The organism is Streptomyces sp. NPDC005775 (genome assembly GCF_042871565.1).
GTDB lineage: Bacteria > Actinomycetota > Actinomycetes > Streptomycetales > Streptomycetaceae > Streptomyces.
This window is the reverse complement of record NZ_JBIAIU010000008.1, coordinates 288,358-345,209: the sequence shown is the minus strand read 5'-3', so window position 1 is coordinate 345,209 and position 56,852 is coordinate 288,358. Positions and strand designations below refer to the sequence as shown.

The window sequence follows — 56,852 nt, the reverse complement described above, 5'->3', positions numbered from 1 at the left end:
GTCTTCGCGGACTGACCGGATGCACTGCGGATGAGCCTTTCGCAGGGCTCGTCCGTAATTCGGGGGACCGGATCTCAACTGCCGCTTCCAGGCGCTCTCGCCTGCCCGAGGAGTAGTCGTTCGATGAGCGAGCACCGTCGCAAGATGCCGCAACCGCAAGGTGGCGGACGTGCCGCGGCCAGACGAGCCGCCCAGCAGTCCCCCGGACGCCGCGCAGCGCCGTCACGCGGAGTAACTGCTGAATCACCTTCCGGTCCGTACGAGGAAGAGACCCCGTACGGCGGGCGTGCCGAGGCCAGACGGGCCGCACAGCGCGGCGGCGGTGGCCGCGGTGGCTCCGACGGCGGCGGTGGCCGACGTCGTGGAGGCGGGGACGGCGGCCAGGAGGGCCCGGGCCGCGGGCGCGGGCGTGGCAGTCAGCGCCCGGTCAAGAAGCGCTTCATCGACTACCCGCGCGCCGGCAAGCAGGGCCTGCGGCGCTGGACGCCGTCGTGGAAGCTGGTCTCCGGGTTGTGCGTCGGTTTCCTCGGCCTCCTGATGGGGCTCGCCGGCCTCGCGTACGCGATGGTGGCCAAGCCCGAGATCCAGGCGGCCGCGAAGGCGGAGAACAACGTCTACTTCTGGAACGACGGCTCGCAGATGGTCGCCACCGGTGGTGAGACCAACCGGCAGATCATCGACTACGCCCAGATTCCCGAGGCGATGCGCAACGCCGTCATCTCCGCGGAGAACAAGACCTTCAACAGCGACCACGGCATCGACCCGATGGGCATCGCCCGGGCCGTGTTCAACATGGCCAAGGGCGGTCAGACCCAGGGTGGCTCGACGATCACCCAGCAGTACGTGAAGAACTCCCGGCTCTCCCAGGAACAGACCCTGAGCCGTAAGTTCGAGGAGCTCTTCATCACGCTGAAGGTCGGCGAGCAGGAGAGCAAGAAGACGATCATGGCCGGGTACCTCAACGTCTCGTACTACGGACGTGGGGCCTCGGGTATCCAGGCGGCGGCTCGTACGTACTACGGCAAGGATGCCAAGGAGCTGAATCCCAGCGAGTGCGCCTTCCTGGCCACCCTGCTCAAGGGGGCCAGCTACTACGACCCCGCGGGTGCCACGGAGGTCGACCCGGTGCAGGCGACTCCGGAGAAGAACACGGACCGGGCCATCAAGCGCTGGAAGTGGATCCTTGACGAGGAGGTGAAGGACGGCCGGATGAAGCAGTCGGAACGCGACAAGTACACCGAGTTCCCGATGCCCGACAAGCCGAAGAAGGACGCTCAGCTGGGCGGCCAGATCGGCTACCTCGTCGCGATGGCCAGGTCCAACTTCCTCAGCAACTACGACATCACCCGTGACCAGCTGGACCAGGGTGGCTACGAGATCCACACGACCTTCGACAAGAATAAGGTCGATCAGCTCAACAAGGCCGTCAAGAGGGTCTACGACGAGAAGATCGACCCCAAGAAGCGCCCCGACACGGACACCCACGTCCAGTTCGGCGGCTCGTCGGTCAATCCGAAGACCGGCGCCATCGAAGCCATCTACGGCGGTGTGGACGCGACGAAGCACTACACCAGCAACGCCGACCCCACCGGCGCCGCGGTCGGGTCGACCTTCAAGCCGTTCGTGCTGGCTGCGGCGATGGAGTACGGCAAGCGGGACCCCTCGGGCGGTCCCGAGCAGGACGAGTCGCAGCGTACGAAGGTCTCGCCCCTGAGCATCTACAACGGCAACAACAAGCTGAAGATCAAGAAGTACAACGGCGACGTCTGGACCGACGAGGACGGCAAGGAGTGGCTGCAGGTCAACGACGGGGACGACTCGCTGGGCCCTGTCACTCTTCGTGAAGCGATGCGGGTGTCCGCCAACTCGCCCTACGTGCAACTGGGCATGGACGTCGGCACCGACAAGGTGAAGGACGTGGCGCTCGCCGCGGGCCTGAAGGACGACCAGTACATGGCGAACGCGACCGTCCCGTCGTTCTCCATCGGCACCTCATCGCCCAGCGCGACCCGCATGGCCGGGGCGTACGCCACCTTCGCGGCCGGCGGGCAGCAGCGTGAGCCCTACTCGGTGACGGAGGTGAAGAAGCGCGGCGAGCCGGTCTACCGGCACAAGGAGGTTGCCAAGAGCGCCTTCTCCAACGTCATCGCCGACAACGTCACCGACGTCCTCAAGAACGTCGTCGACAAGGGAACCGGCACGCCCGCCAAGCTTCCCGGGCGGGACGTCGCGGGCAAGACGGGTACGACGGACGACAACCTGTCCGCCTGGTTCGTGGGCTACACCCCGCAGTTGTCGACCGCGATCAGCATGTACCGGCTGGACGACAACGAGAAGAACAAGGGCCGCAAGTTCCTGAAGATGTACGGCACGGGTAACGAGACATCGATCCACGGTGCGTCGTTCCCCGCGCAGATCTGGCACGACTACATGGCCGAGGCGCTGGAGGGCCAGGAGAAGCTCTCCTTCCCGGAGCCGGAGCCGATCGGCGAGAAGGTCTACGGCGGCGGCGCGAAGAGCAAGGCGCCCACCCCCACCCCGACTCCGACTCCGACGCCGACCAAGACGGAGACCGTCAAGCCGACGCCCACCCCCCAGGACCCGACGCCCGACCCGTCCCAGACGACCTGCGGTGCGTGGGACATGAACTGCCAGAACAACAACGGCGGCAACTCCAACGGCTGGACCGACGGGGGCGCCGACACGGGAACGACCGAGGGGACCACCGGCGAAACGGACGCCGGGGCCACTACCGGGACCACCGAAGGTGAGAGCGACGGAGGCACCAGTCCCTCACCCGACACAGGTGGCAACAACGGGCAAGGGAACGGCGACATCTTCGGTGGCCCGCCCGGGTAGCGCCCGGCAGGCTGCACATCCCGCGCGTCCGGCAGACCGGGCGGGATGAACCGAGCAGGAGCAGTACGACGAGGGCCGCGGCACCACGGGGTGCGGCGGCCCTCATCGTTTCCACACGTCGGTACGGCAGGATGTGCGGCATGCCAAGCGCAGAGGACACGAGCGTGCACCAGGAACGGTCCGTCGTACGGCCCACGCACCAGGACGAGATCGCCGCGGCCGGCAGCGAGCTGATTGGCGGGAGGTCGGGGCGCTGGGCGCGGCTCGGCAGCGCCGCGCTCACCCCCGTGGGCGCCGTCGCGCTGGTGGCCATCGGGATGTTCGCGCTCGGCATGGTGCAGAAGCTGCCCTGCTACAACTGGGCCTGGTTCAGGGGCGCCGGCTCCCAGTACACCCACGCCTGCTACTCCGACATTCCGCATCTGTACGCGGGACGCGGTTTCGCCGAGGGCCTGGTGCCATACTTCGACCGGCTGCCGGGCGACATGCAGTTCCTGGAGTACCCGGTCCTCACCGGCGTGTTCATGCAGATCGCCGCCTGGCTGACACCGGGCGGCTCCATCCAGCACCAGGAACAGGCCTACTGGCTGGTCAACGCGGGCATGCTGATGATCTGCACCGCCGTCATCGCCGTGTGTGTCGCGCGTACACACCGGCGTCGCCCCTGGGACGGTCTGCTGATGGCCCTGGCGCCCGCATTCGCCCTCACGGCGACGATCAACTGGGACCTGCTGGCCGTCGCCCTCACGGCCGCGGCGATGCTCATGTGGTCCCGCAGCCGCCCGCTCGCGTTCGGCATCCTGATCGGGCTGGCCACGGCCGCCAAGCTCTACCCCGTGTTCCTGCTGGGCCCGGCCTTCGTACTGTGCTGGCGGGCCGGGAAGTGGCGTGAGTTCTCGGTGGCGACGCTCGGAGCCGTCGGCTCCTGGCTGGTGGTCAACCTGCCGGTGATGGTCTTCGCGCCCGAGGGCTGGAAGAAGTTCTACACCTTCAGCCAGGAGCGCTCGATCGACTTCGGCTCCTTCTGGCTGGTCATCACGCAGCGCACCGGCGAATCGATCGAGGTCTCCACGGTCAACACCGTCTCCACGCTGGCGACGGTCGGGCTGTGCGCCGCGATCGGGGCGCTGACGCTGATGGCCCCGCGCAGGCCGCGGTTCGCCCAGCTCGCGTTCCTCGTCGTCGCCGTGTTCATCCTCGTCAACAAGGTCTACTCACCGCAGTACGTGCTGTGGCTGATCCCGCTCGCCGTGCTGGCCAGGCCGCGCTGGCGGGACTTCCTGATCTGGCAGGCGTGCGAGGTCATGTACTTCCTGGGGATCTGGATGTACCTCGCCTACACGACGAGCGGGGACAAGCACCAGGGGCTGCCGACGGAGGGCTATCAACTGGCGATCGTCCTGCACCTGCTGGGCACGCTGTACCTCTGCACCGTGGTCGTACGGGACATCCTGATGCCGGAGCGCGACGTGGTGCGCCGCGACGGCTCGGACGATCCGTCGGGCGGGGTGCTCGACGGCGCCGAGGACGTCTTCGTACTGGGACACGCGGCGGCGCATCCGCCGCGCCACGCCGCGTTCGCCGAGGCGGGGCCGCGGGTGGAGTGGGGCACGCCGGCCGCCGACTGAGCGACGGGCGGCCCCGGGCGCCCCGGCGAGTCCCTCAGCGGTCGACGAGCCGGTCGAACTGTGTGGTCGTGTGGCGCAGATGCGCCACCAGTTCGTCGCCCACCCGCGGCTCCTCGGCGTCCGAGGGCACGAACAGGATCGACACCTGCATGTGCGGCGGCTCGGCGAACCAGCGCTGCTTGCCGGCCCAGACGAACGGCGACAGATTGCGGTTGACGGTGGCCAGCCCCGCCCGGGCGACCCCCTTGGCACGTGGCATCACGCCGTGCAGGGCCTTCGGGGCCTCCAGGCCCACGCCGTGCGACGTACCGCCCGCGACGACGACCAGCCAGCCGTCCGACGCCGCCTTCTGCTGCCGGTAGCCGAACCGGTCGCCCTTGACGACGCGGGTGACGTCCAGCACGGCGCCCCGGTACTCCGTCGCCTCGTGGTCACCGAGCCACAGCCGGGTACCGATGCGGGCGCGGAACCGGGTCTGCGGGAACTGCTGCTGGAGCCGGCCCAGTTCCTCGGCCCGCAGATGGCTCACGAACATCGTGTGCAGCGGCAGCCGGGCCGCCCGGAGACGGTCCATCCAGGCGATGACCTCTTCGACAGCGTCCGAGCCGTCCGTGCGGTCCAGCGGGAGGTGCAGGGCGAAACCTTCGAGGCGTACGTCCTCGATGGCGGCGTGCAGCTGCCCGAGCTCCTCCTCCTTGACGCCATGGCGCTTCATCGAGCTCATGCACTCGATCACGACACGGGCGCCCACCAGGGCGTGCACGCCGTCCACGGACGAGACGGAGCGGATCACCCGGTCGGGCAGCGGCACCGGCTCCTCGCCCCGCCGGAACGGTGTGAGTACCAGCAGATCACCGCTGAACCAGTCCTTGATGCGGGCCGCTTCGTAGGTGGTGCCGACCGCGAGGATGTCGGAGCCGAAGCGGATCGCCTCGTCGGCCAGCCTCTCGTGGCCGAAGCCGTACCCGTTGCCCTTGCAGACCGGTACGAGGCCGGGGAACTGGTCGAGCACGGATTTCTGGTGCGCCCGCCAGCGCGCGGTGTCGACGTACAGGGAGAGCGCCATGGCCGGTCCGGAACCTTTCTGGTGGCTGCGGTGGTGTCAGTGGAGGAGGGCAGTGCTTCCGGGAGTCCTTCCGGAAGAGCCCATTGAAACGAATAAAGCCGGTTTCGTCAGCCTTGCATGGCGGATCAGCGCCGGATCAGCGGCGGGACATGTAGATGTCGAGGGCCTTGTGCAGCAGCTTGTTGAGCGGGAAGTCCCACTCGCCGAGGTACTCCGCGGCCTGGCCGCCGGTGCCCACCTTGAACTGGATCAGGCCGAAGAGGTGATCGGTCTCGTCCAGCGAGTCGGAGATGCCGCGCAGGTCGTAGACGGTGGCGCCCATCGCGTACGCGTCACGGAGCATCCGCCACTGCATCGCGTTCGAGGGCCGGACCTCGCGCTTGTGGTTGGCCGAGGCGCCGTAGGAGTACCAGACGTGTCCGCCGACGATCAGCATGGTCGCGGCCGCGACGTTCTCGCCCTCGTGACGGGCGAAGTAGAGCCGCATCCGGTTGGGGTCCTCGTTGTTGAGGGCCGTCCACATGCGCTGGAAGTAGCCGAGCGGACGCGGCCGGAAGTGGTCGCGCTCCGCCGTGATCTCGTACAGCCGCTGCCACTCGGCGAGCTCCGCGTAGCTGCCCTGGACGACCTCGACGCCCGCCTTCTCGGCCTTCTTGATGTTGCGTCGCCAGAGCTGGTTGAAGCCCTTGTGCACGTCCTCGAGCGAACGGTTCGCCAGCGGCACCTGGAAGATGTAGCGGGGCTGTACGTCGCCGAATCCGGCGCCGCCGTCCTCGCCCTGCTGCCAGCCCATCTTCCGCAGCCGGTCCGCGACTTCGAAGGCGCGGGGCTCGATGTGGGTGGCCTCGACGTCGCGCAGGCGCTTCACGTCGGGGTCCTGGATGCCCGCCTTGATGGCGTGGGCGTCCCAGCGGCGGATGACGACGGGCGGGCCCATCTTCACCGAGAAGGCCCCCTGCTGCTTGAGGTGGGCCAGCATCGGCTGCAGCCAGTCGTTCAGGTTGGGGGCGTACCAGTTGATGACCGGGCCCTCGGGCAGATACGCGAGGTACCGCTTGATCTTGGGCAGCTGCCGGTAGAGCACCAGACCGGCGCCGACGAGCTGGCCGCCCTTGTCGAACCAGCCCAGACTTTCCGAGCGCCACTCGGCCTTCACATCCGCCCATGCCGGGACCTGCATGTGACTGGCCGCGGGCAGACTCTGGATGTACGCCAGATGCTGCTCTCGGCTGATGGTCCTCAGGGTCAGGCTCATGCGGGGCGCTCCTCGGCAGGTGTGTCCCCATGGGTCAGGGGCTCCGGCTCTCGCGCCGAAGCCTACTGTGACCGGGAAGCGCGCGGTCTGGCCCCGTCGTACCTGTGCGGTCCCGGCACGGCGTACAGGCGGCCCCGTCCGTGGACGGGGCCGCCCCGCAGGCTGCCGAGGCCGTGCTGCGCGGCAGTCAGCTGATCACGCCGCCGAAGAGCCCGCCGTGGGCCATGCCGAGGAAGAACCCGAGGCCGGCGGCGCCCATGCCGACGAACAGCGGGAACCGCTCCCGTGTGGTCGCGGAGATGTACAGCCCGTAGCCACCCGTGAGGATCCCGATGAGTCCGGCCCACGAGCTGATCAGATGCAGGTGATGGAACATCGCCGTCACGAACGCCAGGACGCCGAGTACCACCGTCACCGCCACCAGGGTGTCCTGGAGCGGGTGGGGCCTGCCGTCCGTCGCGAAGAGGGAGACGGAAGAGCGGGAGCGGGATCGCATTGCTTGTGCCATGGAGTACCTCCTGGCCGAAAGGCGGCGCGTCGTGGCGCCGCTCACACCCGATGTGTACAGATTGCGTCTCCTGACCACCGGATTTCAACCGGAAGCCTGTCTACGGGTACTCTGTACGGTCTGCACCGGTGTCTGCCCAGGCCAGCACAGTCAGCCCCTCCTCGAGGGAGGGCGTTGTCAGTGGCGGCTGTTTTACTCGGAGACACTGTTGCTTACGCATCACGACCCTCCTGCCACGGAACGACCGTGGCCGCTGAGTCCAAAGGAGGTGGGTTCCACATGCGTCACTACGAGGTGATGGTCATCCTCGACCCCGATCTCGAGGAGCGAGCAGTCTCCCCGCTGATCGAGAACTTCCTCTCCGTCGTCCGTGAGGGCGAAGGAAAGGTTGAGAAGGTCGACACCTGGGGCCGTCGTCGGCTCGCTTACGAGATCAAGAAGAAGCCCGAGGGCATCTACTCGGTCATCGACCTGCAGGCCGAGCCTGCGGTCGTCAAGGAGCTCGACCGCCAGATGAACCTGAACGAGTCGGTCCTCCGGACCAAGGTCCTCCGTCCCGAGATCCACTGAGCTTCTAGCTCAGTGGTCATCGGGTTCGAGTAGCAGCAAGCAGCCAGAAGCAATCCCCGCCGAGAGGTTCATCCATGGCAGGCGAGACCGTCATCACGGTCGTCGGCAATCTCGTCGACGACCCCGAGCTGCGCTTCACCCCGTCCGGTGCGGCGGTCGCGAAGTTCCGCGTCGCGTCCACTCCCCGCATCTTCGACCGGCAGACCAATGAGTGGAAGGACGGCGAAGGCCTGTTCCTCACCTGCTCGGTCTGGCGTCAGGCGGCCGAGAACGTCGCCGAATCGCTCACGCGAGGCATGCGCGTTGTCGTGCAGGGCCGGCTGAAGCAGCGGTCGTACGAAGACCGCGAGGGCGTCAAGCGCACGGTCTACGAGCTGGACGTCGAGGAAGTCGGCCCCAGTCTCAAGAGCGCCACTGCCAAGGTCACCAAGACCACCGGTCGCGGTGGCCAGGGTGGCGGCGGCCAGGGTGGATACGGCGGCGGTCAGCAGGGTGGCGGTAACTGGGGCGGCGGTCCCGGTGCTGGTGGCCAGCAGGGTGGTGGCGGCGCTCCCGCCGACGACCCGTGGGCCACGAGCGCGCCGGCCGGCGGCCAGCAGGGCGGGGGCCAGCAGAGCGGCGGAGGCGGTTGGGGCGGAAGCTCCGGCGGCTCCGGCGGTTCTGGCGGCGGCTACTCGGACGAGCCTCCCTTCTAGGGCAGCTCGTACCCCCACTTCTTGATCACACAGGAGAAACACTATGGCGAAGCCGCCTGTGCGCAAGCCTAAGAAGAAGGTCTGCGCGTTCTGCAAGGACAAGACCCAGTACGTGGACTACAAGGACACGAACATGCTGCGGAAGTTCATTTCCGACCGCGGCAAGATCCGTGCCCGCCGCGTCACCGGCAACTGCACGCAGCACCAGCGTGACGTCGCCACGGCTGTCAAGAACAGCCGTGAGATGGCGCTGCTGCCCTACACGTCCACCGCGCGATAAGGGAGGGTGACCGAATCATGAAGATCATCCTCACCCACGAGGTCTCCGGCCTCGGTGCTGCTGGCGACGTCGTTGACGTCAAGGACGGGTACGCCCGTAACTACCTGGTTCCGCGTGGCTTCGCCATTCGCTGGACCAAGGGTGGCGAGAAGGACGTGGCGCAGATCCGCCGCGCCCGCAAGATCCACGAGATCGCCACGATCGAGCAGGCCAACGAGATCAAGTCCAAGCTCGAGGCCGTGAAGGTCCGTCTGGCTGTTCGCTCCGGCGACGCCGGCCGTCTCTTCGGCTCTGTCACCCCGGCCGACATCGCTTCGGCGATCAAGGCTGCCGGTGGCCCGGATGTGGACAAGCGTCGCGTCGAGCTCGGCTCGCCGATCAAGACGCTCGGCGGACACCAGGTGTCCGTGCGTCTGCACCCCGAGGTCGCTGCGAAGCTCGGCGTCGAGGTTGTTGCTGCCTGATTGGGCGCACCTCTGCAGAACAGTGAAGGGCCGCACCCCGAGGGTGCGGCCCTTCGCCGTTGCGGCGTGCCTGTTTCACGTGAAACAGGCACGGTTCACGTGAGACAGGACCGGTGCGGTGGGCTCAGCGGGTGGCGCCGGTGACCATCCATGTGCCGGAGCGGGCGCGAAGCCAGAGCGTGGCCATCCGAACGAGCATCATGAGGGCCATCGCGCCCCACAGCGCGGCCAGGCCGCCACCGAGGGTGGGTACCAGCAGGGCCGCCGGTGCGAAGACGGCCAGGGTGACGAGCATGGCCCAGGCGAGGTAGGTCCCGTCCCCCGCGCCCATCAGCACGCCGTCCAGGACGAAGACGACTCCGGCGACCGGCTGGGTGAGCGCCACCACCAGCAGGGCCGGGAGGAGCGCGTCCTGCACGGACTGATCGCTAGTGAAGAGCGGGACGAACAAGGGCCGTGCCAGAACGATCAGGACGCCGAACACGACACCGGAGACGACGCCCCACTGCACCATGCGGCGGCAGGCCTCGCGTGCGCCTTTGGTGTCGCCGGCTCCCAGGTAGCGCCCGATGATGGCCTGGCCCGCGATGGCGATGGCGTCCAGCGCGAAGGCCATCAGGCTCCACAGCGACAGAACGATCTGGTGTGCCGCGATGTCGGTGTCGCCCAGCCGGGCGGCGACGGCCGTGGCGATGAGCAGGACGGCGCGGAGCGACAGCGTGCGGACCAGCAGGGGCACGCCTGCTCGGGCGCTGGCCTTGATGCCGGCCGCGTCGGGGCGCAGGGAGGCCCCATGGCGCCGGGCGCCGCGGACCACGACCACGAGGTAGGCGATCGCCATGCCGACCTGGGCGATCACCGTGCCCCAGGCCGATCCTGCGATGCCGAGCCCGGCGCCGTAGACGAGACCTGCGTTGAGGGCAGCGTTGGCGGCGAATCCGCCGATGGCGACGTAGAGCGGTGTGCGGGTGTTCTGCAGGCCCCGGAGCACCCCGGTCGCGGCCAGCACCACGAGCATCGCGGGGATGCCGAGACAGGAGATCCGGAGGTAGGTGGTGGCGTACGGGGCCGCGGTGTCCGAGGCGCCGAACACTTCGACGAGCCAGGGGGACAGGGGCAGCGCCAGGGCGATGACGACGAGACCGAGCAGGATCGCCAGCCAGATGCCGTCCATGCCCTGGCGGATGGCGGAGGCCTGATCGCCGGCGCCGACCCGGCGGGCGACAGCCGCGGTGGTGGCATAGGCGAGGAAGACGAAGATGCTCACCGCGGTCGTCAGCAGGGCTGCGGCAACGGCCAGGCCGGCCAGCTGCGGAGTCCCGAGATGGCCGACGATGGCGCTGTCGACCATGACGAAGAGGGGCTCGGCCACGAGGGCGCCGAAGGCGGGGACGGCGAGCGCGACGATCTCGCGGTCGTGGCGCCCGCGGCGAGACGGCGGGGTCGCCGATGCCTGGATCATGGGAGCCAATCTAATCTTCCACAGGTAATGGATGCAAGCGCTTTGTGATCCTTACAGTTGGCACGGAGTGACGTTCTGGCACGGGCTGGTTGCCGCGATGTTGTGCTGACTTGGAAAGTTTTTCTCCCCCACAGCCCGTGGATGGAAAAGGTGCAGGTCAGGCTACTCGTGGTGGCGCGGCTATGAGTTTGTCCACAGTGCTGTCCCCCGGTCCGTGCACAGGTTCTGCGGAGTTCTCCACAGCATCTGGTCCGTCGTCCACATGCCCTGTGGATAACCAGATTGGCGGACGGTGCCTGGGCGCCTACCGTGGTCCGGCGCCCCCACCTCGTTTCGGCCTGGAAACCCGCTGAACCCGACACACCGGAACCGGAGTCGGGCGTCTTGTTTGTCGGTGCCGTGCCGTAAGAAAGAGTGGCACGGCTAGGTCCGCGGAGCGGACGGGAGGAGGTGGCCGGATGAGCATTCCCGAGCCTTTGGACGACCCCTGGGCCGACACCGGGCCCAGCGACCGGCTGCCTGTTTCCCGCCAGCGTCGAGGGGACAACAGGGACCGCGGCGAGCAGCACGATCGAGGCCGGGAAAGCAACGGATGGGAGGGCGGCTCCGGCGGTTCCTCCGGGTTCGAGCGGGTTCCGCCCCAGGACCTGGACGCGGAACAGTCCGTCCTCGGCGGCATGCTCCTGTCCAAGGACGCCATCGCCGACGTCGTGGAGATCATCAAGGGCCACGACTTCTACCGCCCCGCGCACGAGACCGTCTACCAGGCGATCCTCGACCTGTACGCCAAGGGCGAGCCGGCCGACCCGATCACGGTGGCGGCCGAACTGGTCAAGCGCGGTGAGATCACCAAGGTGGGCGGTGCTCCGTATCTCCACACCCTGGTGCAGTCGGTGCCGACCGCGGCCAATGCTTCGTACTACGCGGAGATCGTGCACGAACGTGCCGTCCTGCGGCGGCTCGTCGAGGCCGGCACGAAGATCACGCAGATGGGATACGCGGCCGACGGCGATGTCGACGACATCGTCAACTCCGCGCAGGCCGAGATCTACGCCGTCACCGAGCAGCGGACCAGTGAGGACTACCTGCCGCTGGGCGACATCATGGAGGGCGCGCTCGACGAGATCGAGGCGATCGGTTCGCGCAGTGGCGAGATGACCGGTGTGCCGACCGGCTTCACCGACCTCGACGCCCTGACGAACGGCCTGCACCCGGGCCAGATGGTCGTCATCGCGGCCCGCCCGGCCATGGGTAAGTCCACGCTGGCGCTGGACTTCGCCCGCGCCTGCTCGATCAAGAGCAACCTGCCCAGCGTGATCTTCTCCCTCGAAATGGGACGGAACGAGATCGCGATGCGTCTGCTGTCCGCCGAGGCGCGCGTGGCGCTGCACCACATGCGCTCGGGCACGATGACGGACGAGGACTGGACGCGGCTCGCGCGGCGGATGCCCGATGTCTCCGCGGCCCCCCTCTACATCGACGACTCCCCGAACCTCTCCATGATGGAGATCCGGGCCAAGTGCCGTCGTCTCAAGCAGCGCAACGACCTCAAGCTGGTGGTCATCGACTATCTGCAGCTGATGCAGTCCGGTGGTTCGAAGCGTGCCGAGAGCCGTCAGCAGGAGGTTTCGGACATGTCCCGAAACCTCAAGCTGCTGGCCAAGGAACTCCAACTGCCCGTCATCGCTCTCTCCCAGCTGAACCGTGGCCCCGAGCAGCGCACGGACAAGAAGCCGATGGTCTCCGACCTCCGTGAATCCGGATCGATCGAGCAGGACGCCGACATGGTGATCCTGTTGCACCGTGAGGACGCCTACGAGAAGGAGTCACCGCGAGCGGGCGAGGCGGACCTGATCGTGGCCAAGCACCGTAACGGCCCGACGGCGACGATCACGGTGGCCTTCCAGGGGCACTACTCGCGGTTCGTGGACATGGCTCAGACGTGACGCACCTGATGTGGATGACATCGCTCGAGGGCCCGCGTCCGGGGATCAGCCGGGTGGGGCTGTCCTCGGATCAGCAGGAGCCATGTCCCGTGTGACCTCGAGTGCTGTCAGTCCGAAGAGTTCGATTGCCCGGTTGCCGCCGCCGGATCGCCACATCAGGCCGTATCCGAGGGGCTTGTCGCCCTCCACCGGCACGTAGGAGATGCCGGGCCGGCCGTGGTACAGGGCGACGTGGGCACCGGCCAGCAGGGCGCCGTTGCCGCCCGCGACGAGTGTCAGTGCCTCCTGGAAGTTGGTGACGGCCGGGCCCGGTGTGATCGGCCTGCCGCTGGGGGTGTGAGTCGGCAGTCTGTGCTCCCGCCAGTACTCCGGAATGTCTCCCGCGATCGTCAGCAACGCAACCTCGGCCAGGTCCTCCAGCGTCACCGTGTCCCGCCCGGCGAGATGATGCCCGGCGGCGACCGCCAGCACTCTGTCCTCGGCGAGAAGCGTCGGGCCGCGGGTCAAGTCGTCCTCATGGACCGGGAAATCCGTCAGCTGGAGGTCGAAGTCGCCTCTCCGCAGCATCCCGTACGGATCGGAGAAGGGGACTTCGCATACCTCGACGGCGAGTTCGGGATGGGTGGCGCGCAGCTTCTCGGTGGCCTTCATCACCATCTCTCCGGCCAGCGGCGTCGAGAAGCCGACGTGGAGGACTCCCTCGATACCGCGTGCCGACGTGATGGCCCGCGCCAGGGCGCTCTCGATGCCGCGGTAGTGGGGTTCCAGGTCGTCATGGAGGCGGCTGCCCAGAGCGGTGAGCACCACGCTGCGGCTCGTACGTCTGAACAGCGGCGCTCCCACGCGGCGTTCCAGCTTCTGGATGAGCTGACTCACCCGGGCACGGGAGAGGCGCAGCCGGGCGGCGGTCCGGCCGAAGTGCAGTTCCTCGGCGAGGACGAGAAAGCATTCGAGCTCGTTCTGGTCCATGCACGTCTCCGGGATCGCGTGGGAGATGGATCGGTAAGCCTGGCTGTACGGACGTTGCGATCATCGCTGTTGTTCCCCTCCGGGGTGTGGAGAAGGCTTGAGGCGTCCCCCACACCCACCGCTCCGGAAGGGTTTCCTCGCCATGAGTGCTTTGAGTACGTCGAACGGGCTGGACGCGCGCAAGTGGGGCGTCCTGCTCGTGCTGTGCGGCGCGATCTTCCTCGAAGGCATCGACGTCGCCATGCTCAATGTGGCGCTGCCGGCGATCCGTGCCGACCTCGGGCTCTCCACCGGTGAGCTGCAGTGGGTCATGAGCGCCTACGTCCTCGGCTACGGCGGCTTCATGCTCCTCGGCGGACGGGCGGCCGACCTGTACGGGCGCCGTCAGATGTTCCTCCTCTGGCTCACCGTCTTCCTGCTGTTCTCCGGGCTCGGCGGGTTCGCCACCGAAGGCTGGATGCTGATCGTCGCGCGATTCATCACCGGCGTCGCGGCGGCCTTCATGACCCCGGCCGGTCTGGCCGTCATCACCACGGGCTTCGCCGAGGGGCCGGAACGGAACAAGGCCCTGCTCGTCTATTCGGGCACCGCCGCGGGAGGGTTCACGATCGGCCTGGTCGCCGGCGGGCTGCTCACCGCCGTCGGCTGGCGGTGGGTCTTCTTCGCCCCGGTCGTTCTCTCCTTCCTCATCCTCGTCGCCGCCCTCGCCTTCGTCCCCAAGTCGGAGCGCCCGGACAGAAACGGCAAGCGCATCGACGCCGGCGGGGCGGTCACCGTCACCCTCGCCCTTGTGCTGATCGTGCTGGGTGTGGAGCGTGTGTCCCACGCCGGAATCACCGCCAGTGCCGCAACCTTGCTGGCCGGGCTGGCGTTCCTCGGCGCCTTCCTCGTCATCGAGCGGCGCTCCGCCGCGCCCCTGGTGCGCTTGGGCATCTTCCGCAACGGGCCCCTGGTGCGGGCGAACCTCTCGGCGATGCTGTTCGCTGCCGGGTTCTTCGGCTTCCAGTTCCTGGTGGTGCTCTACCTCCAGGAGCTGCGCGGCTGGTCGTCGCTGCGGACGAGTTTCGCGATGCTGGTCATCGGGGTCGACGCGATTCTCTCGCCGACCCTCACACCACGGCTGGTGAACCGCTTCGGCAACGCAAAGGTGATTTCCGGAGGGCTGCTGCTGGCCGTGTTCTCCTACGCACTGTTCCTGCCGCTGGGAGCGGACTGGAGCTACGCGGCGATGTTCCCGGGCCTGATCGTCCTGGGCCTCGCCTTCTCCCTGGCGTACGGTCCACTCACCATTGCGGCCACGGATGGGATCACCGAGGAGGAACAGGGGCTCGCGGGCGGTCTGCTCTACACCGCCTTCCAGTTCGGCGCCGCACTCGGGCTCTCCGCAGTTACGACAGTCAGCGTGGCTGCCACGCATGGGGAGACCCCTGCCGCACTGCTGGACGGCTACCGGGCCGGGTTGCTGGTGCCCTTCGTGGCCGCGGTGCTAGCTGTCGTCATCAGCGCCTTCGGACTCTCCGCCCGGCGCAACGCTGCGCCGGCAGCCACGAAGGGCACCGCGCCGGACGCCGCCGCGGAGCAGGCCGGCATCCCTCTCTCCTCCCCCTGATCCGGTCGGTCAGGGCCGAGGGGGCTTTGCGTTCGCCCGCGGCGGCTCGGTGGCGCGGGAGCGGACGTGCGGACGCCGGGAAATGAAGTCGCCACGGGCCCCCGCGGAAGGTAGTTGTTGACGATGACTTCTCCTTCTGAACAGTTGCTCCCGGGTACGCAGCGCGCGCTGCTGCACCGCATCGCCACCGCCCAGGCCGAAGGGCGCTCACCCTCACTCGCCGCTGCGGTGCAACGGCAGGGCCAGGTCGTCTGGAACGGCTCCCGCACGTGTGTCGACGGACATGCCCCGGATGCGGACACCCAGTTCAGGATCGGTTCCCTCACCAAGACGTTCACCGCCGTGCTGGTGCTGCGCCTGCGGGACGAGGGCCTGCTGGATCTGGCAGACCCGCTGGAGAAGCACCTGCCCGGTACGGGCGCGGGTGACGTCACCCTTCATCAGTTGCTCGGCCACAGCGCGGGGCTCGGTGCCGAGTCCCCCGCACCCTGGTGGGAGCGGACGCCCGGGAGCCTGCGTCCCGGCCTTGCGGACGTGCTCGGTGACCGGGGCGGGATGCATCCTGCCGGCCGTCGGCATCACTACTCCAACCCTGGTTACACGCTGCTCGGTGCGCTGATCGAAGCGGCACGCGGAGCATCCTGGGCCGAGGTGTTGCGGAACGAGATCCTGGACCCGCTGGGCATGCACCGTACGAGTCCGCAGGCGCAGGCTCCGCATGCGGGCGGCTGGGCCGTCCACCCGTGGGCGGACGTCATGCTGCCCGAGCCCGCCGAGGACCTCGGACTGATGGCACCGGCCGGACAGCTCTGGTCCACCACGGCCGACCTCCTCCGCTTCGCCGCGTTCCTGGCCGAGGGAGATGACCGGGTACTGACGGCCGCCTCCGTGGCGGAGATGAAGGCGCCGGCCGCGCCGCCCGAGTCGGGGGACTGGGACGGCCATTACGGTCTGGGCCTGCAGGTGATCCGGAGGAAGGGCCGCACGCTCATCGGTCACACGGGATCGCTGCCCGGGTTCCTGGCGGCGCTCTGGTTCAGCGCCGAGGACGATGTGGCCGCTGTCGCGTTCGCCAATGTCACATCCGGTGTGGCCGTCGGCGAGGTGGCCGCCGCACTCGTGGACATCGTCGCCGAAGCGGAGCCCCGTATCCCGGAGCCGTGGCGCCCGTTGCCCGAGGTGGACGCTGAGCTTCTTGCGCTGACCGGCCCCTGGTACTGGGGTACGCGTCCGAACATCCTGCGGCTGACCTCCGACCGCGGCCTGGAGTTGCGGCCCCTGAACGGCCCGGGTCGTGGCGCCCGCTTCACCGCCCGCCCGGACGGCACCTGGGTCGGGCTGGACGGCTACTACGCGGGGGAGACGCTGCGGGTCGTACGGAACGGCGACGGCAGCGTGAACCATCTGGATCTCGGTTCGTTCGTCTTCACGCGTGAGCCCTACGACCCCGCGGCGGCGGTTCCGGGCGGCGTGGACGAGGAAGGGTGGCGAGGCCTGGGGAGCTGAAGGTCCCGTTTCACGTGAAACGGCGTGACGGGCCGCTCAGGCCGTCAACTCCCTCTCCAGGGGGGTGCGGAAGCGTGGTGTGATCCGCGCCTCGCCCACCCAGCCCGCCAGCCGGGACGCCTCCGCCTCGATCGCGGCGGAGGCATCCCGGCCGGGGTCGCCGAGTAGTCGCCAGACCGGCTCGCCGTCGGCGCGCAGGGCCCACCCGCCCACGATCAGGCCGTTCCACCACACGGTGGGCCCGATGTTGCCGGAGCGGTCGAAGAGCAGCGCCCGGTGTTCGGCCGGGAGGTGGAATCCGCGATCGGCCCACCCCATGGCGCTCGGGTCGAGCGCGGGGAGCAGGGCCGCCCACGGCTCGGGTGCCGGATCGGGTGCCAGGTCCCGCGGTGCGACCCAGGCCGTGGCACCGCTGTCGAGGCGTACCTCTTCCGCGCCCGCGGTGGCCAGCGCCCTGCGGACCTGTCCGAGCCCCCAGCCCGTCCACCACTTGAGGTCCGCCTCGGTGGCGGGGCCGTACGAACGGAGCCAGCGCAGCGCCAACTCCGCTTGTGCCCGGCCGGTTTCCTGTTCCGGCCGGGGTTCGCATGCCGTCCAGCGGAACTGGCTGGAGGTCCAGGACCCCCGTGGACGGTCCCTGCGCATCCGGCCTTCGGCAGCCAGTACGCGGATGACCCGTGAGGCCACGCCCTGCACCGCCTCCTGCTTCTTGCCGGGAAAGACCGTGATCTTGGTGCGCAGGGCTGGCACGGCGGCGGAGAGTTCGCTGCCCGTGGCGGAACCCCGGGCGGCCAGGGCGGTGAGGGTGGAGGCCTCGGTGTCGGCCAGCCACTGCTCGTCCAGCCCGTTGCCGTCCTCCGCCAAGTGCTTGAGGAGGGTCCGGCGTTCCTTGGCTGCGACGGCGCGCGCATTCGAGGCCTCGACCCGTGGGGCCATCTCCGCGGACACGACGAAGAGGGTGTTGCGCATGGAGAGCAGGCGTACCAGCGAGACGTCCTCGTAGAGGTCCTTCTCCACGGCGGCGACATCGGGCACCCGGAGCCGTGCGCAGGCGGACAGGAAGACGGTGGCCGCGTCGGTCGCGTGCAGGGCGACGACGGCGTCGGCGACGGCCACGGGGGAGTGCGACCGCGCCGACGGGGCCAGGAGGTGGCGTCGGCCGATTCTGATGCGGCGCTGTTCGTCGCTGATGTGGTGCACGGTCGACCCCTTGGATGCCGGGCTGCGGTCAGAGAGCGAGCTTGAAGCCCACATGGCTGGCGACGAAGCCGAGCCGTTCATAGAAGCGGCGCGCGTCGGTCCGGGTCACATCGGACGTCAGCTGGACCAACTGGCAGCCCTGACGCCGTGATTCGTCCACGGCCCACTGGATCATCCGCGTGCCGAGACCGGTTCCGCGCTCGGCCTCGTGGATGCGGACGCCCTCGATCATCGACCGGGTCGAGCCGCGCCTGGAGAGTCCGGGGATCACGGTCAGCTGGAGCGTCCCGACGACGCGGTCGGCACGCACGGCGACCATCACGTGCTGATGGGGATCGTCGGCCAGCCGCCGGAACGCCGCGAGATACGGGGAGAGGTCGTCCGGCGACTCGCGCCGGGCGCCCAGCGGATCGTCGGCGAGCATGGCCACGATCGCGGAGAGATCGCCGACAGCCGCGGGACGGATTTCCAGATCGCTCATGATCGGCAGCCTACGCCGCGCGGCGCCCCGTGGACGGGCCCTCTAAGCAGGGACCTTCAGCTCCTCGACCGCCCGGACGAGCGGGGCCAGTTCGGGGTTCTCGGCGGCATCGTCCAGCGCCGCCCGCAGAGCGGTGTCGTTGGTCGGCCTGGCCTCGGAGAGCAGGGTGAGACCGGCTTCGGTGACATCGGTGTAGATGCCCCTGCGGTCGGTGTCGCAGAGGTACCGGGTCAGCAGGCCCCGGTCCTCGAGGCGGGTGACCAGACGTGTGGTGGCGCTCTGGCTGAGTACGACGGCGTCGGCCACCTGCTTCATCTGCAGGTGCCCGCCGGTCCCGTTGTGCTGCCGGCTCAGGACGTCCAGCAGGGAGTACTCCCGCACGCTGAGACCGTGTCCGGCCTGCAGGGCCCGCTCGATCCGGGCCTCGATCTTCCCGTGGAGCAGGGAGAGCGCGCACCAGCCCTGGGAAAGGGCGGTCAGTGCCGGGTCCGTCGCTGTCATGGGTCTCTCCTCCGTGCCGGAGTTGCTTGCGTCCAGGATAGGCGACGGCTGCAATAGCCCGCGCTTGCAATTAACCAGCGTCTGCAATTATTGTGGACGCTCGTAAGGCGCAGACGCAATCTTCTGGAAAGGTGGAACCCATGCCGCTCGCGCTCCTCGCCCTCGCCATCGGGGCATTCGGTATCGGAACGACCGAGTTCGTGATCATGGGGCTGCTTCCCGAGGTGGCGGCGGACTTCCAGGTCTCGATCCCGACCGCGGGCTTCCTCGTCACCGGCTATGCGCTCGGTGTCGTCATCGGAGCCCCTCTGATGACCCTTCTCGGCACCAGGGTCAGCCGCAAACGCATGCTGATGATCCTCATGGCGCTGTTTGTCGTCGGCAACGTCGTCTCCGCGACCGCCCCGGTCTTCGGAGTGATGCTCGCGGGCCGGGTGATCGCCTCGCTCGCCCACGGCGCCTTCTTCGGCATCGGATCGGTCGTGGCGGCAGACCTCGTCGCCCCGCACAAGAAGGCCGGCGCGATCGCGATGATGTTCACCGGTCTCACCGTCGCCAACGTCATCGGCGTGCCGCTGGGTACCTACATCGGCCAGAGTGCCGGCTGGCGGAGCACGTTCTTCGTCGTCGCCGCCCTCGGCGTCGTCGGTCTGCTCGGTGTGGCGAGGCTCGTTCCCGACCAGCCCCGCCCCGAAGGCGTACGCCTTCGCCACGAGGTCGCCGCGTTCCGCAATGTGCAGGTGCTGCTCGCCATGGCGATGACCGTGCTGGGCTTCGGCGGGGTCTTCGCCGCGATCACGTACATCACGCCGATGATGACCGGGATCGCCGGTTACTCGTCCGCGTCCGTCACCTGGCTGCTGGTGCTCTTCGGCCTCGGCATGGTCGCCGGCAATCTGCTCGGCGGCAAGTTCGCCGACCGTCGTCTGATGCCCCTGCTGTACGTGTCGCTGGGCGGCCTCGCCCTCGTCCTGTCGCTGTTCACGCTGACCGCCCACAACAAGATCGCGGCAGCCGTCACCATCTTCCTGATCGGCGGCCTGGGCTTCGCGACCGTACCCCCGCTGCAGAAGCGGGTGCTCGACCAGGCAGCCGGCGCTCCGACTCTCGCCTCCGCGGTGAACATCGGTGCCTTCAACCTCGGCAACGCCCTGTCCGCCTGGCTCGGCGGCATGGTCATCGCCGCCGGTCTCGGTTACACCGCACCCAACTGGGTCGGCGCGGTCCTCGCCGCCTCCGCCCTGGTCCTCGCCGTCGTCTCCAGCAGCCTGGAGCGGCGCACGGCGTCCCGGAACCGGCCGGTGGTCACCCACGCTCCGGAGCCGGCCGTCGTACCCGCTGCCACCCGGCACTGAGTTCCAGCCCCACCCCACCACCCCCCGCCAAGGAGCCCCCCATGAGCACTCCCACCACTGCTGTAGTTCCGCTGACCACACAGGACGCGGAGGCGCTGATCGAGGCGGCCCGTGCGTCCGCCGAGGCCGCAGGTGTCGCGGCAGCCGTCACGGTCCTGGATGCGGGGGGCCACCTGCTGGCCTTCCGCCGCGACGACCGGGCCGTCCTCATCGCCGGTGAGACCAGCACCCGCAAGGCGTACACGGCGCTGCAGCTCGACACCCCCACGGCCGACCTGGTCGACGCGGTCCGGCCGGGCGGCCTCTTCCACACGCTGCCGACCGCGCTGGACCGGCCGCTGCTCTTCATCGCCGGCGGCGTCCCGGTCCATCGCGACGGCCGGCTGATCGGCGCCATCGGAGTCGGTGGCGGTGCGCCGGAGCAGGACCACGGGTTCGCCACCACCGCTGTCGCCGGTCTCGTCTGAGGCTTGGTACACCCTGGGAACGCAGGGGACGAAGAGCGGGCGGCGGGTTCAGCCCGTCGCCACGCTCAGCGGTGCGAAACGCCGGGTCCAGTCTCCCGGCGGCGGCGTGCTGCCGAGGCGCATGACCGTGGTCGCCGTGCCGGGCTCCAGGCCGCACGCCTCGAACCAGGCCAGCAGCTCCTCGTGACGGGCGTCGACGTCCGCGCGCAGGGGCCGGTCCGTAGCCGCGGCGAGGGAGACGACGAGCCGCTTCGCCGTGGCGGTGTCCCGCGCGATCAGCGGCCCGACCGCATGGCTCTCCGAGCTGGGCCACAGTGCGGCGTACCCGACGAGCTCCCCACCGTCCTCGGCCACCCGCAGATGGTCGGCGAAGGCCGGGAGACGGGTCAGCAGGCGCATGCGGTCGAGGCCGAAGGCCTCCGCGTCCAGACGAATCATCGCCGGTAGGTCCCCCGCTGTCGCGGGGCGGACGGTCGGGCCCGCGCCGCTCGTCGGACCCGGATGCACGCCCGCTCCGCGGCTGCCGGCCTCACCGGGCGGCCGGAAGTGCCCGCTCACCCGCTGGGCCCGGCCCACCGCGCTGAAGCCGAGCTCCTCGTAGAGGGGACGGCCTGCCGACGTCGCGTAGAGACTGAGGGGGATGTCGCCGGTCGCGTCGATCACCCGACGCATCAGGTGTCGTGCGACTCCCTGGCGGCCGTAACGCCCGGCGACCAGGAGCATGCCGATGGTGGCCAGTTCCGGACCGTACGAGGTCACCACGCAGGTAGCCACCAGACCCTTGCCCTCGGGATCGTCGATGCCGTAGGCGGTCCCCGCGGTGAGGAGCAGTCCCCACCGGTGCTCATCGCGCGGCCAGCCACGGTCCTCGCTGAGATCGGCGCACGGGACCAGGTCGTCCCGGGTGAGACGCCGTACGGGTAGGTCGGCGAGGGGGCGGGGCAATGAGCTGGGCATGGGGTCAGGCTGTCCGACTCGGTGATCGCTCGTCCAGCGCTTTAACGGATCTGGCCGAGACCCGCAGACGCCGGCCGCGCCGGGTGGGCCCCCAGGGCTTCAGTACGGAGATCGCGGTGATGAAGAGATAGGTCGCGCCGGCCACGGAAGGAGCGACGACGAGATCGATGTCGGCGGTCCCGCGCTCAGCGGCTCCGTCGATGCCGGGGCGCAGTGAGAAGACGGACAGTCCCGTGGTGACCAGGGTGAGCCAGAACTTCGTCCAGACCCAGCGGTGTCTGGCCAGTCCCCAGGGGGTGCCGAGCGACAGGATCAGGCCGCTGAGCAGGGCGGCCAGGGCGACCGGGACGACAAGCCAGTCGCCGAAGATCTTCATGGCCCGGATGGCGGCCTGCGCGGTGACCGGATCGCCGGTCGCGAAAGCGGTGATGCCGAGCGTCAGCAGGCAGACGGTGAGTCCGAGCCAGCTGACGGATACCGACACGTGGGTGACGAGAAGGCTTCTGCGGAGGCGGCGCTTGAGTGGTTTCACGTGAAACACGGTGCAGCGTGCCGCGCGACGGGACATCTGCCGAGGGGAGTATCTCCACGTACTGGACTCGGCGTACGGCTTGATCAGCCGAGGTCGGGAGCGTGCATCGCCCGGACGCCCTCGATGTTGCCGTCCAGGTAGTGCCTCAGCGACAGCGGAACGAGGTGCACGGCAGCGATGCCGACCCGGCTGAAGGGCACCCGTACGACGTCGTACTCCCCACAGGGGTCGTCGATCTCGGGGCCGTGGCGCAGGGACAGGTCCATGGATTCGAGACGGCAGACGAAGAAGTGCTGGACCTTGACGCCCTTCACACCGCCGCCCTCGATGTGTTCCACGGTGTCGACGAAGCAGGGCACCACGTCGGTGATCTTCGCGCCCAGCTCCTCGTCCAGTTCGCGGTGCAGGGCTTCGACGACGGTCGCGTCCTCGGGCTCCACCCCGCCGCCGGGCGTGAGCCAGTACGGATCCACCCCGGGCTTGGTGCGCTTGATGAGGATCAGGTCATTGCCATCGAGCAGGACGGCGCGTGCGGTGCGCTTGACCACAGGACGTTCGGTCATGGCAAGAGAGTGGCCCGCAGAACCGGTTCTGAAACACCCGACGGCTGCCGGCCCGTCCTGCGGTCACCAGTCGGCTGCGGCTCGCAGTAATACCTCGTGTGCCCGTGCGAGGTGCGGCAGTGCGAGCGTGCCGGTACGTGCGGCGAGGAAGTACGTGCGCAGGGGCGGTACCGGCGGGTCGTGGAGCGCCACCACCTCGCCCCGCTCCAGCGCGCCCTCGCACAGATACCGGGGCAGCACGGCGAGCCCGGCCCCCGCTGCCGTGCACTCCAGGACGGCCCGCAGATCCGGCGTGATGACCGCGCCGGCGGCCGCCGGCCGGCTGTCGAAGACCGCCGCCCAGTAGCGGGAGACAAGGGGGAGACTCTCGTGCACCTCCACCACGGGCAGCTGCTCCAGAACCACCGGGCCGTCGCGCCGCAGCGTTCCCGGCCCCAGACGACCGGCCCACCGGGGCGCCGCGACCAGAACGTGCTCCTCGTCGCAGAGGGGGGCGGCGGTCAGCAGGCCGCCGCGTGGCCGGGCCGTCACTATGGCCAGGTCGTGGTGCCCGGCGGCCAGACCGTCGAGCGTCTCGTCGGTATCGGCGGAGAACGAACTGCGCAGTGCCAGCCCCTGCGCGATGAGCGGGGTGAGCGCGGGCAGGGCCCGCAGGGAGGTGAACTCCGGCGGTCCCGCCAGATGGAGCGTCCGTACGCCCGTCTCCGTGTCGAGCTCGGTCTCGGCTATCTCGACCAGCGCGTCCAGATGGGGAGCCGCCCGGTGCGCGAGTTCGTCGCCGATGGTGGTGGGCGTCACGCCGCGGGCCCGTCGGAGGAAGAGCGGGCGGCCCAGTTGCCGTTCCAGGGTGCGGATCTGCGACGTCACGGCGGGCTGGGAGAGGCCGAGAAGTGCGGCGGCGCGGGTGAACGAGCCCGCGCGGTGCACGGTGAGGAAGGTGCGCAGCAGGGCCAGGTCCATGTCCGTCCCCTCTCGCCCGTGCGGCCCGTAGGACCCGGACAACTATAAATATGTCGATAGGTCGCTGCCGCTACTGTGATTGGACACTGACGCAGAGTCAACTAGCCTTGTCGAGGCGGTTCTTCGGGTGGAGAAGACGGAGAACCGGGACGGTCCGAGCCACGAGGGGGGAGGCTCGGACCGTCCGTACCGCACCGGTGCGGGTCTCAGCTCCCGGTGACGGCCTCGGCCAGCGCACGTTCCACGTCGGCCACCAGGTCGGCGGGGTCCTCGGCCCCGACGGAGAAGCGGATGAAGCCTTCCGGCACGGCGTCCCCTCCCCAGCGGGCCCGGCGCTCGGCGGTGGAACGCACGCCACCGAAGCTGGTGGCGTCCTCGACGAGGCGCAGGGCCAGGAGGAAGCGCTCGGCGGTGCCGCGGTCCGCCAGTACGAAGGACACGACGGAGCCGAAGCGCCGCATCTGGCGCACGGCGTTCGGATGCGAGGGGTCGCTGGGCAGCCCGGGGTAGCGCAGCCCGCTCACTTCCGGGTGCTCGGCAAGGGCCTCGGCGAGCAGGAGGGCGTTCGCGCACTGCCGCTCGATCCGCAGTTCCAGCGTGGCCAGGGAACGGTGGGCGAGCCAGGCCTCCATGGGGCCCGGGATCGCGCCCACCACCTTGCGCCAGCGCCTCACCCCTGCTGCCAGCTCGGGATCCAGGCAGGTCACATGGCCGAGCAGGATGTCGCCGTGGCCGGTCATGCCCTTGGTGTCGCTGGCCACCGAGAAGTCGGCGCCGAGCTCCAGCGGGCGCTGGCCGAGCGGGGTGGCGAGGGTGTTGTCGACGGCCACCAGCGTGCCGCCCGCGTGCGCAGCCTCGACGAGCCGGCGCACGTCACAGACGTCGAGCCCGGGGTTGGACGGGGTCTCGATCCACAGGAGCTTGGCCCCCTCCAGCAGATCCAGCTGAGCGTCACCCGCGGTCGGGGCGGTGCGCACCTCGACGCCGAAGGCCTCAAGCTGCTCCCGTACCAGCACGAGTGCCTGGTAGCCGTCGTCGGGCAGCACGACGACGTCGCCGGCGCTCACCTGGGACAGCAGGACCGCGGAGACCGCCGCCATGCCGGAGGCGAAGACCGTGGTCAGGGCATCCTCGCCCGGCGCTTCGAGTTCGCCGATGGCCCGTTCCAGATGGGTCCACGTCGGGTTGGTGTCCCGGCCGTAGGTGTACGGCCCGGTCGGCTCGCCTGACAGGTGGTAGTGCGCGGCGAAGACGGGGCCGGGGAGAGTGGGCTCGTACTGCTGCGGTTCCGGCAGACCCGCACGTACCGCCCGGGTTCCGTCGCCCATGGTGCTCATTGGGGTGTCCTCGATTCTCTCCCCGGTCTGTCGCCGGTCCTGCCGTCACTGTTTCAGGTGCGGGAGCTTCAGTCCTCGTCGGGCAGGACCACGTTCAGCGCCCAGGACACGATCGAAATGATCAGACCGCCGAGGACGGCGGTCCAGAAGCCGTCGACATGGAAACTCAGGTCCAGCACATCGGCCAGCCAGGAGGTCAGCATCAGCATCAGGGCGTTCACCACCAGGGTGATCAGTCCCAGGGTGAGGATGAAGAGCGGCAGCGTGAGCAGCTTCACCACCGGCTTGACCAGGAAGTTGACGAGACCGAAGATCAGCGCGACCAGGATCAGGGTCAGTATCTTGCGGCCGGTGCTGCCGCCGGTCAGCGTGATGTCGTGGAGCAGCCAGATGGCCACGGCCAGAGCGCCCGCGTTGGCGATCGTCTTGACTACGAAATTCTTCATGTGTCTGATCGTGGCAGACATGATCGGTGGCGGACACCGGCTGGGCAGAGACAAGGAGCGGACGGCCATGAAGGCATTCAGACTGGACGAACTGGAAGCGGAACGGGCCGCCAACGACGGGGCCTACCTCCAGTTCGTCCGCGAACGGAACATGTCTGTCGGTCTGTACGCCCTGGACGCCGGAGCACTCGACCCGCAGCAGCCGCACAACCAGGACGAGGTCTACCTCGTCGTCAGCGGACGTGCGTCGATCACCGTGGGCATGGAAACCACGCAGGTAGGCAGAGGAAGTGTCGTGTACGTGCCTGCCGGCACCGCCCACAAGTTCCACCACATCACGGAGGACCTGCGCGTGATGGTGGTGTTCTCGCCGCCCGAGGGCTGAGTCGTCCATCGCGCCGGGACGGAGTTGTGGCCCCCCGAGGGCCGAGCCGCGTCTCGGGGATCCCTAGGGGATCGATCAGGGGAGTTCAAGGGGTCAGGGCCCCCGCAGCCCGCCCGGACACCTCTAGCATCGAAGCAGGAACTCACAGAGACGAGGTATGGACGATGGCCGTGCGGGAGATATTCGCGGGAATGCCCTGGTGGGTGAAGTGGATCGCGGTGCCCGTCATCGCGATCGTCGTGTTCGGCGGCCTGATCGCCAGCATCGTCGGCTTCGTGATCGGTCTGCTGTTCAAGGTCCTGATCTTCGTGATCCTGATCGGCGGGCTCGTCTTCGTCGTACGGAAGTTCATGTCGTCCTCCTCGCGAGGCGACTGGTAGCGCGACCGGTTACCGCGCGGCCGGCCGGGTGATTAGCCCAGCTGAGCTAAGCGGAAGGTGAAACGGCACCTCGTCCGGATGCTCCCGATACAGTGACAGTCCGCTGCCGCCACCTGGGAAAACACCGTCAGTAGCCACCCTGACCAGTGGTTTGTACGGCATCCGGCCTTCTGGACCCCAGGCCTGCGGCAGATCTGTGGGGGCGGCCCCCACAGGCGGGCTGACCGCCCGTCACCATGCCTGGGGGTGACCGTTGACCACGGCATCGAGTACCGCTGTACCGACGTTGATCGGATCGGTGCAGCGGGCACTGAGGCTGCTGGAGGCTGTGGGCACCCATCGGGACGGGGCTCCGGCCAAACAGCTCGCACGGGAAGCGGGGCTCCCCCTTCCCACCGCCTACCACTTGCTGCGCACGCTGACCCACGAGGGGTATCTGCGCAGGGAGAACGGTGTCTTCCTCTTCGGCGCCGCCGCGGAGCGGCTGGTGGACGACGGCGCGCTGCAGAATCGGCGCAGCAGAATGACCCAGTCCCTGGGGCGGTGGCGGGACATCATCGGCGCCCCGGTGTACTGCGCCGTCTACCGCGACGGTGAGATCGAACTCGTCGCGGTCGCGGACACCCCGGCGGCTCCGGCGGTGGAGGAGTGGGCGGCCTTCGGCGAGACGGGGCACGCCCACGCGATCGGCCAGTGTCTGCTGAGCCAGCTCGACGAGCAGGCCCGCGAGGACCACCTGGACCGGCATCCGGTGCGCCCGCTGACCCGCTACTCCGTGCGCGACCGTCCGGCACTCCTTGAGCGGCTGCGGTCGATCGAGCGTATGGAACCTGTCATCGAACGACAGGAGTACGCCCTCGGCACGGTCTGCGCGGCCATTCCGATCACGGCCGGATTCACGGCAGCCGCGATGGCCATTTCGGTCCCCCTCGACCAGGAAGAACGGTTGCTCCCCGCAGTCGAACGACTACGTGGCGAAGTGGCCAGCCTCTTGCGTTCGTTCGTGTTCTCTATCAGTATCTGAAAAATCACTCCTTGTGATCTGCTATCGCGTGCACCACGATGGCGTCAATAGGGCCATGGGGGATCATTCCTGGCCAGATTCATCTACTGCGGGGTTGAACGATGCGCGAGTCGGTTCAAGCTGAGGTCATGATGAGCTTCCTCGTCTCCGAGGAGCTCTCTTTCCGTATCCCGGTGGAGCTCCGGTACGAAGTGTGCGATCCGTACGCGATCCGGATGACCTTCCATCTGCCCGGCGACGCCCCCGTCACCTGGGCTTTCGGCCGCGAGCTGCTGCTCGACGGCCTCAACAGCCCCAGTGGTGACGGCGATGTACACATCGGGCCGACCGAGCCCGAAGGGCTGTCCGATGTCCACATCAGGCTCCAGGTGGGGGCCGACCGAGCCCTCTTCAGGGCCGGTACGGCACCTCTCGTGGCATTTCTCGACCGGACGGACAAACTCGTGCCGCTCGGGCAGGAGTGCACGCTGGGTGACTTCGAGGGCAATCTGGAAGAGGCACTGGGGCGGATTCTGGCCGAGGAACAGAACGCCGGCTGACGAAGCCCGTGCCCTTGGCCTGCCTGCCGGTCGAACAGCACACCTGCCGAACGGGTGAATCGCTCTCCGTGTTCGGGCACTCAGGACCTCGCCCGACGACGGCGTCCCCTGCCGCTCCGTACGGGAGGCGGAGGTCCTGCGTCCACGCCGGAACCGGCGCGGTCCGCGGAGACAACCAGCGCCGCGAGCGCGGTGGTCACCGGGACCGAGGCGACCAGCCCGATCGAGCCGATCAGTGTGCGCACGATCTCCTCCGCCACCAGTTCGCTGTTGGCCACCGTCCCCACGCCGCTCTGGGCGACCGAGAACAGCAGCAGCAACGGAAGCGCCGCGCCCGCGTAGGCGAGCACCAGGGTGTTGACCACCGAGGCGATGTGGTCGCGTCCGATCCTGATCCCTGCCCGGTAGAGCTTCTTCGCACTCATCGTCGGGTCCGCCTGGTGCAGTTCCCAGACCGCCGAGGTCTGGGTGACCGTCACGTCGTCGAGCACTCCCAGCGAACCGATGATGACGCCGGCCAGCAGCAGCCCGCTCATGTCGATGTGCGGATACAGGCCGTGGATGAGACCGGTGTTGTCATCGGTGTTCCCGCTCAGGCTCGCCCAGCCGATGAAGAGCGAGCCGAGCAGTCCGATGAGCAGCAGTGAGATCAGGGTGCCGATGACGGCGACCGAGGTGCGGGCCGTCAGCCCGTGGCAGATGTAGAGCGCGATCAGCATGATCGCGCTCGCTCCGACGACCGCCACGACCAGCGGGTTGGAGCCCTGCAGGATGGCCGGAAGGATGAAGAGGGTCAGCACGGCGAACGACAGGGCGAGCGCCACCAGGGCCATCACCCCGCGCATTCGGCCCACGGCGACCACCACCAGCGCGAAGATCCCCGCCAGCAGCATCAACGGGAACTTCCGGTTCACATCGGTGACGGAGTACTGGAGGTCATGGGGTGCGTCCGGGGCGTACGCGACCACCACCCCCTGACCGTCCCGCAGCTGCCGGGGTGCGTCGGGCTGGACGACCTCGACGAACTTCCGGCCGTCGTCCTTCCCGCTCGTGATCTCGACGGTCGCCTTCTTGCAGAGGGCGGCCCCGTCGTCGCCCTCGGCCTGGTCGCCGGTGGGCGGGGCGTTCTCGCCGCTGACGGGCAGCTGCGAGGCGTTCACGTCCTTGCAGTCGACCTTGTCGATGTTCACCACCTTGCCCTGTTGGGTCTGCCGGTCGAAGCCGACGCCGGTGCGCTCGTGCGCCGGCGCACCACCGGGCCAGAGGACCACGAGCCCGACGACTACCGCCGCCGCGAACGGGATCAGCACGGCGGCGATCACCTTGCGCAGATGACCGGAGACGGGAGCGGCGGGGCCGTGGCTGTGGGAGTGCGTGTGCTGATGGCCCTGCGGTTCGGGGTCGCTATGAGGGGACGTCACCGGCAGATCATCGCAAGAAGACAAGGGGCCCTCTGTTCAGCTCGCCAACAAGGGCGCTAGCGTGGTGGCACCTTTGCACACGCGGGAGCTCGGAGCACCGGGCTGAGAGGGCGCTGATCTCCGTACGTCCGTACGGGACAGGCTGCGCCGACCGCCGAACCTGTTACCGGGTAATGCCGGCGTAGGGAGTAGGTCTCATGACCACATCGGATGCACGCACGCCTGCCTCGAACCAGAACGACGAGGCCGGGAAGTCCATCGGCTGGCACAAGGGTTACGTCCAGGGCTCACGCCCGGACCTCCGGGTGCCGGTTCGTCAGGTGCACCTCACCAACGGCAAGGACGTGACGCTGTACGACACGTCGGGGCCGTACACCGATCCCACCACCGAGACCGATGTCCGCCGGGGACTGGCGCCCCTGCGGGAGCACTGGATCATCGCCCGCGGTGACACCGAGGAGTACACGGGGCGTCCCGGACGGCCCGAGGACGACGGGCTCAAGCACACCTCACCGCGCGGTGGGCTGCGCAATCTGGACGCGGTCTTCCCCGGCCGCCCCCGGCAGCCGCGGCGCAGCCGGGACGGCCGTCCCGTCACCCAGCTCGCGTACGCCCGCCGGGGCGAAATCACCCCGGAGATGGAGTACGTCGCGATCCGGGAGAACGTCGGGCCCGAGGTGGTGCGCGAGGAGATCGCCGCCGGCCGGGCCGTGCTGCCGGTCAACGTCAACCACCCGGAGATCGAGCCGATGATCATCGGCAAGCGGTTCCTGGTGAAGGTGAACGCGAACATCGGCAACTCCGCGGTCTCGTCCTCCATCGAGGAGGAGGTGGACAAGATGACCTGGGCGACCAAGTGGGGCGCCGACACCGTCATGGATCTGTCCACCGGCCGCAACATCCACACCACCCGTGAGTGGGTTCTTCGCAACTCCCCCGTCCCGATCGGCACCGTGCCGCTCTACCAGGCCCTGGAGAAGGTCGACGGCAGGGCGGAGGAGCTGACCTGGGAGGTCTACAAGGACACCGTGATCGAGCAGGCCGAGCAGGGCGTCGACTACATGACGGTGCACGCCGGCGTGCGCCTGCCGTACGTGCCGCTGACGGCCCGGCGCAAGACCGGCATCGTCTCCCGGGGCGGCTCGATCATGGCGGCGTGGTGTCTCGCGCACCACAAGGAGTCTTTCCTCTACGAGCACTTCGAGGAGCTCTGCGAGATCCTCGCCTCGTACGACGTGACGTACTCCCTGGGCGACGGGCTGCGGCCCGGGTCGATCGCGGACGCCAACGACGAGGCCCAGTTCGCGGAGCTGCGTACGCTCGGCGAACTGAACACGGTCGCCAAGCGGTTCGGGGTCCAGACCATGATCGAGGGGCCGGGCCACGTCCCGATGCACAAGATCAAGGAGAACATCGACCTCCAGCAGGAGATCTGCGAGGAGGCGCCGTTCTACACGCTCGGCCCGCTGACGACGGATGTGGCGCCGGCGTACGACCACATCACCTCGGGCATCGGCGCCGCGATGATCGCCTGGTGGGGTACGGCGATGCTCTGCTACGTGACGCCCAAGGAGCACCTCGGTCTGCCCAACCGGGACGACGTGAAGACCGGGGTCATCACCTACAAGATCGCGGCCCATGCGGCGGACCTCGCCAAGGGGCACCCGGGGGCGCAGGACTGGGACGACGCGTTGTCGGACGCCCGGTTCGAGTTCCGCTGGGAGGACCAGTTCAATCTGGCCCTCGACCCGGACACCGCGCGGGAGTTCCACGATGAGACGCTGCCGGCCGAGCCGGCGAAGACGGCGCACTTCTGCTCGATGTGCGGGCCGAAGTTCTGCTCGATGAAGATCTCTCAGACCATCGCATCGAAGTACGGCTCTCAGATGGGTCTGAGCAGCGACGACGTCGAGGCGGGTATGAAGGCGAAGTCCGAGGAGTTCGCGGCATCGGGGAACCGGGTGTACCTGCCGCTCGCGGAGACGGCCGACTGACCTGCCCGCTTCAGCGGAGGGGGGCCCGCCAGGCCACCAGTCCTGGCCGGTCCGCCTCCGCGAAACCCGCCGCGAACGGCTTGTCGCCGTCATCCGGCAGCAGGTGGACGCTGCACTCCGTCACGCTGTCGCCCGGCGGGAGGGTCCGCCGGAGGACTGACGCATCGTAGGACGCCACAGCCGAGGCGGGGCGGCGGGGGTGTGGGGAGGGGGGTGAGGCGGGGTGGGCTTGGGGCGTGAGGATTGCGTGCCCGCCGCGGTCACTCCAGCTCGTGTTCCGGGCCGCCGAAGTCGGGGCTGGTGAAGTCCGGGCTGGTGAACGTCGGCCGGGGCGCGGCAGCCGGGCCGTCGTCGGGGCTGGAGAAGTCCGGCCTGCTGTAGCCGATCTTCGGGATGCGGTTGGCCGAGCGGTGCGGGATGCGCGCGGCCGGTGCGGCCCCGGGGTCGGCGAGGGCGTCCCGCAGGAACGGCAGGATGCCGCGTTCCAGCAGGGCGTGCCGCCAGGCCTCCCTGGCGCGTGCCGCGTCCTCCGGCAGTTCCTCGCCCTGCTCCTCGGCGGGCACCGAGGTCGAGCCGTTGCGCAGAGCGGTGATGAGGAGGCCGACCGCGGCGACGAGCATGGCGGCCGCCGTGGCCGCAACGAAGAACCAGCCCGCGCCGACCATGGTGCGTGCGAACGCCGGGGGCGGGTCGAGGGCCTTCAGGACGTAGCCGATGAGCAGGAAGATCACCGCGGCTGTGCCTGCCAGCACCGGCGCCAGGGTGGTGATGACGACTCCTACGCCGGCGCCCGACTGGCGGGGGCCGTGCGGGCCGGCGTCCTGGGCTCCGTCCTCGTCCGGTCCGGCGGCCGCGGCGCGGACCTCCTCGCGGGCTTTCACGTAGTGCTCGTACTCGGTGGCGGCCGCGGCGGTGATCAGCGCGGTGGCCGCCATCGCCATCGTGCGCAGCTGCACCGGATTGAGGCGTTCACCGACAGCGGCCAGATCCGGTCGTTCATGGGCGTGACGCAGTGCGTCGTCGAGGATCCGCTCGTACTCGGGCCGGTCCTCGGCCAGCAGGTGCGGAGCGCTGTTCATGTGCATCCCCCGATGCTCCGTAGGGCCTTTGCGCCCGCGCGAACCGGGCAGTCGGGCGGAAACGGAGGAGAGCCTGCTACTGATACGCCGATGGTAGAGCGCCCACGGCACGGGGTGACAGGGGGTTTCCGTAAATAGGCCCAGTGGTCGCCGTATTCAGGTCGGGATGCGTCTTCCCCGGAGAACGTCAGTCATGCAGGGGCAGTTGCACGACCAGTAGCTTTCCGGCCATGGTCACTCCGCCGTCCATGGCGATGGCGAGCCCGCCCGCGTACACGTGCGGACCGTCCACCAGCGGAGCCGACCGGTCCTCGCCGTCCTCGGAGCCGACCTCGCCGAGGAGGTAGGGAATGGGGCTGTGACCATGGACGACGCGTCTGCCGCCGTAGGCCGCCATGAGCTCCTGCACCGCTTGCGGACCCGATTCGTCGCGGAAGGCGAACCGCTTGGTCAGCTTGCGGAAGAGGTCCCAGCATTCATCGGCGTCGTTCCGCGTGAGAATGGCGTGCACCGTGTCGTTGACGTCCTCGATGGTGGAGCCGTAATCGAGGTACGCCGTCGTGTCCGAGTGCATCAGGAGGTGCTCGTCCTCCTCGACGACGGCGTCGAGCCGGGACATCCACTGGAGGTGGACGTCCTGGAGCCGCTCCATGTCGGTCTTCTGGCCGCCGTTGAGCAGCCAGGCGGCCTGGAAGGTGGCCGTTCCGGCGCCGGAGTTGACGGGGGTGTCGCCGAACCGCTTGGCGCCGATGAGCAGCAGTTCGTGGTTGCCCATCAGTGCCTTGCAGTAGCCGCCGGCGGCCGCGGCCTCGGCGGAGAGCCGCATCACGAGGTCGATGACACCGATTCCGTCGGGGCCCCGGTCGGTGAAGTCGCCGAGGAACCAGAGTCGCGCGTTGCCCGCGGACCAGTTGCCCTCGGAGTCGATCAGCTCCTGTTCGGCGAGGGCGGCGACGAGCTCGTCCAGATAGCCGTGGACGTCACCCACCACGTACAGCGGTCCGAGCCCCGGCTCCTGGGCCGGGTGCGGGTCGGGCACCGCCCGTACCCGGACGGTGTCCTCGCGGCTGATCACGGGGAGGTCCCGCGCGGTGGGGGTGTACCCCTCCGGTGGCTCGCCGCCCGGGAAGGCGCTGCCCGGGTGCGGTGGAGCGGGAGGCGCAGGGGACTGCGCATAGGGCGGTACGCGGAAGTCGCGCAACGTCGCCGTCCGCACCACGGGTTCCTGACCGGCCCCCTGTGTCATCGACCCCTCCACCACCGTCGCGCCGCCGTACACCTGACGGGCCCTGCTGGTCGGGGTGGTCCGCGGTGTCGTGCGCCCATCATAGGAATGAGGATCGTGCTCTGTGACGCACCAGGGGTGGTGAATCCGCGCGCATGCCAGGTTCATCGGTCGATTGGTCCCAATTGGCCTGATCAATCCCCTGTCGGGGAGCGCGGTGCGCTGACCGTGGTGCGTGGCGGACGGCGTTGCGAGGAGGTCCGGACGATGAGTTCCGTCGGTATGACCTGTTCCACCGGTCCGTCCTGATCGACGCCTTCGATGGCGTCGATGAGCAGCTGGACGACCGCCGTGCCGATGCGGCGCGGTTTGAGCGAGAGCGTGGTGATGGGCGGCTCGGTCGTCGCGTACACGGTGGACTCGCTGCAGCAGACCAGCAGCAGGTCCTCCGGGACGCGCAGGCCGTACCGGCGGGCGGCCGCGAGCAGATCGGTGCCGTTCGGGTCGAAGAGGCCGTAGACGGCGTCCGGGCGGTCCGGACGGGCCAGCAGCCGGTCGGCCGCCACCGCGCCCGCGCACGGGTCGTGGGCGGGGTACGACTCGTACACCGGGTCCTGGCCGACACGCTCGCACCAGTGGAGGTACGCGGTGGTCGAGAGCCGGGTGTACGTGTCGGTGGTGGTGCCGGTGAGGAGTCCGATGCGGCGCGCCCCGGCCGCGGCGAGGTGGTCCAGGAGGTCGAGGACGGCGGCCCGGTGGTCGTTGTCCACCCAGGCGGTGACCGGAAGGGTGCCGGCCGGACGGCCGTCGGAGACGACGGGAAGTCCCTGGCGTACGAGTTCGGTGACGACCGGATCCTGGTCGGAGGGGTCGATGACGACGGTGCCGTCGAGCGCGACGTTCGACCAGACGTCGTGCCGTGAGGTGGCGGGGAGGATGACGAGGGCGTAGCCGCGGGCGAGTGCGGCGGAGGTGGCGGCTCGGGCCATCTCGGCGAAGTACGCGAATTCGGTGAAGGTGAAGGGTTCGTCCCCGTAGGTCGTCACGGTGAGGCCGATGAGGCCCGACTTGCCGGTACGGAGCGTTCGGGCCGCGGCGGAAGGGCGATAGCCCAGGCGCTCGGCGACCTCGCGGACATGGCTGCGGGTGGCGTCCGGGAGCCTGCCCTTGCCGTTGAGCGCGTCGGAGACGGTCGTGATGGAGACCCCGGCGGCGGCGGCGACGTCCCGGATTCCTGCTCGTCCCTGCCTGCCGCCGCGCCGGGGGGTCTCCGTCCGGCTCACCTGGTGCTTCCCTGCTGCTGTCATGGCGAGCCGATAGTAGGGCTCGGGCGGGTACTTGGCCCGGCCGCATATGCACTCGTTGACAGGCACGTTTCTGCATGGTCATCGAGCACCAATCGCCTTACTAATGCAGGGTGTTGCAGGGGTCGACCATCAAGTGTCACCTGTCGGGCCGGATGGGCCTGCCGAAAGGTGGATGTCTCGAAGAGGTCTCAACTCACCTCTTCGAGGGACGCGCGCCACGGAGTGAGCCACCGGCGCGCGCCACGGCGCGGAGCGCTCCCCCTCATTCCGGCACTCACCCGGCGAATCCGCGCTCCCGCCATTCGCAGCGGCGCCCAATCCTCTTAAGGTGAGCAGTATTGATGTGTACGGACGGTCGAGGAGGACCTGCGGTGAGCGAGACGAACCCCAAGCTGCGCGCCGAACTGGATGGCGTCCCCGCCTATGTGCCGGGCAAGCCGGCCGCCGCGGGCGGACCGGTCGCGTTCAAGTTGTCCTCCAACGAGAACCCGTATCCGCCGCTGCCGGGGGTGATGGAGTCCGCGCTGGCAGCGGCCGCGCACTTCAACCGGTACCCGGACATGGCCTGCACCGGCCTGATGAACGAACTGTCCGACCGTTTCGGTGTGCCGCTCTCGCACCTGGCCACCGGGACCGGTTCGGTCGGCGTGGCCCAGCAGCTGCTGCAGGCCACCTCGGGCCCGGGCGACGAGGTCATCTACGCCTGGCGTTCCTTCGAGGCGTACCCGATCATCACGCAGGTCAGCGGCGCCACGTCGGTGAAGGTGCCGCTGACCGACGGTGAGGTGCACGACCTGGACGCGATGGCCGGCGCGATCACCGACCGGACCCGGATGATCTTCGTCTGCAACCCGAACAACCCGACCGGCACCGTGGTGCGCCGGGCCGAACTGGAGCGCTTCCTGGACCGGGTTCCGGGCGATGTGCTCGTGGTGCTGGACGAGGCGTACAAGGAGTTCATCCGCGACCCCGACGTCCCCGACGGCATCGAGATCTACCGTGACCGGCCCAATGTGGCGGTGTTGCGGACGTTCTCCAAGGCCTACGGGCTCGCCGGGCTGCGGGTCGGTTTCGCCGTGGCCCACGAGCCGGTGGCGGCCGCACTGCGCAAGACGGCGGTGCCCTTCGGTGTCAGCCAGGTCGCCCAGGACGCGGCGGTGGCCTCGCTGCGGGCCGAGGACGAGCTCCTGGGCCGGGTGGGTTCCCTGGTGTGCGAGCGGCAGCGGGTCTCCGAGACGCTGGTGCGGCAGGGCTGGACGGTGCCCGAGTCCCAGGCGAACTTCATCTGGCTGCGGCTGGGGGACCGTACGGCCGACTTCGCCGCGGTCTGTGAGAGGGCCGGGGTGGTCGTCAGGCCCTTCGCGGGCGAGGGCGTGCGGGTCTCGATCGGTGAGGACGAGGCGAACGACGTGTTCCTGAAGGTGACGGAGTCGTACCGCAAGGAGCTGTAACCGGCACTCTCCGGCTGGCCGGCCCCGTATCTCGTGCGCGAGGTGCGGGGCCGTTCGCGTGGGCGGACGCGGGGGGCCGGGAGTGTCTGCTTCGGGGGGAATGATCGCTACGTCCCCGAGGGGTACCCCGGTCGTACCTTCCGAAAGTCTGTGCGCCATAATTGCTTGTGAATGTGAACGCGTTCACAAGCGTGTCCCGTTTCCTCCGCTGTTCAGTCGGATTAATGGGACAAACCGCCGACGCATCGGCGGCGACGTAAGGAGAAGACGACGTGGAGCTGGCTCTGGCGCCGGAGACCCTGGCGCGATGGCAGTTCGGAACGACCACCGTCTACCACTTCCTCTTCGTTCCCCTGACGATCTCTCTCGCCGCGCTCACCGCCGGCCTGCAGACCGCCTGGGTGCGGACCAACAAGGAGAAGTACCTCAGGGCCACCAAGTTCTGGGGCAAGCTCTTCCTGATCAACATCGCCATGGGCGTCGTCACGGGGATCGTCCAGGAGTTCCAGTTCGGGATGAACTGGTCCGACTACTCGCGGTTCGTCGGCGACGTCTTCGGGGCCCCGCTCGCGTTCGAGGCGCTGATCGCGTTCTTCTTCGAATCCACGTTCATCGGCCTGTGGATCTTCGGCTGGGACAAGCTGCCCAAGAAGATCCACCTCGCCTGCATCTGGATGGTCTCGCTCGGCACCATCCTCTCCGCGTACTTCATCCTGGCCGCCAACTCCTGGATGCAGCACCCGGTCGGCTACCGCATCAACAAGGAACGCGGACGTGCCGAGCTCACCGACTTCTGGCACGTGCTCACGCAGAGCACCGCGCTCGCCCAGTTCTTCCACACCATCACGGCGGCCTTCCTGGTCGGTGGCGCGTTCATGGTCGGTATCGCCGCCTTCCACCTGGCGCGCAAGAAGCACATCCCGGTGATGCGGACCTCGCTGCGGCTGGGGCTGATCACGATCGTGATCTCGGGCCTTCTCACCGCCGTCAGCGGGGACCAGCTGGGCAAGGTGATGTTCAAGCAGCAGCCGATGAAGATGGCGGCGGCCGAGGCGCTGTGGGACGGGCAGAACTCCGCACCCTTCTCGATCTTCGCGTACGGAGACGTCAGCGAGGGGCACAACTCCGTCGAGATCTCGATCCCCGGAGTGCTGTCCTTCCTCGCCGACGACACCTTCGACTCCTACGTGCCCGGCATCAACGACATCAACAAGGCCGAGCAGGAGAAGTACGGCCCCGGCGACTACCGGCCCAACATCCCCGTCGCCTTCTGGAGCTTCAGGTGGATGATCGGCTTCGGCATGGCGTCCTTCGGGCTAGGGATCCTCGGGCTGTGGCTGACCCGGAAGAAGTTCATGCTGCCGCCGGGGATGCGCACCGGTGAGGACGAGGTGCCCCATCTGGTCCTGTTCAAGAACAAGGCACTGAGCCCGAAGCTCGCCAAGTGCTACTGGATCGTCGCACTGTGGACCCTCCTCTTCCCACTGATCGCCAACTCCTGGGGCTGGATCTTCACGGAGACGGGCCGTCAGCCCTGGGTCGTCTACGGCGTCCTGCAGACCCGTGACGCGGTCTCCCCCGGCGTCTCGCAGGGCGAGGTGCTCACCTCGATGATCCTGTTCACGGCGCTGTACGCCGTGCTCGCCGTGATCGAGGTCAAGCTGCTCGTGAAGTACATCAAGGCCGGACCGCCGGAGCTCACCGACGCCGACCTCAACCCGCCCACCAGGATCGGCGGCGACCACGACGACGCCGACCGGCCCATGGCCTTCTCCTACTGAGAACACAGGGAGCCGAGAGATGGAACTCCACGACGTCTGGTTCGTGCTCATCGCCGTTCTCTGGACCGGCTACTTCTTCCTGGAGGGATTCGACTTCGGGATCGGTGTCCTGACCAAGTTGCTGGCGCGGGACCGGAAGGAACGGCGGGTCCTGATCAACACGATCGGGCCCGTCTGGGACGGCAACGAGGTGTGGCTGCTCAGCGCCGGCGGAGCGACCTTCGCCGCGTTCCCCGAGTGGTACGCCACGCTGTTCTCCGGCTTCTACCTGCCTTTGCTGATCATCCTGCTCTGCCTGATCGTGCGGGGTGTGGCCTTCGAGTACCGGGCGAAGCGGCCCGAGGCGAAGTGGCAGACGAACTGGGAGCACGCGATCTTCTGGACCTCGCTGATCCCGGCCCTGCTCTGGGGCGTCGCCTTCGGGAACATCGTCCGCGGCGTGAAGATCGACGCCAACATGGAGTACGTGGGCAGCTTCTGGGACCTGCTCAATCCGTACGCGATCCTCGGTGGACTGGTCACGCTCTTCCTCTTCACCTTCCACGGAGCGGTGTTCGCGGGGCTCAAGACCGTCGGGGACATCAGGGCCCGGGCGCGCAGGCTGGCGCTGAAGCTGGGCGTGGTCACCGCGGTCCTCGCGCTGGGGTTCCTGATCTGGACCCAGGCGGAGCACGGGGACGGCTGGAGCCTGATCGCGATGGTCGTCGCCGCGGTGGCCCTGGTCGCAGCGATCGGGACCATCGCCGCGGGGCGCGAGGGCTGGTCCTTCGCCTTCTCCGGGGTGACCATCGCGGCCGCGGTCGCGATGTTGTTCCTGACGCTCTTCCCGAACGTCATGCCGTCCTCGCTGAACGACGCCTGGAGCCTCACGGTCACCAACGCCTCGTCCAGTCCGTACACGCTGAAGATCATGACCTGGTGTGCGGGGATCGCCACTCCGGTGGTCCTGCTCTACCAGGGCTGGACGTACTGGGTGTTCCGCAAGCGGATCGGTACGCAACACATCGCCGACGCGCACTGAACGCAGTGAGTGCCTTGACCGAGCCGAGCCGCATGGGGTGTTTCACGTGAAACCGATCGATCCGCGTCTGCTCCGCCACGCCCGTGCCACCCGCCTGTTCCTGGCAGCGGTGGTGGTACTCGGAGTGGCCGGGGCGGCGCTGGTCATCGCCCAGGCGATGCTCGTGGCCGAGGTGGTGGTGGGCGGATTCGAGGACGGCCTCACCGGTACGGATCTGCGTACGCCGCTCCTTCTGCTCGCCGCCGTCGCGCTCGGCAGGGCCCTGGTCTCCTGGCTCACCGAACTGGCCGCCTACCGCGCCGGTGCCGCCGTGAAGTCCGAACTGCGCGGGCGGCTGCTCGCCCGGGCGGCAGAGCTGGGACCGGAGTGGCTGAGCGGTCAGCGCACCGGCTCGCTGGTGGCTCTCGCCACCCGGGGAATCGACGCGCTCGACGACTACTTCGCCCGCTACCTACCGCAGCTCGGGCTCGCGGTGGTGGTGCCGGTGGCGGTGCTGGCCAGGGTCGTCACCGAGGACTGGATCTCGGCGGCGATCATCGTCATCACGCTGCCGCTCATCCCGCTCTTCATGATTCTGATCGGCTGGGCCACCCAGTCGCGGATGGACCGGCAGTGGCGGCTGCTGTCCCGGCTCTCCGGGCACTTCCTGGACGTGGTCGCGGGTCTGCCGACGCTGAAGGTCTTCGGCCGGGCCAAGGCCCAGGCGAAGTCCATCCGCACCATCACCTCGCAGTACCGGCAGGCGACCCTGCGCACCCTGCGGATCGCGTTCCTGTCGTCCTTCGCACTGGAGCTCCTGGCGACGCTGTCGGTGGCACTCGTCGCCGTCACCATCGGCATGCGGCTCGTCCACGGGGAGCTCGACCTCTACACCGGCCTGGTGGTGCTGATCCTCGCGCCCGAGGCCTATCTGCCGATCAGGCAGGTGGGCGCGCAGTACCACGCCGCGGCCGAGGGCCTCTCGGCCGCCGAGGAGATCTTCGCCGTCCTGGAGACCGAGCCGCACGCGGGCGGTACGCGGGAGGTACCCGGCTCACTGCGGCTGGAACTGGAGGAGGTGACCGTACGGCACGCCGGGCGCAGCGAGCCCTCGCTCGCCGGGGCCTCGCTGGTGGTGGGCGAGGGAGAGACCGTCGCTCTGGTCGGTCCGAGCGGCGTCGGCAAGTCCACGCTGCTGGACGTGGTGCTGGGATTCGTGCGGCCCGACGAGGGCCGGGTGACGGTCGGCGGGACGGATCTGGCGGCCCTCTCCCCCGAGCGCTGGCGCGAGCGGATCGCCTGGGTGCCGCAGCGCCCGCACCTCTTCGCGGGCACGATCGCGGAGAACGTGCGGCTGGCCGGGCCGGGGGCTGACGACGACGCGGTGACGGCCGCGCTGCGCGCCGCCGGTGCGTACGACTTCGTGGCCGCGCTGCCGGACGGCGCCGGCACCCTCCTCGGTGAGGACGGCGCCGGGCTCTCCGCGGGGCAGCGCCAGCGGCTCGCGCTCGCCCGGGCCTTCCTTGCCGACCGGCCGGTCCTGCTGCTCGACGAGCCGACCGCGAGCCTGGACGGTGAGACGGAGGCGGGCATCGTCGAGGCGGTACGCCGGCTGGCGGTGGGCCGGACCGTGCTGCTGGTTGTCCACCGGCCGGCGCTCCTTTCGGTGGCCGACCGGGTGGTGACGCTGGCTCCTGCCGCAGTGGCCGAGCGGGTGCCGGACACGGCATCGGCCGCGGTGGCGGATCCGGCGGGTGTGCGGGAAGCCGTCGTGGGGCCGGAGCCGGAGGGGCGAACAGCAGCCGCGGCGGCCGAGCCGTCGGGGGAACCCCGGGTGCTGCGGGACACGACCGCGGGGGCGGGCCACGTGCTCACCCGGGTGAGGGAGGCCGCCGGCGCGCAGCGCGGCAGGCTGCTGCTGGCTCTGTTGCTGGGAAGTCTCGCGCTGGGTTCGGCCGTCGGCCTCATGGCCGTTTCCGGCTGGCTGATCTCCCGCGCCTCCGAGCAGCCCCCGGTGCTCTATCTGATGGTGGCGGTGACGGCGACCCGTGCGTTCGGCATCGGGCGAGCCGTCTTCCGCTACGCCGAGCGCCTCGTCTCGCACGACGCCGTGCTCCGGATGCTCGCGGAGCTCCGCGTCGGCGTCTACCGGAGCCTGGAGCGCATCGCGCCCGCGGGCCTGCGCCGGACCCGCCGGGGTGACCTCCTGTCGCGGCTCGTCGCCGATGTGGACGCCCTTCAGGACTACTGGCTGCGGTGGCTGCTGCCCGCCGGGACCGCGGTGGTCGTGGGCGCGGGAGCCGCCGGTTTCACCGCTTGGCTGCTGCCCGAGGCGGGCCTCGTCCTGGCCGCCGGACTGCTGCTGGCCGGGGTCGGGGTCCCGCTCGTCAGCGGCGCCTGTGCCCGGCACGCGGAGCGCCGGCTGGCGCCCGCCCGCGCCGATCTGGCCACCCGGGTCACCGACCTGCTCGGCGGGACCGCCGAGCTGACCGTCGCGGGCGCGCTCCCTGGGCGCCTGGCCCGGGGCCGGGAGGCCGACGGAGCGCTGACCCTAATCGCCTCCCGCGCCGCGACCGCCACCGCGCTCGGCGGCGGTCTGGGTGCCCTGATCGCCGGCCTCACCGTGGTCGCGTCCGCCCTCGTCGCCCTTCCCGCGGTGGCCGACGGCCGGCTGGCCGGGGTGGAGCTCGCCGTGGTCGTCCTCACCCCGCTGGCCGCCTTCGAAGCCGTGACCGCCCTGCCGCTCGCCGTGCAGTACCGGCAGCGGGTCAGGCGGAGTGCGGAGCGGGTGTTCGAGGTGCTGGACGCTCCGGTGCCGGTGCGGGAACCCGCCGTCCCGGCCGAGGCGCCCGCCTCGCCCTTCCCCGTGGAGGTCCGGGGCCTGTCCGCCCGGTACGCGGGAGCCGACCGCGACGCGCTGGACGACCTCGACCTCACGCTGGAGGCCGGCCGGCGCATCGCGGTGGTGGGCTCGTCCGGTTCCGGGAAGACCACGCTGGCCCAGGTCCTGCTGCGCTTCCTGGACGCGCGGACGGGGACGTACCGGCTCGGCGGGGTGGACGCGGCCGCGCTGGACGGGGACACGGTCCGGCGGTTCGTCGGCCTCTGTGCCCAGGACGCCCACATCTTCGACAGTTCCATCCGGGAGAACCTGCGGCTGGCCCGTACCGGTGCGACGGACGGGGAGCTGCGCGACGCGCTGGGCCGGGCCCGGCTGCTCGACTGGGCGCAGGCGCTGCCGGACGGCCTGGACACGCTCGTCGGTGAGCACGGCGCCCGTCTCTCCGGCGGTCAGCGCCAGCGGCTCGCGCTGGCCCGGGCGCTGCTCGCGGACTTCCCCGTCCTGGTGCTGGACGAGCCGGCCGAGCACCTCGACCTGGCGACGGCCGACGCCCTGACCGCGGATCTGCTGGCGGCCACTCAGGGGCGTACGACCGTCCTGATCACCCACCGTCTCGAAGGGCTCGACGCCGTCGACGAGGTGGTGGTGCTGGAGGCCGGCGCCGTCGTGCAGCGCGGTCCGTACGACGCCCTCGTGGCGGTGGACGGGCCTCTGCGGCGGATGCTGGAGCGTGAACGGGAGACCGCCGTCGATTCCGGTAAGCCGGTGGGTGCGCGTGCCTGATGGCCCGTGCCGCCTTCAGATCTCGACTTTCGTCACGAAAAGGGACTAACTACGCTCTGGGTATGTCAGAGCCGGACCCGAACCACCCGGAGCACGCGAAGGGGCCGCACGGCTCAGGGGATGCGCAGGGCTCGAGCGACCCGCTGGACGACCCGTCGCAGCCGACGACGGACTCGCTGGAAGCCGCGACGGAGGCGACCCGCAGCCTGCAGGGCCTGTCCACCGAACTCACCGCCCGCGTGCCCCGGCTGCTGGAGGCCATGCGGTCGGTGGGCACGGGCCTGGAACTCCACTCCACCCTCGACCGGATCTGCGAGACGGCCGCCGAGCTGGCGCACTCCCGTTTCGCGGCCATCGGTGTCGTGGACGAGCGGGGCGAGGGGCTGTCCGACTTCGTCACCTACGGGGTCTCCGAGGGCGTGGTGCGCAGGATCGGACGACGGCCGGACGGTCAGCGGGGACTGCTCGGCGCCCTCATCCACGACCCGCGTCCGCTGCGGCTGGCCGACCTGACGTCCGACCCGCGGTTCGCGGGCTTCCCGCCGGGCCATCCACCGATGCGCACGTTCCTCGGCGTCCCGATCCGCGTTCAGGGTGAGATCTTCGGCAACCTCTATCTGGCCGAGAAGACCGGCGGCGGCGAGTTCAACGACTACGACCTGCACATGGTCCGTGTGCTGGCGACCGAGGCCGGCATTGCCATCGGCAACGCACGGCTGTACGAGGCGGCCAGGCAGCGCGAGCGGTGGATCGACGGGTCGGTGGCCGTGACCACCGCCCTGCTGTCCGGTGGGGACGCCGACGACGCGCTCTCCGTCGTCGCCGAGCAGGCCCGCCGTCTCGCCGGATCGGCGGTCGGCATCGTGCTGTTGCCGGCCGAGGACGGGGGGCTGGAGATCGTCGCCGTCTCCGCGAACGACCCGTCCGGCTCCCTCGGTGTGATCATTCCGGCGCACAGCCCCGTGGTGGCGAGGCTGTTGAACGGCGAGGCGGTCTTCATCGACGATTCGGCCACCGACCCTCGCATGATCACCAGGCTGGCGGAGCGCTTCGGCCCGAGCATGATGCTCCCGCTGCACAGCGGGGGCCGGGTGCTCGGCGCGCTCGCCACCCCGCGCGCCAAGGGGGGCCGGCCGTTCACGGAGACCGAGCGGACCCTCGCCACCCAGTTCGCCTCGCAGGCGGCGCTGGCGCTCATGATGGCCGAGGCGCAGCGCGACCGGGAGCGGCTCGCGGTCTACGAGGACCGCGACCGTATCGCCCGCGACCTGCACGACCTGGTGATCCAGCGGCTGTTCGCCACCGGGATGATGCTGGAGAGCGCGCAGCGCCGGTCGGATGTGCCGGAGGTGCAGACCGGGGTGGGACGGGCGGTCGACGAGCTGGACGTGACCATTCAGGAGATCCGCACCGCGATCTTCGCCCTGCAGCAGGAGCCGGCCGAGGCGCCCTCGGGGCTGCGCACCCGCGTGCTGCGCGAGATCAACATGGCGGCGGTCCCGCTGGGCTTCAAACCGTCCCACCGCTTCCTCGGTCCGGTCGACTCCCTGGTCGGTGAGCTGACCGGCAAGAATCTGATCGCGGCCCTCCGGGAGGCGCTGTCCAACGCCTTCCGCCACGCCGAGGCGTCACGGATCGATGTGGTCGTCGACGCGACCGCCACGCTGCCCGACGGGCAGGACGCGGTGCGTCTTTCGGTCGCCGACGACGGGGTGGGCATTCCGGCGGGCGGCCGGCGCAGCGGGCTGCGGAACCTGGCGCGACGGGCGGAATCGCTCGGCGGGTCCAGTTGGTTCGGGCCGGGAATCGGGGAGGACGGCGCCGGTACGAAGGTGGTGTGGCAGGTGCCGCTCTGACCGCCGGGGCCTTCAGCCCTCGTGGAATCCCTCAGTGCTCCACGCGCGTCCGGGTGCGTTCGGCGATGATCCGCTCGATCACGACCGCGACGCCGTCCTCGTTGTTGGTGACCGTACGGCCGGTGGCCGCCGCCAGGGCGGCCGGGTGTGCGTTGCCCATCGCGTACGACGTGCCCGCCCAGCTCAGCATCTCCACGTCGTTCGGCATGTCACCGAAGGCGACGACCTCCGCGGAGGAGATGCCGCGCTCGGCGCAGCAGAGCTCCAGCGTGCTGGCCTTGGAGACGCCGGGCCCGCTGACCTCCAGAAGGGCGGTGGGGCTGGACCGGGTGAACGACGCCCGGTCGCCGGCCACCGTGCGTGCCAGGTCGAGGAAGGCGTCCGGGGCCAGTTCGCGGTGGTGGGCCAGGAGCTTCAGCACGGGGGCGCCGGTGCCCGGCGTCTCCTCGTGGAGCAGTTTCTCGGCGACGGCAACCGTGGCGCCGGGGTCCAGGTGGAAGGGCGGATAGGCCGGTTCGTAGTGGATACCGGTGGCCAGCTCGACGGCGAACGACGTGCCGGGGGCGGCCGCGCGCAGCGTGTGGACGATGTCGAGGGCCGTCGGGCGCTCCAGGGCCCGCACCTTCAGCAGCCTGCCGCCGGCGTGCAGGTCGGCGACGGCGGCTCCGTTGGCGCAGATCGCCAGGCCGTGCCCGTGCACGTGCTCGCTGACGACGTCCATCCAGCGGGCGGGGCGGCCGGTGACGAAGAAGACCTCGATGCCGGCCTCCTCGGCAGCGGCGAGCGCCGCGACCGTGCGGTCCGAGACGGTCTTGTCGTCGCGCAGGAGGGTGCCGTCCAGATCGGTGGCGATCAGCCGGGGAGCGGCAGGAACGGGCTGTTCGGTAGCTGAGGTCACCGCTCCATTCTCGCGTACGAGGGTGCACGGGCGTGCGCAGGGGCGCACATCTGAGTGGGTACGCCCCTGAACTGGTCGTATTCCACTGACATATGCCTGAGGTTGGGGAGGGGGTGCGCACTCGGGCCGGAACACCGCCGGGGCCGGTCGCGGGCGTTCGCACCGCATGTCGCGCATGGCGTGTCGTCTATCGAATGGGTGCGCCGGAAACGAACGTGTGACCCTCTTCGCGCGCGGCGCGCACGGCAGTGACCGGCCCCTTTCTTTGATCGTCCACATCGTGAGACATCTAATGGACATTCCTGTGTGATCAGGCAACCAGAAATTCAACTTCCTTTCCCTGCAAACTGTTTGACCACCCCTGGGCCCGGCTGTAGTGTCCGTAGCCGTAAAGCGTGACGCCATAAAGCACAGCTACACGTCGTTGACCTCTGGTCGGCAGCTCGCGGGGGCCTGAAGATGCCATGGCATCCATTCAGTTCTGAACTATGTGCGAGCGGGGGATAGTTCACGGACTGAGCGAAATGGATGGCGATGTCTGCACCGTCATGGTTTCTTTCCCGGGGAACGGACTTGGCTTCACCAGTTCCACGCATTTACTGCTTTCATCACGCCGGGGGCAACCCGCGAGCGTTTCTCGCCCTGCAGCCGGGCCTCGGGGCCCATGCCCGGGTCGTACCCGTGTGCATGCCCGGACGCGACCACCGGGCCGACGTACCGCGACCCGCGAGCGTCGCCGAATTCGCCGAGGGTGCTGCCGCGGCCATCGCCGAGCACGCCGATGACCAGCCCTTCTACCTGCTCGGACACAGCCTCGGCGCACTGGCCGCCTTCGAGACGGCCCGCCGGCTGCGCCACGTGGACACCCTCGCCCGGCTGATCGTGTCCGGTTCCAACGCGCCGAGCCGGGTGCCGTCCGCCCGTACCGTCCAGACCGCCCGGCTCGAAGGCCGCGAATTCGCCGAGGCCATGACGTACTTCGGCGGGATGCCCCCGGAGGCGATCCAGGACGACGATCTGCGCCGGCTGCTGCTCCCCGGGCTGCAGGAGGACTTCCAGCTCTCCGCCGCCTACCGCTACGAGCCGGCCGAGCCGCTCGGCGTCGGGATATCCCTGGTCAACGGCCTGGACGATCCCCATGTGAAGGCCCCGGGGCTGGAGCCCTGGCGGCGTGAGTGCGAGGGTGAGCCCCAGTACCACTGGGCGCCCGGCGGGCACTTCTACTTCATGGACGAGCCCTCGGCCCTCACCGATGTGCTTCTTCCGCTCGTGCACGACGGCGACCGGCCCGTGGCATCGGCGGGGCACCACACCGAATTGATCTGAACCACCAACGGGGAGTGTGACGGTGCAACCGTCTGTACGGGAGCTGCAATTCAGGGGTGCCGCATTCCGGGACCTTCACAACGGGCCTGACGCATTCGTCATTCCCAATCCATGGAATGCGGGAACTGCTCATATTCTGTCCGGGCTCGGATTTCCCGCACTGGCGACCACCAGTGCCGGCCTCGCCGTGGCCCTCGGGCACCCCGACGGTGCCAACCAACTGGACCGCGACACGGTGATCGCCAACGCCCGGGAGATCGTGGAGGCCACCGAACTGCCGGTCTCCGCCGACCTGGAGAGCGGCTTCGCCGCGACGCCGGCCGGGGTCGCGGAGACCTTCGCCGCCGCGGGAGCGGCCGGCCTGGTGGGCGGATCGATCGAGGACGCGACCGGGCTCCCCGGCGACCCGGTACGGCCGCTCGGGGAAGCGGTGGAGCGGGTGGCGGCCGCGGTGGAGGCCGCGCGGGCCCTGCCGTTCCCGTTCACCGTCACCGCCCGCGCGGAGAACTTCCTCTACGGGCGCCCCGACCTGGAGGACACGATCCGCCGCCTCCAGGCCTACGAGGAGGCGGGCGCCGATGTGCTGTACGCGCCCGGACTGCCGTCCGCCGAGGCCGTGCGGGCCGTCTGCGGCGCCGTGGGGAAGCCCGTCAACGTACTGGCGGGGAGCCAGAAGCCGGCCCTCGGGGTGGCGGAGCTCGCCGCGTGCGGGGCGCGCCGGATCAGCCTGGGTTCCACCATGTTCCGGGCCGCGCTCGGCGGTCTCGTGCAGGCGGCCCGCGAGGTGCTCGACCACGGGACCTTCGGGTTCACCGCGGATGCCCCGCCCTACGGCGAAGTCAACCAGTGGATGACCCGCGCAGCCGGGCGCGTCGACGGAGCGTGTCCGTGAACCAGGGGCACATACAGCTGAGCTCGCCCGCGTACGAACTCGGCGAGAACGAGACGGACCACTCCGACTTACCCGGCCTCCTGGAACAGGCCGAACGGCTGGGGATGCCGCCCAGGGCCGAACTGTGGGGCTGGGGAAAGGTGCACCGCACCGAGCTGCCCCTGGAGGAACTGGCGGCCCGGTGCGGACGGGCCGTCCTGGCCGGCTCCGGCACCGATCCGGCCGACGTGGACGCCCTGGTCCTGTGCTGCACCGGCTTCCCCGGTGACGCGGAGACCCACGGCGGGTTCGTCCAGGCCGTCCTGGCGGGCCTCGGGACGAAGAACCACGACGTGGTGGGAGTGACGCTCAACCGCTGCACCAACCTGCTGGCCGGCCTCGTGGTGGCCCGTTCCCTGGTCGCGGGGGGCAGCCACCGGCGCGTCCTCGTCCTCACGGTGGACCGGGTGACCGACGAGGCGCGCCGCATGACGGGATTCGCCCTGTTCAGCGACGGCGCGGCCGGCTGCCTGGTGACGGACGGGGCCGGTGAGTACACGCTGGTCGACACCGCGACGGCGCACGACACGAGCCGTATGGACTGGTCGGAGGAAATCAGTTCCGAGCTGTCGCGCCGCGTCAACGACACCCTGCTGACCCCGCGCGGAATGAAGCCGTCGGACATCGACGGAGTTCTGCACACCAATGTCTTCAAGCCGGTGGTCACGATGAAGGAACTGCAGGCCGGATTCAAACCGGCGCAGCTCTCCCTGGACAACATCGAACGCGTCGGGCACTGCTTCGCCGCCGACCCGCTCATCAACCTGGTCGACCGGAATCGCGAGGGCCGGGTGCGGCACGGCCGTCACTACCTGCTGGCCGCCAGTGTTCCGGGATCACGCGTGGGAGTTCTGCTGCAGAGGACGCCGGCCGAATCCGGCCACTGATCTCTGCGCACGCCGACCCTTCCGTACGGCACGTCCGATGACTGACCTCAGGGGCTGACCATGTCGACTGTCGCGCAATCGAGCTGCTCACCTTCCGACGATCTCCTCACCGACCGACTCACCTCGCTCCCCCTCGACCGGTTCGAATGCAGTCCGGGAACGGAGGAATCCGCGGCCGGAATTCTCGCCGGGGACCCCGGGGAGCTCTTCCGCCACCTCCTCCGCGACCAGGAGTCGGAGACGTCCGTGCTCGTCGCGCTGAGGGTCGTGATGGCCTTCTTACGGAGTGTTCCGGAGCCTGCGGACGGTTCTGCGCCCATGACCGTCGAGGACGTCGCCGGCGCGGTCGTCGACGTGACCCGCGAGGCCCGCGCCGACCTCGTCGCAGCGGTGGCGCGGACGGGCGGCGGGGACGCCGGAGTCCGCGGCGCCGTACTGCGCCGGAGGGCGCCCGTCGCCATGCTGGCCGGTTGCTGGCTGGACATCGTCTCCCAGCCGCTGACGCAGCCCTCGGTCATCGTCAACCAGCTGTTCCAGCACCACTTCCGGTACAAGGGCGAGGGCAACGAGCAGCGCGCGGTGGAGCACCTGCGGCGGCGCGCGCTGGAGGACGAGGGGGTGCGGCTGCCGGGCATCCTGGCCGAGGACTTCAACGCCCGGGCCGTCGTCCATCCGCTCACCGCGTTGCACGGTGCCTTCTTCGTCGCCCTGTCCCGGCTGCCGGGGCGCTTCCTTCCCGAGACGGTCGGGGTCCACTACGCCTTCCACGCCCTGGGCCTCGACGACCTGTTGTTCGCCACCGAGCCGGTACTGGACGAGGCCGCGGTACGGGCCCCGCTCGACGCCTATCTGGCGCTGACCGAGCAGTCGCCCGACGGTGCGGCGGAGCGCCGGCGGCTGCTCGGCGCGGTACGGCTCGTGGTCGCCATGGAGAAGGAACAGAGCGCGCTCCTGGCCGAAGTGGCCGATGAGGAAGCCGCGTTGTCGCTGGAGGCGAAGGCGGCCAGGATCCTCAGGCGCCACGCCCCGTTCGCCGGGAGCCAGCACCGTCGGGTGAAACTCGGCGACCGGCTGCTCGCCGATGTGCTCGGTGATCCCGGTCTGGACTTCGACGCGTTCATGGCCGAGTTCCGCTCCTCGTACCACCTGCGGGAACTGCGTTCGGGCGGATCGCGCTTCACGCGCGCGCTGAAGTTCGGCGGCCCGATGTTCGGGATATTCGACGCCGGGGAGTCGGCGGTGCTGGACGCCTGGGTGCGGGAGGTCCAGGAGGGCGTTCCCACGCCCGCCCCGGCCCCCGGCACGCCGGGCGCGGACGCCCGGGCGGCGGCGCGGCGGGCGGACCTGACCGGGACGGCCGCCGGGGACGGTGTGGTGTTCGCCGAGCCGCGGGAGACGTACGACGACCGGACCCTCTTCCACCGGCTGGTGCACGCCGAGTCCTTCCCCAGCATCCGCAGGGCCGCCGCGGCCCGCGCCGAACAGGGCCTGCTCGACGGCGAACTGCTGCTGGAACACGGGGCGGGCGGCCGGTACACCGACGCGTCATCCTTCACGTACACCCCGCAGGCGCTCCTCGACCGGGTGGACCGCGTCTACTGGGAGAAGCTGGTCGAGCCCTACCGGCCGCTCACGGAGATACCGGGCCGCGACGAGGTGATCTTCCATCAGATGACCTTCGCCCTGGCCAATCTGATCGACGGGACCTGGGCGTGCCGGATCGGAAACCTGGGCCGCTTCGACCGGCGGAGCGACGCCCTGCTCTTCGGCATCTACGCGGACGAGATGGGCCGCGGTGAGCTGGCGAAGAACCACGTCGTGCTGTTCAAGAAGGTGCTGGACAGCATGGAGTTACGGCTGCCGCACATCAGGGACGAGGCGTTCCTGGACCAGGGCGAGATCCCGGACAGCCTCTACGGCTTCTCCATCCACCAGATCTGTCTGTCGCTCTTCCCCGACAGCTACTACAACGAACTCCTCGGCTACAACCTCGCGATCGAGATGTTCGGCCTCGGCGAGGTGCGCCTGCACGAGATGGAGAAGCTGCGCCGGCACGGCTTCGACACCGCCTACGAGAAGACGCACCTGTCGATCGACAACTTCTCGGCGGGCCATGCCCGGCAGTCGGCCGAGATCATCATCTCCTACCTCGACGACGTCCGGCGCACCGTGGGCGAGGAGGCGGTGCAGACGGAGTGGCGCCGCGTCTGGCGGGGCTACGCCTCGTTCGCGTACTTCGTCGAACACCACCTGGTCAAGGAGATCCAGGCGTCCCCGGCCTCGGGTCCGGACGCCTCCGCCGACGCCGATCTGATGATCTGAGGGGCCTGCCGATGAGAACTCAGCTTGCCGGCCTCGACGAGAACCTGCTGGCTCTGCCCTTGTACGAGGACCACCACCGCTTCGCCGCGCGCCGGCTCGCGGGCTGGTGCCAGGACCGGGCTGAACTGTGGGAGGTACCCACGGACCGCGCCCCGGACGTCTCCGGGCTGCGCATCCTGCGCGCGCTGGGGGCCGACGGCTGGCTCGCCTTCCTGGACCCCGACGCCCCGTCGTCCGGCGAGGCGGCCGCTTCCGGCGACGGGACGGGGACCGCTCCCGGGCTGAACGGCGACTTCAGATCGCTGTGCCTGGCGCGGGAGGTGCTGGCGTACGCCGACGACCTCGCCGACTTCACGTTCTCCATCCAGGCCCTCGCGGCGACGCCGATCATCCGGTACGGGACCGAGGAGCAGAAGCGGCGCTACCTGCCGCCGATGGCGCGTGGCGAACTCGCCGGGTCCTTCGCCGTCACCGAGGAGGCGTCCGGCTCGGACCTGGCCGCTGTCGGGCTGCGCGCCGAGCGGGTCCCGGGCGGCTATGTGCTCGACGGCGAGAAGGCGTGGATCGCCAACAGCGGCATCGCGGGCGTGCACTGCGTGATCGCCCGGACCGGTGAGGGCCCCGGCGCGCTGGGGCTGACCGCCTTCCTGGTCCCGGCGGAGACCGGGGGGCTGAGCTGCGACCGGTCCGTGCGGATGGTCGCCCCGCGCTCGCTCGGCCATCTCGTCCTGGACCGGGCCTTCGTGCCGGACACGAGCGTGCTGGGCCGCCCCGGGCACGGCTTCGTCATCGCCTCGGACGTGCTGGAACGATTCCGCATGACCGTGGGCGCCGCCGCCGTCGGCTTCGCCCGGCGCGCCGCGGACGCCGCCGTCGGGCACGCCAGGGAGCGGAAGATCTACCGGGGCAGCCTGTTCGACCTGCCGTCCGTGAAGGCGGCGCTCGCCGACAGCGAGGTGGCGCTGAACGGCGCGGCCCTGCTCGTGGCCCGCGCGGCCTGGGAGATCGACCACGGCCGCCGCGGCTATCCGCGCCACTCCAGCATCGCCAAGCTGGCCGCGACCGAGTCGGCCCAGCGGATCGTCGACGCCACCGTGCAGATCTTCGGAGCGGCGGGGCTCGTCGCGGACAGCGTTCCCGAACGTCTCTACCGCCAGATCCGGTCGTTGCGTATCTACGAGGGGGCCTCCGAGGTCCAGCAGATGATCATCGCGGGTTCGCTCGACCGCAAGCCCGTACCGCCCCGCGCCCCCGCCTCAGCCGACGCCCTGTGAGAGGAACACCGAACGTGCTTTCCCCCGTCTCCGCCGTGACCCACCCGGATCCCTACCCGTACTACGCCGGCCTGGTGGCCGAGCGGCCGTTCCACTACGACGACACCCTGCGGATGTGGGTGGCGAGCGGTGCCGCGCAGATCACCGGCCTGCTGCGGCACCCGGACTGCCGGGTCCGCCCGGCCGCCGAGCCGGTGCCGCACGGCATCGAGGGAACGCCCGCCGGCGAGGTGTTCGGACAGCTGGTACGGATGACCGACGGCGACGTGCAGCAGCGGCTGAAGTCCGTCGTGGTCCGGGCCCTGACCGACACCGACCCGGACGCGGCCGCCCGGGCCGCCGAGCAGGTCACCCGCTCGTGCCTGGAGGGCGCGGCGGAGCCCCGGTTCGAGGAACTGATGCTCGCCGTCCCGGCCCGGGTGGTGGCCCGGCTGTGCGGGCTCGACGAGGGTGCGAGCGAGGAGGCGGCCCGGCTGATCGGCGTGTTCGTCCGGTGCATCCCCGCCTCGGCCACCCCCGAGCAGCAGCGGGAGGCCGCCGGGGCGGCGGGCAGGCTGCGGGAGCTGATGGGGCCGCGCGCCGACGGCGACGCCGAGGGGCTGCTCGGCGACCTGGTGCGGATCGCCGCGGGCGACGGCTGGAGCGACACCGCGCCGCTCCTCGCCAACGGCATCGGTTTCCTCTCCCAGACGTACGACGCGACGGCCGGGCTGATCGGCAACACCCTGGTCGCCCTGGCCCGGACCGAGGCCGCCCGGCAGGTCCCGCGCGAGCGGCTGCGCGAGGTGGTCGCCGAAGTGGCCCGCTTCGACGCACCGGTCCAGAACACCCGCCGGTTCGCCGCCTCCTCCTTCGTGTTCGAAGGGGCCAAGATCGAGGCGGGCGACGCGATCCTGCTGGTCCTGGCCGCAGCCAACCGCGATCCGGCCGCCAATCCGGACCCGGACGTCTTCCTGGCCGGCCGCCCGGAGCCCGCGGTCTTCACCTTCGGCGCCGCCGCCCACGGCTGTCCCGGCCAGGCGCTGGCCACCACCGTGGCGACCGCCGTGGTGGGCACCCTGCTCGACAGCGGCTTCGATCCCGCGACGCTCCCGGAGAACATCACCTACCGCCCGTCCGCCAACGGCCGCATCCCCGTCCTGTGAGCGCCGCCCACCTCTGGCTGCGGCACGAGACCCGCGCCACCGAGCGCCGCGCCCCGATCGTTCCGCCGGACGCGCGACGGCTGGTGGAGCAGGGGTTCCGCGTCACCGTGGAGGAGTCGCCGCAACGCGCCTTCGGACTCGACGGCTACACGGCAGCGGGCTGCTCCACCGCCCCGGCCGGCAGCTGGCGCGACGCGCCCGCCGAGGCCTATGTCGTCGGCCTCAAGGAGCTGCCCCCGGCACCGGAGGAGCTGGTGCACCGGCACATCTTCTTCGGGCACGCCTACAAGGGCCAGGAGGGCGCGGGCCGGCTGCTGCGCCGCTTCGGTGCGGGCGGCGGCGCGCTGCTCGACATGGAGTACCTGGTGGACGACGGCGGCAGGAGGCTCGCGGCGTTCGGCTACTGGGCGGGCTACGTCGGCGCGGCCCTGGCGCTGCTGCACCATCGGGGCGCGCTCGTGCCCCCGCTGCGGCCGTGGACCCGTCCGGAGCTGGACGCCGCACTCAGGGCGGCGGGCCGGGGGGCGCCGCCGCGCGCGATCGTCCTCGGCGCCCTGGGACGCTGCGGCCGCGGTGCCTGCGACGCCCTGGAGACCGCGGGGGTGCGGCCGCAGCGCTGGGACCTGGCGGAGACCGGGAACCTGGACCGCGAGGCGTTGCTCGCCGCCGATCTGGTGGTCAACGCCGTGCAGGTCGACAAGCCGGGGACGGTGTTCCTCACGCCCGCCGACCTCGACGACCCCGCCCGGCGGATCCGGGTCCTCGCCGACGTCACCTGCGATGTCACCTCGGACTGCAACGTCCTGCCGGTCTACGACGCGATCACCGGCTGGGACGCCCCCGCGCGGCGGCTCAGGGACGGGGACCACCCCGTCGACGTGATCGCCATCGACAACCTTCCCTCGCTGCTGCCCGGCGAGGCGAGCACGTCGTTCTCGGCCGCGCTGACTCCGCAACTGGAGCTGCTCGACACCGGATCCACCGCCTGGGAACGCTGCCTCGACCTCTTCAGGACCGCGGCCGAGGCCCATCGAAAGGAGACCAGCCATGACTGAGACCGTGCCGGCCGGCGGCACCGTCCACTGGATCGGAACAGGGCTGTCCAACGGCGGCGGACTGGCCCTGCTGTGCGACCGGGCCGACCGCGTCGTGGTGCACGGCCGCACCCGGGAGAAGGCGCGGCAACTGCTCGAGCGGCTCGGGCTGACCGGTCGCGCCACCACGGCGGCCCTCGATCCGGACGCGCTGGCGGCCACGCTGAACCGGGGCGACGTCGTCGTCTCGATGCTCCCCGCGACCGAGCACGCGCGACTGCTGCGCATATGCGAGGAGAGCGGGGCGCACTTCGCCTGCTCCAGCTACACCTCCGAGGAGATGGCCGCCGCGGGCCCCGCCGCCGAGGCGGACGGCCGGGTGATCCTCACCGAGGCGGGGCTGGACCCGGGCATCGACCACCTGCTCGCGCACCAGCTCGTGAGCCGGGCCCGCTCGGCCGTCGGCGAGGACGCGCGGGACGTCCGCTTCACCTCGTACTGCGGAGGACTCCCGGCCGAGCCCAACGACTTCCGCTACCGCTTCAGCTGGGCCCCGCGCGGGGTCCTCACGGCGCTGCTCTCGCCCGCCCGGCACGTGGCGGACGGCGAGGAACGCGTGGTGGAGCGCCCCTGGGAGGCGGTGGTCGCGCACCGGGCGGGCGGCGAGACCTTCGAGGTCTACCCGAACCGCGACTCGCTCCCCTTCCTGGACCAGTACGGCTTCCCGGCCGGCTGGCAGGTGCGGCAGTTCGTGCGCGGCACCCTGCGCCTGGACGGCTGGCAGAAGGCCTGGGAACCGGTCTTCGAGGAGCTGCGCACAGGCTCGGCGGAGAGCGTCGGCGCGCTGGCCGACCGGCTGGCCGCGCGGTATCCGACCGGGCCCGAGGACCGGGACCGGGTGGTGCTGTCCGTCGAGCTGACCGCGCACGACGCGGCGGGCCGGCCGTGGCAGGGGTCCTACTTCCTCGACCTGCGGGGCGGGGCGGACGAGTCGGCGATGGCCCGCTGCGTCTCGGTCCCGCTGGCGTACGGCGTCACGCGCGTCCTGGACGGGGCCGTACCCGCGGGCCTGCACCGGGCCGCCGGCAGCGGAGAGGAGGCAGCTCGCTGGATCTCGTTCCTGAACGACTACGGCATCCGATGTACGTATGAGGAGAGCTATGAGTAGGCAAGCGCACTACGACTGCGTCGGCATCGGCGTGGGTCCGGCGAATCTGAGTCTCGCATCCTTGTTGCACCGGCACACCGACCTCCCCAACGTGTTCATGGAGAAGCGGGAGAGCTTCGGGTGGCACGACGGCCAGCAGATACCCGGCGCCACGTTACAGGTGTCGATACTCAAGGATCTGGTGAGCCTCTCCGACCCGACCAGCCCCTTCTCCTTCCTGTCCTACCTGAAGGACAGGGGACGCATCTACCACTTCATCAACGCCCAGTTCAGTGACGTGCCGCGGCAGGAGTACCGCGACTACCTCGAGTGGGCGTGCCTGAAGAACGAGAACGTGGTCTTCGGCGAGACGGTCGAATCCGTCGAGTTCGACGGTGAGTTCGTGCTCCGCACCAACCGCCGTACCGTCACCGCGAACAACATCTGCCTGGGCATCGGCAACGAGCCCTGGGTGCCCGCCGAGGGCCGGGACAAGCTCGGCTCCGGCCACTTCCACGTCAGCGACTTCGTGGAGCGCGGCCGTGACCTCGCCGGCCTCCGGGTCTGTGTGGTCGGCGGCGGCCAGTCGGGCGCCGAGGCGTTCCTCGACCTGATCTCCCGGCCGCAGGACCAGCGGCCGCGCCGGGTGTCCTGGGTGTCGCGGCGGCGCAACTTCTCCCCCATCGACGACTCGCCGTTCACCAACGACTACTACATGCCCGGGTATTCGGACTACTTCTACGGTCTGGACGCGGAGACCCGCGCGACGTTCAACCAGCAGCACGTGCTGTCCAGCGACGGCATATCCGAGGCGACGCTGCGCGAGATATACCAGCGCATATACGCCGAGCGGTTCCTGCACGGGAACAAGGACCTGGTCGCCCTCTATCCGAACCGCTCCGTCATCGGCGTCACGCCGGGGGCCGGCGGGAACGGCGAATGGGCCCTGAGCCTCACCAACAGCAACCACCCGGGGGTGCTCGGCCAGGTCGACGCGGACGTCGTGGTGTGGGCCACCGGATTCCGCACCCGTACACCGGAGTTCATGGCACCGCTCTCCGACCGGATCGAGTGGGAGGGCGACGAGTTCCGGATCGACCGCGACTTCGCCGCCCGCTGGGACGGCCCGCCGGACCGCGGGATCTTCGTCCAGAACGCGGCCCTGCGCCAGCGCGGGCTCGCGGACAAGAACCTCAGCCTGATCG

Annotated in this window: 49 protein-coding genes and 1 riboswitch (1 of these 50 running past the window's edge); of the genes, 30 read left to right on the top strand and 19 right to left on the bottom strand. The window is 69.7% G+C overall.

The genetic code is table 11. The features are described from left to right. The first annotated feature begins 123 nt into the window (after window positions 1-123). Together ACFYPA_RS20895 and ACFYPA_RS20890 are read left to right on the top strand one after the other, a co-directional pair. Window positions 124-2,859: a transglycosylase domain-containing protein gene (locus ACFYPA_RS20895; RefSeq protein WP_359082597.1), complete on the top strand. Its 2,736-nt coding sequence runs from the start codon at window positions 124-126 to the stop codon at window positions 2,857-2,859. A 140-nt stretch (window positions 2,860-2,999) separates the two neighbouring features. Next, the gene (locus tag ACFYPA_RS20890) at window positions 3,000-4,487 is read left to right on the top strand and encodes a glycosyltransferase family 87 protein (RefSeq protein WP_389133420.1); all 1,488 of its coding nucleotides are present in this window, start codon (window positions 3,000-3,002) and stop codon (window positions 4,485-4,487) included. Between the two features lie 34 nt (window positions 4,488-4,521). On the opposite strand, the gene ACFYPA_RS20885 is transcribed toward ACFYPA_RS20890, so the two are convergent. The 3 genes from ACFYPA_RS20885 to ACFYPA_RS20875 all read right to left on the bottom strand — a co-directional run bounded on the left by ACFYPA_RS20885 (window position 4,522) and on the right by ACFYPA_RS20875 (window position 7,316). Further along, window positions 4,522-5,553, bottom strand: a complete 1,032-nt coding sequence (locus ACFYPA_RS20885; protein ID WP_136330867.1) for an alanine racemase — start codon at window positions 5,551-5,553, stop codon at window positions 4,522-4,524. 136 nt (window positions 5,554-5,689) lie between these two features. Next, window positions 5,690-6,808 carry a peptidoglycan bridge formation glycyltransferase FemA/FemB family protein gene (locus tag ACFYPA_RS20880; RefSeq protein ID WP_148019641.1) on the bottom strand — a complete coding sequence of 373 codons (1,119 nt, stop codon included), beginning with the start codon at window positions 6,806-6,808 and terminating at the stop codon, window positions 5,690-5,692. 187 nt (window positions 6,809-6,995) lie between these two features. Then, window positions 6,996-7,316 carry a hypothetical protein gene (locus tag ACFYPA_RS20875; RefSeq protein WP_359082599.1) on the bottom strand — a complete coding sequence of 107 codons (321 nt, stop codon included), beginning with the start codon at window positions 7,314-7,316 and terminating at the stop codon, window positions 6,996-6,998. A gap of 279 nt (window positions 7,317-7,595) precedes the next feature. Between ACFYPA_RS20875 and rpsF the strand changes: the two genes are divergently transcribed. The 4 genes from rpsF to rplI all read left to right on the top strand — a co-directional run bounded on the left by rpsF (window position 7,596) and on the right by rplI (window position 9,325). Beyond that, the gene (gene rpsF / locus ACFYPA_RS20870) at window positions 7,596-7,886 is read left to right on the top strand and encodes a 30S ribosomal protein S6 (protein ID WP_018101872.1); all 291 of its coding nucleotides are present in this window, start codon (window positions 7,596-7,598) and stop codon (window positions 7,884-7,886) included. 74 nt (window positions 7,887-7,960) lie between these two features. Then, window positions 7,961-8,581, top strand: a complete 621-nt coding sequence (locus tag ACFYPA_RS20865; protein WP_359082600.1) for a single-stranded DNA-binding protein — start codon at window positions 7,961-7,963, stop codon at window positions 8,579-8,581. Between the two features lie 43 nt (window positions 8,582-8,624). Beyond that, window positions 8,625-8,861, top strand: a complete 237-nt coding sequence (gene rpsR, locus ACFYPA_RS20860) for a 30S ribosomal protein S18 (RefSeq protein WP_003967857.1) — start codon at window positions 8,625-8,627, stop codon at window positions 8,859-8,861. A 17-nt stretch (window positions 8,862-8,878) separates the two neighbouring features. Beyond that, window positions 8,879-9,325, top strand: a complete 447-nt coding sequence (rplI, locus tag ACFYPA_RS20855) for a 50S ribosomal protein L9 (protein ID WP_073733221.1) — start codon at window positions 8,879-8,881, stop codon at window positions 9,323-9,325. A gap of 124 nt (window positions 9,326-9,449) precedes the next feature. On the opposite strand, the gene ACFYPA_RS20850 is transcribed toward rplI, so the two are convergent. After that, window positions 9,450-10,787: an MATE family efflux transporter gene (locus ACFYPA_RS20850; RefSeq protein WP_359082601.1), complete on the bottom strand. Its 1,338-nt coding sequence runs from the start codon at window positions 10,785-10,787 to the stop codon at window positions 9,450-9,452. A 458-nt stretch (window positions 10,788-11,245) separates the two neighbouring features. Here ACFYPA_RS20850 and dnaB point away from each other — a divergent pair, with 458 nt between their 5' ends. Further along, window positions 11,246-12,733 carry a replicative DNA helicase gene (gene dnaB, locus ACFYPA_RS20845; RefSeq protein ID WP_359082602.1) on the top strand — a complete coding sequence of 496 codons (1,488 nt, stop codon included), beginning with the start codon at window positions 11,246-11,248 and terminating at the stop codon, window positions 12,731-12,733. Between the two features lie 45 nt (window positions 12,734-12,778). Here the strand turns inward: dnaB and ACFYPA_RS20840 are convergent, their stop codons facing one another. Continuing rightward, a complete protein-coding gene (locus ACFYPA_RS20840) occupies window positions 12,779-13,702 on the bottom strand; it encodes a LysR family transcriptional regulator (protein ID WP_359082603.1) in 924 nt (307 codons plus the stop codon). A 142-nt stretch (window positions 13,703-13,844) separates the two neighbouring features. Here ACFYPA_RS20840 and ACFYPA_RS20835 point away from each other — a divergent pair, with 142 nt between their 5' ends. Further along, on the top strand, window positions 13,845-15,311 hold the full coding sequence (locus ACFYPA_RS20835) for an MFS transporter (protein WP_359082604.1): 1,467 nt from the start codon (window positions 13,845-13,847) through the stop codon (window positions 15,309-15,311). Between the two features lie 123 nt (window positions 15,312-15,434). Then, window positions 15,435-16,817, top strand: coding sequence for a serine hydrolase domain-containing protein (locus ACFYPA_RS20830; RefSeq protein WP_389133412.1), 1,383 nt, complete (start codon window positions 15,435-15,437; stop codon window positions 16,815-16,817). Between the two features lie 36 nt (window positions 16,818-16,853). Here the strand turns inward: ACFYPA_RS20830 and ACFYPA_RS20825 are convergent, their stop codons facing one another. The 3 genes from ACFYPA_RS20825 to ACFYPA_RS20815 are packed head-to-tail and all read right to left on the bottom strand — an operon-like array spanning window position 16,854 to window position 18,999. Then, a complete protein-coding gene (locus ACFYPA_RS20825; RefSeq protein ID WP_359082606.1) occupies window positions 16,854-18,017 on the bottom strand; it encodes a winged helix DNA-binding domain-containing protein in 1,164 nt (387 codons plus the stop codon). 28 nt (window positions 18,018-18,045) lie between these two features. Beyond that, entirely contained in the window at window positions 18,046-18,498 is a 453-nt protein-coding gene (locus ACFYPA_RS20820) for a GNAT family N-acetyltransferase (protein ID WP_359082607.1), read from the bottom strand. Between the two features lie 42 nt (window positions 18,499-18,540). Further along, the gene (locus ACFYPA_RS20815) at window positions 18,541-18,999 is read right to left on the bottom strand and encodes a MarR family transcriptional regulator (protein ID WP_359082608.1); all 459 of its coding nucleotides are present in this window, start codon (window positions 18,997-18,999) and stop codon (window positions 18,541-18,543) included. A 140-nt stretch (window positions 19,000-19,139) separates the two neighbouring features. On the opposite strand from ACFYPA_RS20815, the gene ACFYPA_RS20810 reads away from it, so the two are divergent. After that, window positions 19,140-20,354 carry an MFS transporter gene (locus tag ACFYPA_RS20810; RefSeq protein ID WP_359082609.1) on the top strand — a complete coding sequence of 405 codons (1,215 nt, stop codon included), beginning with the start codon at window positions 19,140-19,142 and terminating at the stop codon, window positions 20,352-20,354. A 41-nt stretch (window positions 20,355-20,395) separates the two neighbouring features. Then, complete coding sequence (locus tag ACFYPA_RS20805; RefSeq protein WP_359082610.1) at window positions 20,396-20,821, top strand: heme-binding protein; 426 nt, start codon at window positions 20,396-20,398, stop codon at window positions 20,819-20,821. 48 nt (window positions 20,822-20,869) lie between these two features. On the opposite strand, the gene ACFYPA_RS20800 is transcribed toward ACFYPA_RS20805, so the two are convergent. The 6 genes from ACFYPA_RS20800 to ACFYPA_RS20775 all read right to left on the bottom strand — a co-directional run bounded on the left by ACFYPA_RS20800 (window position 20,870) and on the right by ACFYPA_RS20775 (window position 25,616). Next, the gene (locus ACFYPA_RS20800) at window positions 20,870-21,778 is read right to left on the bottom strand and encodes a GNAT family N-acetyltransferase (RefSeq protein ID WP_359082611.1); all 909 of its coding nucleotides are present in this window, start codon (window positions 21,776-21,778) and stop codon (window positions 20,870-20,872) included. Window positions 21,779-21,782: 4 nt separating this feature from the next. Then, window positions 21,783-22,310, bottom strand: coding sequence for a DUF2269 domain-containing protein (locus ACFYPA_RS20795; RefSeq protein ID WP_359082612.1), 528 nt, complete (start codon window positions 22,308-22,310; stop codon window positions 21,783-21,785). Between the two features lie 83 nt (window positions 22,311-22,393). Next, complete coding sequence (locus ACFYPA_RS20790) at window positions 22,394-22,873, bottom strand: NUDIX domain-containing protein (RefSeq protein WP_266780427.1); 480 nt, start codon at window positions 22,871-22,873, stop codon at window positions 22,394-22,396. A 63-nt stretch (window positions 22,874-22,936) separates the two neighbouring features. Further along, window positions 22,937-23,833, bottom strand: coding sequence for a LysR family transcriptional regulator (locus tag ACFYPA_RS20785; RefSeq protein WP_359082613.1), 897 nt, complete (start codon window positions 23,831-23,833; stop codon window positions 22,937-22,939). A 206-nt stretch (window positions 23,834-24,039) separates the two neighbouring features. Beyond that, window positions 24,040-25,170, bottom strand: a complete 1,131-nt coding sequence (locus ACFYPA_RS20780; protein WP_359082614.1) for a cystathionine gamma-lyase — start codon at window positions 25,168-25,170, stop codon at window positions 24,040-24,042. Between the two features lie 68 nt (window positions 25,171-25,238). After that, a complete protein-coding gene (locus ACFYPA_RS20775) occupies window positions 25,239-25,616 on the bottom strand; it encodes a phage holin family protein (protein WP_359082615.1) in 378 nt (125 codons plus the stop codon). A gap of 67 nt (window positions 25,617-25,683) precedes the next feature. Here ACFYPA_RS20775 and ACFYPA_RS20770 point away from each other — a divergent pair, with 67 nt between their 5' ends. The 4 genes from ACFYPA_RS20770 (at window position 25,684) to ACFYPA_RS20755 (ending at window position 27,944) form a co-directional block, all read left to right on the top strand. Continuing rightward, complete coding sequence (locus tag ACFYPA_RS20770; RefSeq protein ID WP_359082616.1) at window positions 25,684-26,001, top strand: cupin domain-containing protein; 318 nt, start codon at window positions 25,684-25,686, stop codon at window positions 25,999-26,001. 170 nt (window positions 26,002-26,171) lie between these two features. After that, a complete protein-coding gene (locus tag ACFYPA_RS20765; RefSeq protein ID WP_359082716.1) occupies window positions 26,172-26,381 on the top strand; it encodes a DUF5326 family protein in 210 nt (69 codons plus the stop codon). A gap of 253 nt (window positions 26,382-26,634) precedes the next feature. Next, a complete protein-coding gene (locus tag ACFYPA_RS20760; protein WP_359082617.1) occupies window positions 26,635-27,405 on the top strand; it encodes a helix-turn-helix domain-containing protein in 771 nt (256 codons plus the stop codon). Window positions 27,406-27,506: 101 nt separating this feature from the next. Next, window positions 27,507-27,944: an SsgA family sporulation/cell division regulator gene (locus tag ACFYPA_RS20755; RefSeq protein WP_114245561.1), complete on the top strand. Its 438-nt coding sequence runs from the start codon at window positions 27,507-27,509 to the stop codon at window positions 27,942-27,944. An 80-nt stretch (window positions 27,945-28,024) separates the two neighbouring features. Here the strand turns inward: ACFYPA_RS20755 and ACFYPA_RS20750 are convergent, their stop codons facing one another. Then, the gene (locus ACFYPA_RS20750; RefSeq protein ID WP_359082618.1) at window positions 28,025-29,365 is read right to left on the bottom strand and encodes a YibE/F family protein; all 1,341 of its coding nucleotides are present in this window, start codon (window positions 29,363-29,365) and stop codon (window positions 28,025-28,027) included. Between the two features lie 71 nt (window positions 29,366-29,436). After that, window positions 29,437-29,570: riboswitch (TPP riboswitch) on the top strand. Between ACFYPA_RS20750 and thiC the strand changes: the two genes are divergently transcribed. Next, complete coding sequence (gene thiC, locus ACFYPA_RS20745; protein WP_359082619.1) at window positions 29,563-31,359, top strand: phosphomethylpyrimidine synthase ThiC; 1,797 nt, start codon at window positions 29,563-29,565, stop codon at window positions 31,357-31,359. (Overlaps the previous riboswitch by 8 nt.) A gap of 260 nt (window positions 31,360-31,619) precedes the next feature. On the opposite strand, the gene ACFYPA_RS20740 is transcribed toward thiC, so the two are convergent. The 3 genes from ACFYPA_RS20740 to ACFYPA_RS20730 all read right to left on the bottom strand — a co-directional run bounded on the left by ACFYPA_RS20740 (window position 31,620) and on the right by ACFYPA_RS20730 (window position 34,970). Then, window positions 31,620-32,444, bottom strand: coding sequence for a hypothetical protein (locus tag ACFYPA_RS20740; RefSeq protein ID WP_359082620.1), 825 nt, complete (start codon window positions 32,442-32,444; stop codon window positions 31,620-31,622). 181 nt (window positions 32,445-32,625) lie between these two features. After that, a complete protein-coding gene (locus ACFYPA_RS20735) occupies window positions 32,626-33,684 on the bottom strand; it encodes a metallophosphoesterase (RefSeq protein ID WP_359082621.1) in 1,059 nt (352 codons plus the stop codon). 173 nt (window positions 33,685-33,857) lie between these two features. Next, the gene (locus ACFYPA_RS20730) at window positions 33,858-34,970 is read right to left on the bottom strand and encodes a LacI family DNA-binding transcriptional regulator (protein ID WP_359082622.1); all 1,113 of its coding nucleotides are present in this window, start codon (window positions 34,968-34,970) and stop codon (window positions 33,858-33,860) included. Between the two features lie 371 nt (window positions 34,971-35,341). Between ACFYPA_RS20730 and hisC the strand changes: the two genes are divergently transcribed. From hisC to ACFYPA_RS20705, 5 genes are all read left to right on the top strand, one after another. Beyond that, entirely contained in the window at window positions 35,342-36,421 is a 1,080-nt protein-coding gene (gene hisC / locus ACFYPA_RS20725) for a histidinol-phosphate transaminase (RefSeq protein ID WP_359082623.1), read from the top strand. Window positions 36,422-36,693: 272 nt separating this feature from the next. Continuing rightward, window positions 36,694-38,202 carry a cytochrome ubiquinol oxidase subunit I gene (locus ACFYPA_RS20720; RefSeq protein ID WP_359082624.1) on the top strand — a complete coding sequence of 503 codons (1,509 nt, stop codon included), beginning with the start codon at window positions 36,694-36,696 and terminating at the stop codon, window positions 38,200-38,202. 19 nt (window positions 38,203-38,221) lie between these two features. After that, window positions 38,222-39,223, top strand: coding sequence for a cytochrome d ubiquinol oxidase subunit II (gene cydB / locus ACFYPA_RS20715; protein ID WP_359082625.1), 1,002 nt, complete (start codon window positions 38,222-38,224; stop codon window positions 39,221-39,223). 46 nt (window positions 39,224-39,269) lie between these two features. Beyond that, window positions 39,270-42,827, top strand: coding sequence for a thiol reductant ABC exporter subunit CydD (cydD, locus tag ACFYPA_RS20710; protein WP_359082626.1), 3,558 nt, complete (start codon window positions 39,270-39,272; stop codon window positions 42,825-42,827). 62 nt (window positions 42,828-42,889) lie between these two features. Then, window positions 42,890-44,683: a GAF domain-containing protein gene (locus ACFYPA_RS20705; RefSeq protein WP_359082627.1), complete on the top strand. Its 1,794-nt coding sequence runs from the start codon at window positions 42,890-42,892 to the stop codon at window positions 44,681-44,683. A 31-nt stretch (window positions 44,684-44,714) separates the two neighbouring features. Here the strand turns inward: ACFYPA_RS20705 and ACFYPA_RS20700 are convergent, their stop codons facing one another. Then, window positions 44,715-45,581 (bottom strand): Cof-type HAD-IIB family hydrolase, encoded by an 867-nt coding sequence (locus ACFYPA_RS20700; protein WP_359082628.1) that lies wholly within the window; start codon window positions 45,579-45,581, stop codon window positions 44,715-44,717. Window positions 45,582-46,109: 528 nt separating this feature from the next. On the opposite strand from ACFYPA_RS20700, the gene ACFYPA_RS20695 reads away from it, so the two are divergent. The 9 genes in view from ACFYPA_RS20695 to ACFYPA_RS20655 are tightly spaced (at most 60 nt apart) and all read left to right on the top strand, a layout consistent with a single transcriptional unit that may run on beyond the window. Beyond that, window positions 46,110-46,907, top strand: a complete 798-nt coding sequence (locus ACFYPA_RS20695; RefSeq protein ID WP_389133393.1) for a thioesterase II family protein — start codon at window positions 46,110-46,112, stop codon at window positions 46,905-46,907. A 16-nt stretch (window positions 46,908-46,923) separates the two neighbouring features. Next, entirely contained in the window at window positions 46,924-47,799 is an 876-nt protein-coding gene (locus ACFYPA_RS20690; RefSeq protein WP_359348606.1) for an isocitrate lyase/phosphoenolpyruvate mutase family protein, read from the top strand. After that, window positions 47,796-48,725: a 3-oxoacyl-[acyl-carrier-protein] synthase III C-terminal domain-containing protein gene (locus tag ACFYPA_RS20685; RefSeq protein ID WP_359082631.1), complete on the top strand. Its 930-nt coding sequence runs from the start codon at window positions 47,796-47,798 to the stop codon at window positions 48,723-48,725. Before ACFYPA_RS20690 ends, ACFYPA_RS20685 begins: the two co-directional genes overlap by 4 nt. Before the next feature lie 60 nt (window positions 48,726-48,785). Continuing rightward, a complete protein-coding gene (locus tag ACFYPA_RS20680; RefSeq protein WP_389133390.1) occupies window positions 48,786-51,047 on the top strand; it encodes an iron-containing redox enzyme family protein in 2,262 nt (753 codons plus the stop codon). An 11-nt stretch (window positions 51,048-51,058) separates the two neighbouring features. Continuing rightward, window positions 51,059-52,321 carry an acyl-CoA dehydrogenase family protein gene (locus tag ACFYPA_RS20675; protein ID WP_389133387.1) on the top strand — a complete coding sequence of 421 codons (1,263 nt, stop codon included), beginning with the start codon at window positions 51,059-51,061 and terminating at the stop codon, window positions 52,319-52,321. 14 nt (window positions 52,322-52,335) lie between these two features. After that, window positions 52,336-53,466: a cytochrome P450 gene (locus ACFYPA_RS20670; RefSeq protein ID WP_359348594.1), complete on the top strand. Its 1,131-nt coding sequence runs from the start codon at window positions 52,336-52,338 to the stop codon at window positions 53,464-53,466. Then, the gene (locus tag ACFYPA_RS20665; RefSeq protein ID WP_359312968.1) at window positions 53,463-54,521 is read left to right on the top strand and encodes a saccharopine dehydrogenase; all 1,059 of its coding nucleotides are present in this window, start codon (window positions 53,463-53,465) and stop codon (window positions 54,519-54,521) included. The genes ACFYPA_RS20670 and ACFYPA_RS20665 overlap by 4 nt, the downstream gene beginning before the upstream one ends. Then, complete coding sequence (locus tag ACFYPA_RS20660) at window positions 54,514-55,668, top strand: saccharopine dehydrogenase C-terminal domain-containing protein (RefSeq protein ID WP_359082636.1); 1,155 nt, start codon at window positions 54,514-54,516, stop codon at window positions 55,666-55,668. The genes ACFYPA_RS20665 and ACFYPA_RS20660 overlap by 8 nt, the downstream gene beginning before the upstream one ends. Continuing rightward, a protein-coding gene (locus ACFYPA_RS20655) for a lysine N(6)-hydroxylase/L-ornithine N(5)-oxygenase family protein (RefSeq protein WP_389133382.1) crosses the window boundary here: on the top strand, window positions 55,661-56,852 show its 5' portion. It continues 113 nt past the right edge of the window; 1,192 of the gene's 1,305 nt are visible here — the first part of the coding sequence; its start codon is at window positions 55,661-55,663; its stop codon lies off the right edge, out of view. The genes ACFYPA_RS20660 and ACFYPA_RS20655 overlap by 8 nt, the downstream gene beginning before the upstream one ends.

What these genes read in the sequence shown, in the direction of transcription:
- ACFYPA_RS20770 (WP_359082616.1), top strand. Translation starts at nt 25,684, where the DNA reads ATGAAGGCATTCAGACTGGACGAACTGGAAGCGGAACGGGCCGCCAAC.
- ACFYPA_RS20660 (WP_359082636.1), top strand. Translation starts at nt 54,514, where the DNA reads ATGACTGAGACCGTGCCGGCCGGCGGCACCGTCCACTGGATCGGAACA.
- ACFYPA_RS20830 (WP_389133412.1), top strand. Translation starts at nt 15,435, where the DNA reads ATGACTTCTCCTTCTGAACAGTTGCTCCCGGGTACGCAGCGCGCGCTG.
- rpsF (WP_018101872.1), top strand. Translation starts at nt 7,596, where the DNA reads ATGCGTCACTACGAGGTGATGGTCATCCTCGACCCCGATCTCGAGGAG.
- cydB (WP_359082625.1), top strand. Translation starts at nt 38,222, where the DNA reads ATGGAACTCCACGACGTCTGGTTCGTGCTCATCGCCGTTCTCTGGACC.
- ACFYPA_RS20865 (WP_359082600.1), top strand. Translation starts at nt 7,961, where the DNA reads ATGGCAGGCGAGACCGTCATCACGGTCGTCGGCAATCTCGTCGACGAC.
- ACFYPA_RS20730 (WP_359082622.1), bottom strand. Translation starts at nt 34,970, where the DNA reads ATGACAGCAGCAGGGAAGCACCAGGTGAGCCGGACGGAGACCCCCCGG.
- ACFYPA_RS20875 (WP_359082599.1), bottom strand. Translation starts at nt 7,316, where the DNA reads ATGGCACAAGCAATGCGATCCCGCTCCCGCTCTTCCGTCTCCCTCTTC.
- ACFYPA_RS20780 (WP_359082614.1), bottom strand. Translation starts at nt 25,170, where the DNA reads ATGAGCACCATGGGCGACGGAACCCGGGCGGTACGTGCGGGTCTGCCG.
- ACFYPA_RS20840 (WP_359082603.1), bottom strand. Translation starts at nt 13,702, where the DNA reads ATGGACCAGAACGAGCTCGAATGCTTTCTCGTCCTCGCCGAGGAACTG.
- ACFYPA_RS20815 (WP_359082608.1), bottom strand. Translation starts at nt 18,999, where the DNA reads ATGACAGCGACGGACCCGGCACTGACCGCCCTTTCCCAGGGCTGGTGC.
- ACFYPA_RS20675 (WP_389133387.1), top strand. Translation starts at nt 51,059, where the DNA reads ATGAGAACTCAGCTTGCCGGCCTCGACGAGAACCTGCTGGCTCTGCCC.
- thiC (WP_359082619.1), top strand. Translation starts at nt 29,563, where the DNA reads ATGACCACATCGGATGCACGCACGCCTGCCTCGAACCAGAACGACGAG.
- ACFYPA_RS20850 (WP_359082601.1), bottom strand. Translation starts at nt 10,787, where the DNA reads ATGATCCAGGCATCGGCGACCCCGCCGTCTCGCCGCGGGCGCCACGAC.
- ACFYPA_RS20885 (WP_136330867.1), bottom strand. Translation starts at nt 5,553, where the DNA reads ATGGCGCTCTCCCTGTACGTCGACACCGCGCGCTGGCGGGCGCACCAG.
- ACFYPA_RS20835 (WP_359082604.1), top strand. Translation starts at nt 13,845, where the DNA reads ATGAGTGCTTTGAGTACGTCGAACGGGCTGGACGCGCGCAAGTGGGGC.
- ACFYPA_RS20705 (WP_359082627.1), top strand. Translation starts at nt 42,890, where the DNA reads ATGTCAGAGCCGGACCCGAACCACCCGGAGCACGCGAAGGGGCCGCAC.
- ACFYPA_RS20895 (WP_359082597.1), top strand. Translation starts at nt 124, where the DNA reads ATGAGCGAGCACCGTCGCAAGATGCCGCAACCGCAAGGTGGCGGACGT.
- ACFYPA_RS20740 (WP_359082620.1), bottom strand. Translation starts at nt 32,444, where the DNA reads ATGCACATGAACAGCGCTCCGCACCTGCTGGCCGAGGACCGGCCCGAG.
- ACFYPA_RS20820 (WP_359082607.1), bottom strand. Translation starts at nt 18,498, where the DNA reads ATGAGCGATCTGGAAATCCGTCCCGCGGCTGTCGGCGATCTCTCCGCG.
- ACFYPA_RS20735 (WP_359082621.1), bottom strand. Translation starts at nt 33,684, where the DNA reads ATGACACAGGGGGCCGGTCAGGAACCCGTGGTGCGGACGGCGACGTTG.
- ACFYPA_RS20680 (WP_389133390.1), top strand. Translation starts at nt 48,786, where the DNA reads ATGTCGACTGTCGCGCAATCGAGCTGCTCACCTTCCGACGATCTCCTC.
- ACFYPA_RS20800 (WP_359082611.1), bottom strand. Translation starts at nt 21,778, where the DNA reads ATGCCCAGCTCATTGCCCCGCCCCCTCGCCGACCTACCCGTACGGCGT.
- ACFYPA_RS20880 (WP_148019641.1), bottom strand. Translation starts at nt 6,808, where the DNA reads ATGAGCCTGACCCTGAGGACCATCAGCCGAGAGCAGCATCTGGCGTAC.
- ACFYPA_RS20755 (WP_114245561.1), top strand. Translation starts at nt 27,507, where the DNA reads ATGCGCGAGTCGGTTCAAGCTGAGGTCATGATGAGCTTCCTCGTCTCC.
- ACFYPA_RS20785 (WP_359082613.1), bottom strand. Translation starts at nt 23,833, where the DNA reads ATGGACCTGGCCCTGCTGCGCACCTTCCTCACCGTGCACCGCGCGGGC.
- ACFYPA_RS20810 (WP_359082609.1), top strand. Translation starts at nt 19,140, where the DNA reads ATGCCGCTCGCGCTCCTCGCCCTCGCCATCGGGGCATTCGGTATCGGA.
- rpsR (WP_003967857.1), top strand. Translation starts at nt 8,625, where the DNA reads ATGGCGAAGCCGCCTGTGCGCAAGCCTAAGAAGAAGGTCTGCGCGTTC.
- ACFYPA_RS20775 (WP_359082615.1), bottom strand. Translation starts at nt 25,616, where the DNA reads ATGAAGAATTTCGTAGTCAAGACGATCGCCAACGCGGGCGCTCTGGCC.
- rplI (WP_073733221.1), top strand. Translation starts at nt 8,879, where the DNA reads ATGAAGATCATCCTCACCCACGAGGTCTCCGGCCTCGGTGCTGCTGGC.
- dnaB (WP_359082602.1), top strand. Translation starts at nt 11,246, where the DNA reads ATGAGCATTCCCGAGCCTTTGGACGACCCCTGGGCCGACACCGGGCCC.
- ACFYPA_RS20890 (WP_389133420.1), top strand. Translation starts at nt 3,000, where the DNA reads ATGCCAAGCGCAGAGGACACGAGCGTGCACCAGGAACGGTCCGTCGTA.
- ACFYPA_RS20790 (WP_266780427.1), bottom strand. Translation starts at nt 22,873, where the DNA reads ATGACCGAACGTCCTGTGGTCAAGCGCACCGCACGCGCCGTCCTGCTC.
- ACFYPA_RS20805 (WP_359082610.1), top strand. Translation starts at nt 20,396, where the DNA reads ATGAGCACTCCCACCACTGCTGTAGTTCCGCTGACCACACAGGACGCG.
- ACFYPA_RS20695 (WP_389133393.1), top strand. Translation starts at nt 46,110, where the DNA reads ATGGCGATGTCTGCACCGTCATGGTTTCTTTCCCGGGGAACGGACTTG.